The organism is bacterium (genome assembly GCA_026414725.1).
GTDB lineage: Bacteria > Ratteibacteria > UBA8468 > B48-G9 > JAFGKM01 > JAAYXZ01.
The window spans coordinates 1-46,636 of sequence record JAOAIL010000011.1; the positions used below are offsets into that span (position 1 = coordinate 1).

The window sequence follows — 46,636 nt, forward strand, 5'->3', positions numbered from 1 at the left end:
TCCCACTGGTTTTCAGGGGATGCATAGTACATCGGACCTGATATAATAGGGAGAATCTGATTGCCAAACCCCATCTCTGTTACTGAAGAGGCAACCAGAACCATTATATAAACAAATAGTAATTCCCCTGATGAAAAAGCGAGGTTATATCTTATCAACTTTAATAACGTATTAAGGAACAAGACAAGTATGAAAAAAAGAAATATACCACCTGCAGGCATATGGTCTATTGCCATATAAGAACTGTGCGTGATATTTACAGAGTATTGAGATATAAATGAAATTGCAATTGATAATACAAGTCCTGTAAAAAATGCCCGTCTGGTAAGAAAATATTCCACTTTATCCTTCATTTATACATCTTTCTATAAAAGAGGCGACCTCTATAATTCTATCTTCTCGGAAATGTGGTGCTATAATCTGTAATCCAGCAGGAAGATTATCAATAAAACCAGCGGGTATACTCATTGCAGGAAGTCCCGCTAAATTTACATTGGCAGTGAATATATCGGAAAGGTACATTTTTAACGGATCTGCTGTTTTTTCACCTAACCGGAAAGGCAGTTCTGGAGTAGTGGGAGTTATAATTACATCCACTTCCTTGAATGCTTCTGTAAAGTCCTTCCTTATAAGTGCACGTACCTTCTGTGCTTTAAGGTAATATGCCTCATAATAACCGGATGAGAGTACATAAGTACCCAGTATTATCCTCCTTTTTACCTCTCTACCAAACCCCTCTCCTCTGGTATTTGTGTACATCTGGTAAAGGTCTGTATGATTATCTGTTCTGTAACCATATTTTACACCGTCAAATCTTGCGAGATTAGAACTTGCCTCTGCTGTTGCCAAGATATAATATACAGCTATCCCATATTCAGTATGGGGTAAGGAAATTCTTTTTACAATGGTTCCATTATTTTCAAGTATTCCCACCACATCCATAACTTTATTCTTTACTGTTTCATCTATCCCTTCAATAAAATATTCATCAGGTATCCCTATTCTCAGTCCTTTAATATCCCTATCCAAAAACTCAGTATAGTCAGGCACATTTATATCCACAGAAGTAGAATCGTTCCTATCACTTCCGGATATGACATTCATCATTATTGCTGTATCCCGAACATCTTTTGTAATAGGCCCTATCTGGTCCAGTGATGATGCAAAAGCAATCAGTCCATACCTTGAGACCCTACCGTATGTTGGTTTTAAACCAACCACTCCACAGAAAGATGCTGGCTGTCTTATAGAACCCCCTGTATCAGAACCCAGTGCAGCAAAACAAAGATTTGCAGCAACCGAAGCAGCAGAACCACCGGAAGAACCACCAGGAACACATTGCAGGTTAAGAGGATTTCTCGTAGGACCAAAAGCAGAATTTTCTGTAGATGAACCAAAGGCAAACTCATCCATATTTGTTTTACCTACAATGATAGCACCTTCTTTTTTTATTCTTTCTATAACAGTTGCGTTATATGGAGGGAAAAAATTTTCAAGTATTTTTGAGGCACAGGTTGCAGGCATTCCTTTCACACAGATATTGTCCTTTATTGCAACAGGAATACCTCCAAGTAGTCCTGTATTTTCTCCTCTGGCTATCTTTTTGTCTATTTCTTTTGCTTCTTCTATTGCACGTGGATTTATAGAGAGGTAACTATGGATATCCCCATCTCTATTTTCAATCTCTGATAGGATTTTTTCTGTTATTTCAACACTTGAAATGTCTTTCTTTTCAATCAGTTCTTTCAGCTCCCACAACTTCATTCTCAGGATATCCATCTCCAATCACTTTTTAAGATACTTTCGTGGGTCTGTAATTTTTCCTTCTATAGCGCTTGCTGCAACTGTCGCAGGAGAGGCAAGGTATATAAAAGCATTCTGATTACCCATCCTACCCTTAAAATTTCTGTTAGCAGTTGATATAACATTTTCCCCATCGGAAGGAATACCCTGATGTGTTCCAACACAGGGACCACAACCAGGATTGGTTACACAACCACCTGACTCAATGATGGTCTGGATATAACCCTTTTTCAAACATTCAAGATATATTGACCTGGACCCTGGAGTACATATAAGACGGACACCGGACTTTACCTTTCTTCCTTTCAGAATAGATGCTGCAACTGCAAAGTCCTCTGTTCTACCATTTGTACAGGTCCCTATAAACGCCTGATGTATCTCTGTACCTTTCACATCTTCTATGTCAGATACATTATCCACTGTATGAGGTTTTGCAACCTGAGGAGAAATGACTGATACATCTATCTCTACCTCCCTCTCATATACAGCATCTTTATCAGGGAAAACCGGCTTATATTTTTTTATTTTAAGTTTTCTGAACCATTCCTCTGTCTTTCTGTCAAACTCCATTATTCCACACTTTGCACCAACCTCTGTAGTAAGATTACACAGAGTAAACCGTTCACTCATACTTATCTCTTTTAAGGCAGGTCCTGTAATCTCCACACTTTTATAGGTTGCTCCTTCTGCCGTAAGGGTCTTAACCATATAAAGTGCAATATCCTTACCGTAGATACCCGATGATTTTTTCCCTTTTAGAATTATTTTTATGGTCTGAGGCACCTTAAACCACTGCTGCCCTGTAAGTAACGCTATAGCAAGGTCTGTAGAACCCACACCACAGGACATAATATTAAGTGCTCCATATGTTGGTGTATGACTATCTGCTCCTAAAACCAGATCTCCACTCTTCACCAGTCCTTTCTCCGGTACAAGTATATGACAGACACCTTCACCTATATCAAAGAGTTTTAGTCCGTATTTTTTTGCAAAGTCCCTCATCATTTTATGCAGTGATGAAACACCCTGACTTTGACTCGGACTGTTGTGGTCTATAACAAACGCGGCTTTTTTGGGATTAAAGACCTTTTCTCCACCTAATTCTCCAAATACCTTGATTACAAGAGGCGCAGTGCCATCCTGTGCCATCACAAAATCAACATTTGCAAGTGCAATCTCACCTGCAAAAACCTTTTTCCCTGAATGTGAAGAAAGAATTTTTTCTGCTATTGTCTGTCCCATAAATGGTTAAACTCCAAAATCTAAACACTAAATAAGATTTTCTCCCTGTTTTAATTCAGGGGGTTAGAGTAAGCAGTTCCTTTACCTCATCAGGATGCTGTGCAATAAATATCAGTTCTTCATCTGTAAGAGGCAACTGATTTTCAACATTTGCATATCTTGCTAATTCAAGTATCTTCCGTGCCTCTTTCTCATCCTTAAACTCTATGGCAAGTTTCCCATAGACATTTCTCAGTCCCTTTATCCCGCTATATTCACCCATCAATATCATCCTTCCTGTTTCTACAATCTCTGGCTCTCCTCTGCCTAATTCTTCAAAGTCATAAAGTTCATAGTTCCTGCTGTCCTTTAATGCACCATCCACATGTATTCCTGATGCATGAGCAAAAGCATTCTTACCCACACCCACCTGATTGATAGGGATAGGAACACCAAATGCATAGGAAGCATAGTGGCATATCTTCCACGCCATCTTAAGGTCTATATTCTCATCAAGTTTATACTTATCCGTAAATCCATCAGCATATTTTACCGCAAGAATAACAGAGACAAGGTCTGCATTACCTGCACGTTCACCCATACCGTTTACTGTTGTATTGATATATACATCCACACCTGCATCTATTGCTGCTTTTGCTCCTGCAACAGAACAGGCAACAGCCATCCCCAAATCATTATGGCAATGAAGTTCTATAGGAATCTTAACCTCTTTTGCCATTTTATATATCTTTTCATATATCGTAAAAGGAGAATCAAATCCGAGAGTATCACAGTATCTTACTCTATCTGCACCATTCTCCTTTGCAGTTGCGGCAAACTCAATCAAATTTTTGATTTTGGTTCTGGAGGCATCTTCAGCATTTACCCCTATGGTTTTTATTCCCTTTTCCCTCGCAAGTTTAAGTGCATCTATCATAGAAGAAAGAACATCCTTAAATTTCATCTTACCTAAAAACTTACCCACTATCATCTGTTCAGAAGTGGAAATAGATATGTTCATATGTTCTATACAAGGGACATTCTTAAAAGCAAGTTCTACATCCTCAGGTATTGCCCGCATCCAGCCAGAAAGCCGTATTGGAGAAAGCACCCCTTTATTAGCAAGTTTCATATTGGCATTAAGATAATTTATCTCATGGGAGGTTGTGGGAAATCCCGCCTCGCTCTGGAATATACCCATCTTGTTTAAGTAATAATTTATCATCGTCTTCTGCAGTTTAGAAAGCCCCAAACGTGCTGTCTGAACTCCATCCCTGTTTGTTACATCAATAATATATATCTTGTTCATTGTTTCTCCCCCCTTATATCTCTATTATCTGAGGGTTCTGTGCCTGATGTGGATGTTCATTTCCACGATAGACCTTCAGTTTCTTAATCATCTGCCTTCCTAACTTTGTTTTTGGCAACATACCTCTAACAGCCAGCATGATAACCGTTTCTGGTTTTCTATTCATCAATGAACGGAGTGTTTCTTTCTTCAGTCCACCTAAATATCCGCTATGCCTGTAGTATATCTTATCATCTAATTTTCTACCTGTTACCTTTATCTTTTCAGCATTTATAACCACAACAAAATCACCTGTATCAACATTAGGAGTCCATATGGGTTTATTTTTTCCTGTAAGAATTTTTGCAACTTCACTTGCAAGACGTCCCAGTGTCTTATCTGTGGCATCAACAAGATACCACTTTCTATTAATATCCTGTTCCTTTGCTATTAATGTACGCGTCATTTTTTCCTCCACAAGAATATTTTTTAAATAGTTTATTATACCACCTTATCTATATATGGTCAAAAAATGAAAATTCTTATGGATAAAGTAAATATCATGTAATCATGAGAAGTTTCTCGGAGTTTTTATAAAGGATGTTTCTACAGGCATCATCAGAAATACCTGAACCTAATAAAGCACCTATATAGTAATGGTGGTTAAACCATGGGAAGTCAGTCCCGAAAAGTATTCTTTCAGACCCTAACTCATCCACAAACCTTTCCAATATTCCTCTTTCATCAAGTACAGCACACAGTTCAAGATAAACATTGTCATATCTTTTTATAATCTCTATTGCATTTTCCCAGTCACCGTGTATTGAATGTCCTAAAAGTAGTTTCATCTTTTTATATTTCTTTAATATCTTTTCTACTTCTTCTGCCCCATCATAACCACTTCCACCCCAGGTATGTGACAACACAATAAGACCATTACTATCTGCATATTCAAGTACATTTCTGTATCTTTCTCCTGAAAGAGGATGTTTGTGATAATCCGCAAGGAATTTAAATCCCACATATACATCATTAAAATATCTGTCAAATGTCTTAAGGTCTTTACTTATTGCTTCAGAATGGTTAGGGTTGATTGCACAGTACGCCCTGAATATGTCTGGGTATCTTTTTACTATTTCAATACTGATTTTGTTCCCTCCTTCAGGACTGAAAAGGGCAGAGTGATGAGAAAAGACAGAAAGTTTTACCCCTGCCATTTTCATTCTTTCAGCCATTGTCTCAGGTGATGAATAAGGCATATGGGAACCATAAAACAGGCCCATATGACAGTGTATATCAATTATAGGACAGTTCTCAATCTTTCCTGAAGATAGAAATCCTTTCCACAAATTATTCATATTTTATATTATCTATTATCCGTTTGATATTTTGATATGCTATCTTTTCTTTATCTTTTTCTGCTATCTTTGAATGAATGAGTTGCAATACCGCACCCTCAATATATCTTTCAGGATAACCACTACCGAAAATAACCCTCTCTGCACCATATTTTTTCACTGTTTCTTCAATAGAACCCTCATTGAGTGAGAGTAAACTGGACTCAAGATAAACATTGTGAAATTTTTCAAGCAGTGGCCATGTATATCTATCTGTATTCCATATACCTGGATTACACAATATACAGACAAGTTCCGGGAAATTTTCAAGAAGAGAATATATCTCTTCCCATCCAACTGAAAAACCGCTCATAATATCAAAAAATACAGGAAAATGCCTGTGTTCAATCTCTGCAAGAAAATCTCCAAATGTTATTCTGTTTAAAAGATAGTTATGTTTTTTAGGAAAGAAGTTAAATCCAACAATTTTATTATCTTTTAGTTCCTTAAAATTAAATTTCTCTATCTCTCCTGTCTGGAAGGGTAAAACAGTTAATATCCCATATAGTTGTGGTTTATCTGAAATTTCCTTTATTAATATCTTATTTCCTGTGTCAGGATGTCCATCTCTTTGAGATATATGATAAACAATTGATTTTTCTATGTTCAGCGATTTTATCTTATGTACAAGTTGCTCTGAAGAGATATAAATATCTCGTGGGTCATCCATTCTTTTTCCTATATAAACATTCACATCAAAAAATTTAAGTTTCATATACTTCTGCCTCCAAAAAATATTTCTGCACTGGAGAGGAAGTAGTGAAGATATTTTTTAAGTACAGGACTGTTAAAATTATCCACAAATGGCTGACCATATTTATTCATCTCTGTTCCACATACAACAGGCATTCCCATCTTCTGGCAGGTAGTGATAAAATCATCAAGTTTTCTTATTTTAAGTTCCCTTTCATCAGTATCTTTAATATTATAGTTCCTGTCAGGGATAATCGTAATAACCTTTATTCCTTTACTCTTCATCAGTTCTAGTAGTTTTTCAGGATTTTCTTCTCCAGGATTTGTTCCATCAAGCCAGGTGCCTGTGGGAATACCCCCTGCCTTTTCTGTCATCCTTACCACATCGTCAAAAAGTGGGAAATTCTCTCTCTCCGGTGGCATATATCCAGGACCACCATATTTTATAAGATGTTTCCTCAACAGTTCCTGAAAGTCCGCTTTCTTATTAGTCCTCATCTCTTTTATCTGTTCTGCTTTCATTTTCAATATATCAGCCCAGAATATATCCACGCTTTCTCCTAATACCTCTTCTGACCTTTTCTGATATGCCTCTGTAATATGCCTTTCTGTTGGATTTCCTGAAGGAGTTAATGGTAGGACATCATTTTCATAGTCCACCATTACATCTTTAAGATATGTATTGAGTTTTTCTATAACCTTTCTGTTTCTTCCCTGTGCCAGTTCTTTCATATTTCTAAAAAACATCCCCGCTTCTTTATCCTCTTCTGGCTTTTTCAGAAAACCTTTCCCGCAGAGATAATATATCCCCGGCTCTTTTGGAGAATTTATCACAACATCTTTCATTTCATCAAGAAAGACCCTTGATTCAAAACCACCCACCACTTTTATATCTAATAATCTGCCTGCAAAAAGTGTCTCCTCAACTGCATCAAGTGAATCAAAGTCCACAGTTCCTGTATATTTAAGTCCTGTCTTCCAGCCCTCAAATACAATTCTTGAAGGAGACCAGTTGTTGTAGTTATAAGAATGAAATGTATGAAGATGCAGGTTAATCCATGGTTTTAAATCCATATATCTCTGAACTTTACCTTTTTTTATTAACTCTACAATAGTTTTAAGTGCTCCTTCTCTTTTTTCTTTATTAAAATCCGAAAGCAAAGTAATAGTATCTTCCATCATTTTCCTTTCCTTACAGAGAGAGAGGTTTTATGACAGGGAAGTCCTTCCAGTTCAGGAAGAAATTCCATTATATCCCCATATTTCTTGTATAAACCTTTTTTTCCTGAAATTACAGCATAGCTTCTTAAAAAGGTATAAACGGAAATCCCGGAAGAAAAACGAGAACTTCTTCCTGTGGGTAGTGTATGACTGGGACCTGCAAAGTAATCACCTAATGTAGCAGGAGAATAATCACCTACAAATATAGCACCTGCCACCACTTTATTTATAAATGTCTCAGGATTTTTACACATCAGTTGTAGATGTTCAGGAGCAATATAGTTTATTATATCTATTATCTCTCTGTTATTTTTTACACAAATCCAGTAGCCCCCTTTAACATTCTTGCTTACCATCTCTGCCTGCTTTTCGGATGTCGTTATCAGTATTCCAAGTCCATCCCTGTGTTCTATCTGTGCATTCATATCTGCTGAAATAAACCCAGGGTCGCCTGTACCATCAGAAAATATAACCAGTTCACTGGGTCCTGCTGGAGTATCTATGTTAACATCGCCTGACACGAGAACTTTTGCTGTATTAACATATTTATTCCCTGGGCCTGCTATAATATCAACCGGAGGAACTGTCTCTGTCCCATAAGCAAAGGCAGCGATTGCCTGAGCACCACCAATAGCGAAAATATCCTTAACTCCAAGATATCCCAGTACCCCTGTAATCAAAGGATGTACACTACCATTAAAAGAAGGAGGGCTTGCTACATATATCTTTTTTACTCCTGATACGGAAGCAGGAATAACTGTCATAAGCACTGTAGAAACAAGGGGGGATTGTCCTGCGGGTATATAAATACCTGTACTCTCAACAGGAGAAAATCTAAATCCTACGGAGATGTCCTTTTCTTTCAAAATAAACCCTTTCGGAATCTGTCTTTTATGGTATCTCTCTATCCTTTTTTTTGTTATTTCTATAACTTTTAATATCTTTTTATCAACATTTTTTTTCGCTCTCTCTATATCTTCTTTAGAAACCTTAATTTTTACATTTTCTACCCCATCAAATCTTTCAGTGAACTTTATAAGCGCCCTATCTCCTCTACTTCTAACTTCATCTATAATCTCTCTTACCTTCTTCTCTATGTTAATCTCCCTTCTTTTTTTCAATAAAAATTTTAATTCATCAAATGTTATTCTTTTCATCTGCGCAGTCCCTCTATTACCTCTTTATAGTTTTTATTACCGAAGATAAATGACCCTGCTATGATTATATCTACACCTGCCTTTTTTACAATATCTGCTGTTTTATAATTTATACCTCCATCAACAGATATATCAAAAGAAAGTCCCTTTTTTTCTCTCATTTCAGCCACCATTTCTATCTTCGGGACAACATCTGTTATAAACTCCTGCCCTCCAAAACCAGGATTAACTGTCATAATAAGCAACTGTTCAATATCTTCAAGAAAAGGATATATCAACTTTATATCAGTAGGAGGATTTATCACAAGACAGACCTGTCTTCCATATCCATGTATCTTCTCTATGAGTTGTTTATGGTTTACATCGCACTCTATGTGTATCCCTATTACATCTGCCCCTGCATCAGCAAAACTTTTCCAGTATCTTTCTGGTTGAGAAATCATAAGATGTGCCTCAAAAGGTAAATCAGAATATTTTCTTATTGCCTTGAGTACCATAGGACCAAACGTGATATTGGGAACAAAGTGTCCATCCATTACATCAAAATGTATAAAATCCGCACCTGCTTCTGTTACTGCCTTTACTTCTTCTCCGAGACGGCTGAAGTCCGCAGAGAGAAGGGATGGTGATATTCTTATTCTTTTTGTCATAGGTTTAATTTTAGCATATTTATATTCTAATCTGTTAATTTCTTCCCCAATACAAACCTGTACAATCTCTCAGGATAAATATAGGAAAAACATGTAATTATTTTCTTGCTTAATATGTTAAACCCCTGTCTTTCAAAAAATTTTACTGCATTATATGAGATGGTTGTAAGATAAACACCTTTTATTTTCTCATCCTGTAGATAGGAAAGATACGCTTCTATAAGTTTCCTGCCTGTACCGATACCTCTATATTCTGAAGATATATTTATATGAAGGGTAGCAGGATAATCTTTAGAAACATCTGTTGTGATTAACTCTTTTTTAAAGAGTGAAAGTAGGCAGTTGGAAAGAAACAGAAAATTTTTGCTGCTTAGAATTGAACGGCTTAAGAGAAATTTGATTACTACAGAAGGTAAGATTTTTTTCATAAATATCTTTTTCTGTTTTTTTATATCTTTACAGCCGGTGAGATACCCCACAACTTCTCCATTAATCTCTGATACAAAGAGCGATTCTGGTTCATAATCAGTATAATAAACCGTAAATAAATCAGATAAGACATCACGCCCATAAAAAAATTGCTCTGCGGACTCTCCGAGAAATGCAGTGTCATAGTATATTTTTCTTATTAACAATCTATCTTCTTTCTTATATTTTCTTACCGTGATATTACATTGTTTATTGATATCCATTTATATTATTTAACAAACCCACCCATTCTTCAGGTGGAGGACCAAATCTGTCTTTCATTTCCTCAACCAGTCCATAAATGTCTTTCTTATCTTTGATTTCTGCGATACGTCTGTAAAGGTACAATCTTATGGCAGGACTCTGTATATATTCATATGGTATAACCGGTATCTTTTTGATTTTAAAGTGTTCTACACCCCTTTCTTTTCTGATTTCTCCCATTATCTCCTTCCAGAACATACAGTACAGTTCAAAACCAACCTGCTGGATAAATCCATGCTGTTGCCTTCCGAGTATATTCCCCGCACCTCTTATTTCAAGGTCCTTTAATGCAATCTTATAACCACTTCCTGGTTTATTCAACTGCTGTATGGCTGATAGACGTTCTTTTGCCTCTTTTGAAAGACAGGAAGGGTCAGGATAAAAGAAATACGCATAAGCACGCCATTTATATCTACCAACCCTACCTCTTAACTGATAAAGGTCTGCCAGTCCAAATGTATGGGCATTATCTACAATCAGGGTATTTGCTCTCGGTACATCTATACCACTTTCTACAATACTTGTAGCCACAAGAATATCTATCTCCCCTGCTGAAAACCTCTTCATAATAGAGGCAAGTGTTCCGGGATTCATCCTTCCATGTGCTATCTCTACTGCTGGGGCAAAAGGAAGCATATTAAGTATTTTATCTCTTACCTTTTCAATATCGTATATCCTGTTGTGAAGATAAAAGACCTGTCCCTTTCTTTCAAGTTCTCTTATAATTGCTTCTCTTACAAGTTTCTCATTATATCTACCAACATAGGTAATCACTGAAAGCCGTCCCTGTGGAGGGGTCTCTATCACACTTATATCCAATATTCCTGAAAGAGCCATATAGAGAGTTCTCGGTATAGGTGTTGCGGTAAGTGTAAGAACATCTATATTTTTAAATTCTCTTTTTATCTTTTCTTTATGTATGACGCCAAACCTCTGCTCTTCATCAATAATAAGCAGTCCTATATTGTTAAATCTAACATCTTCCTGTAACAACCTATGAGTTCCTATAACTATATCAATCTTTCCTTCTCTTAACTCCTCAAGAACTTCCTTCTGCTCTAAAGGAGTAATAACCCTTGAAAGCATCTCTACCCTTACGGGAAAGTCAGCGAAACGTTCTTTAAAAGTTAAAAAGTGCTGGAGTGCAAGAACAGTTGTAGGGACGAGCACAGCAACCTGCTTGCCACTTATAACTGCCTTACATGCTGCCCTCAATGCCACCTCTGTCTTTCCATATCCAGAATCCCCGCATACAATCCTGTCCATAATAATATCTGACATCATATCTTTTTTAACCTCATCTATTGCTTTCTGCTGGTCTTCTGTCTCTGTATAAATAAAACTACTGTCAAATATCTTCTGAAATTCCTCATCCGGCATAAATACAAAACCCCTCTCCCTTTTCCTTGTTATATAAAGTTGATAGAGGTCTGCTGCAATATCCCTTATTGATTCCCTGACCTTTTCTCTGATTTTTATCCAGCCCTTACCTCCGAGTGTAGATACCTTAGGCTTTCCTGTCCCTATATACTTATGGATAAGAGGTATCTGGTTAAGTGGCACATATAATCTATCCCCTCTTTCATACTCTATTACAGCAAATTCTTCTCTTATGTCTCCTGTATCAAGTAATTTCATCCCTTTGAAAATACCGATACCCTCATTATAATGTACAACATAATCACCTTCCTTTATTTCAGAATAACTTTTCACAGGTATTGTCTCTGCGTAGTGCCTGCCTGTATATCTTCTCACTCTGTATCTTCCAAATAGTTCATCATTACTCAAGATAGTAATACCTGCTTGGGGAAAGAAAAATCCAGAGGAGATACCACCCTGAAAGAATTTTATTGCAGATATATCTATATCCCTTTCTTTTAATATATCTTTCAATCGGGTCTCTTGAGAAACATTATCTGAAAATATAAAGATTTTCTCCTGTGAAAAAGGTATCCATTTAAACGGTTCGGTTAGATTGAACCTTTCAGAGACAGGTAAAACATTAAAATAAAATACTTCACATTTTCTGTCAGAACTCATTTTGTCTTCCAGTATCACTGCTTTCTTTATCAGTGTATCAAATACATCTTCAGAAAAATATCCTGCCTTTTTAATTTCGCCAAATAACCGGGAATTATAAAACCTCTCAGGTTCTATGATAAAAACCCTCACATTTTTAATATCCTCAGTAATATATGTCTCTTCCTCTCCTACAAATCTTTCGTTAAGTGGTATTATCTTAAATTTGTTTATCTTTTCAAAAGAGACCTGGCTTGCCACCTCAAATCTTCTTATGGATTTAATATAATTCCCTGAAAACTCCACTCTCACAGGGAATTCCCTATCCAGAGGAAAAACATCTACAATATATCCCCTTCTGGCAAAGTCCCCTGGTTCTTCAACCACATCTGTTTGTTCATACCCATAATCCAGTAAGGAAGAAATGAATTTATCCCTTCGTATATTATCTCCCGTATTGCAATAAATACATCTTTTTTTGAAAGCATCCATAGAAGGAATTTTTTTAAGAATTGATAATGGTTGAGCAATAAGTAAGAATGGTTTTTCTCCAGAAGCGATTTCTGTAAAAACACTCACCCTTTCAAACATAACAGGAGATATCCTGTCTTCATCCTTAAGAAAAATCTCTGGAGAAGGAAGAAGTTTTATATCTTCTTTTTTCTCAATAAATGACTTAACATCATTAAAAAATGTATCAGCAAAGAGTTCATCGGGAAGAACAACGATGAAATTTTTTTGAATCTCTGTAAAAAAATACGCAATCAGTGCAGAAAAAAAAGATTTATTTCCACCTCTTATTGTATATACCTCGCCCTTTTCAGTCAGTTTTTTTATATAAGAAGTGTCATTCCCTTTGAACAAAGAATTTAAAAGGTTTTTCATCCTTTACTATTTATTCTCTTTGTCTTCTTCAAGAGAAGAAAGGACTTCTTTTACTTCTGCTTCTGTATCTCTCAATTTTGCTTTACAATATTTGATAAGAAACGATGCCCTCTTTACCTTATCAAGAAGATTATCAACATCTATCTCTTCATTCTCTATTTCTCTTACTATCTCTTCCAGTTCAGAAATCGCTTTTTTATAGGTGAGTTTATTATCAACCATTTTTCTCCTCCACTCTGCTTTTTATTTTTCCCTTATACAGATATGTTTCTATTACGTCTCCTTTTTCTATATTCTGCGGGTCCTTTATAACCCTGCCTTCTTTAAATGTAATGCTATACCCCCTTTTTAATATATTTACAGGATTCATCAGCACTACTTTCCCTTCATTTTTTTCAAGAAAATTTATATGTGCCTTCATATACAATCGTATAGAAGAAAATATATTTTCCGGCATATGTCTTAAAAAGAACTCCCTTGAAACGATACATTTTGAAACATTATTCTTGAAATCTGATATAGCGGTATTGAAACTCTGTTTTACATTATGAATAAAAAAATCAGTAAATATATTAAATTGTTTTGCAGTATTTGCCAAAAATGTCTTCTGTTCAATAATGATATTACCTGTAAAACTTACAAGACGGCTACCTGAATCTTCCAGCATATCTTCAAAACTCCTTGTTTTTTTTACAATAAACTCTCCTGTAGCAGTAGGTGTTATCATCTTTTTATAAGAAACAATATCTACAACGGTCTCATCACGGGTATGTCCTATACCTGAAAGCACCGGTATAGGGAAGTCAGCGATTGCTTTCCCTAAATTATAACTGTCAAAACAGTGTAGGTCTATATTATCTCCTCCCCCTCTGATAATAACAAGAACATCATAATTTTTTACTCTATTTCTGCACATCCTCAAAGCAGACAGGATAGATTCTTCTGCCTGTTCTCCCTGCATATATGCGGTGAAAAGTGCAACAGAAAATTTATACCCGTACGGGTTATTATGAAGCGTGTTAAGAAAATCCTCATAGCCGGCTGATGACTCTGAAGATACAACTGCTATATGCTGAGGAACCAGAGGAAAAGGAAGTTGCTTATTTTTATTAATGAGCCCTTCTTTTTCAAGTTTTTCAAGGATTTTCTTACGTGTCAGGGCAAATTCTCCCAATGTATAGGAAGGGTCTATATCCACTATATTCAACCTTAACCCATATAATTCATGAAAACGTACTTCTATAAGTAGAAGGACCTTCATTCCCTCTCTCAGTTCTTCTCCCACTGTATCTCTGAATTTTTTAAGTATCCTGGTAAGATTACTATTCCAGATGGTCCCTGTGGCTTTTGCAACAACTGTTTCTTTCTCCTTTTCTACGAGGTCAAGGAAGCAATGCCCTGATGTACGGTGGATGTTGAGCCGTGCTATCTCCGCTGTGATTTTATACTGTAATGGATATGCCACTTCAAACACATTTCTGACCTGCTCAAGAAACTCCCTTAATGTTAATATCTCAGTTGCCATATTGTCATCTCTGTTATTTAATTATACCGTATAAAACAAAAGGTAAAAAAGTTTGACAAAAGTAATGGAGTGTCTATAATTCTTTCATATTCATAAATTTAATTAACTAAGGAGTGACAAAATGAAAAGGATAGAGAAAACATCTTTTGGATGGCGTTTAAAAGGTGGAAAATTGTTGCTGGATATGGAGAGAAAAACCGGTGATATAAGAAGTATAATAATATCTGGAGATAAAAAGTTTGTATGGACACCTGCTAAATGTGGTGTATCTGTCTGTGATGACCTTACAGGTAGAAAATATACAGGAAAGGACGTTAAAAATTTACGATTTTTTATCAACAGAAATACACTGACTGTTCAGAAAACCTTCAAGGATGCACCTTTTATACTCACGGAGGAATATACTGTTGAAGACGATGAAATAAAATGGGATGCTACACTTAAAATGGAAAAAGGAGTTTTTCGTTCCTGTTCCATTGTGTATTCAATCCCCTGGGCACAATCAGCATATGGTAATGCTCTCTGGGCAGCAAAAGATGGTATGCCCTCTGAGTTAGGAAGATTTGGGGGTTTTTCCTTTGAATATGGAGATTTTAACTGTGGTATCCTTCTTCCTGCTCTTTGTGTATGGCGCAAGGAAGAGAAAACAGGACTGCTTATCACTATGCCTTTTGACTTTCAAACACCGAGGTTCCGTTTTGTTAGCGGATATCGTGAACCATTTCTGGATGTAAGATACGACTGGCTTGCACTTTGTGAAAATCAACCTGCACGAGCATCCTTTATCCTCCGTGCCGCTTTCGGTGGCTGGAGACCTTCTCTCGGTTATCTTTATGAACGATTTAAGGAGTACTTTGCCCCTCGTTCCAAGACAATTCATAATCTATGGGGTGGCCATATAAGTGGTAATTATACACTTTCTCAACAAGATGCAGAAACAATGTCAGAGTTAGGACTTAAGTGGTATGAGATACATGGACACTTCCCTTTGTATGGAAACTATCATCCTGAAGGTGTGAAGAAGTGGACGCCGGGACACCCGGTAAAATCAAAAAAAGGACCTTTTATTACAGTAGATATTATTAAAAAAACGATAAAGACCCTCCACAGTGTAGGTGCTGCAGCACTTCCTTATATACAGGTCTCAGGAGACGGGGATGATACATTGCCTGAAAAGATTGTTAAAAATTCATGGGTTAGAGACATCTATGGTAATAAATGCTCTGCCTGGCCAGGTACTCACCTTTTAAACTCTGACCTTTCTCTACCTTTCGGAAAGGACATGGTAAGGCAGATAAAGGGAATGGTAGAAAGGTATCCTGAAATTGATGGGGTTTTTGTTGACCAGGCATGCTATAATTCTCTTGATACCGGTCACAGTGATGGAATTACTGCATTTAATAATCGTCCTGCATATATGACCGGGTTAAACTACCTTACGCATCTTGAACTCCTTTCAAAACTACTCCATCCCGATAAGGTTATCATCGGCAATGGCCCATTTGGCATAGGAATTATGAAGTATATAGACGGTTTTATGGCAGAAAGTCATGGATGGTTGTGTAACCATTTACAATATTATGCTCTTGAAAAACCGATGTTCTTTCTTGATTACAGGAACAATGACCGTGCAGTAGAAGAGATGTTTCAGAACTGCCTGGTATATGGGGCTGGCTTCACAAGTTCCACACATGTTTATAAAACATCCAGAGACCTGTATAATATGTATATACCTGTCCTTCAGCGGCTATTCAGACGGAGATGGGTATTTGAGGAAAACCCTATTATTTTACCTCCTGGGTTCAATGGAAATCTGTTTTTATCCGAAAGAGGAACCTTTGTAGCAAGTATTGCAAGCAAAATAGGAAGAAATACAAACAGATACATTCCACCTGAAACTGTATATATAAACTCAAAGAAGGTAGATAAAACCCGCAAAGTTATTCTTTACAGACCCGGGGAAAAACCCGAAAGTGTAAAATTTTCAGTAAAAGGTACTACCCTTCAGTTTGATATTCCAGGCAATACTGTAGCAGGTGTGGCTGAACTCATCTGAACTAATTTATTGACTGATCAAGGCAAATCCTGATAGAATTATTGTATTATTATAGAGGAAGGATATTATATGGTAAGGGTAAGATTTGCTCCAAGTCCTACAGGTTATCTTCATATAGGGAATGCAAGAACAGCGCTTTTTAACTATCTTTTTGCGAGGAAAAACAAAGGTAGTTTTATTTTGAGGATAGAAGATACAGATACAGAGCGTTCTAAAAAGGAATATGAAGCCGCGCTGATAGAAGACCTTAAGTGGATAGGGCTTGACTGGGATGAAGGTCCTGATATTGGAGGTAATTCTGGTCCTTACAGACAGATGGAACGGCTTGATATATACAGAGATATATCTGAAAAATTATTAAAGGAAGGGAAGGCATATAGATGCTATTGTTCAAGAGAAGAGATAGAGAAAAGGAATGTATCAGCAGGTAAAAATGCCTCTGCTGGTTATGATAACCGATGCAGAACATTAACAGAAGAAGATAAGAAGAAATATGCATCAGAAGGTAGAAAACCAGTGGTACGGTTTATTGTTCCTGAAAAAAATATAACCGTTGATGATATTATCAGGGGGCGTGTTGTATTTGAAAGCCAGCACCTCCCTGATTTTGTTATAATGAAGTCAGATGGACTTCCTACATTTCATTTTGCTGTAGTAGTGGATGACTTCCTTATGGAAATCACCCATGTAATAAGAGGAGAAGACCATCTCTCAAATACACCCAAACATATCCTTCTTTTTGAAGCGCTGAATGCACCTGTACCACAGTTTGCTCATATGTCAATGACTCTCGGACCTGATAAAACCCGCTTAAGTAAAAGACATGGGGCTACATCTGTCAGGGCATATAGAGAATCAGGATATCTGCCAGAAGCATTCTTTAATTATATATCTCTGCTCGGATGGGGAACTACAGATAGCCAGGACATCTTCTCTAAGGAAGAGTTGATAGATGCTTTCTCTCTTGAAAGGTGTCAGAAAGCCAGTGCTGTCTTTGACCCTGAAAAACTTCTCTGGATGAATGGCTATTATATAAGGAAGGCTTCTCCTGAAAGGTTGTTAGAACTTTCCATTCCATTTCTCAAAGAGTCAGGTATTGTGAGAGATGCTTTATCGGAATATGAAAAAGAGTATCTTGAAAAAGCGATAGCACTGGAACAGGAAAAGATTAAGATACTGAAGGATATGCCGTACCACATAGGGTTCTTTGTCAAAGAGCCAAATTACGAGGAAGAAGCAGTGAGTAAATACCTCTCAGAGAAAGGGAAAAAAGTGCTTTCAGAGGTACTTCCAGTACTTGAAGTGTGTGAACACTGGTCAGGTTCGGTAATTGAAGAACATGTAAGAAAGTTCTGTGAAGAAAATAGATATAAACCATCTGATGTCTTTCATCCTTTAAGGGTTGCTGTAAGTGGAAAAACAAAAGGACCAGGACTTTTTGAAATGCTTGAACTACTGGGAAAAGAAAAAGTGATAGAACGGCTAAGGAGGTGGATATGATAAGCAAGGAAAAACAGGAGGAACTAAAAAGAAGGTCTCTTGAACTTTTGAAAAAGGCAGGTATTGTTATTACAGAGAAAGAATATGAAAATATGGAAGTGGTGGAGTTAGAACTGGGTATTCCTGAGATGATAGGTGCCCAGATAATCGTATATGAGAATAATGACAGATACTGTGCAAAAGAACTGATTATGCTGCCACGACAGACCTGTCCTGAACACAGACATCCACCAATTTCACCATCCAATCCAGGTAAACAGGAGACATTCAGGTGTAGATACGGAGAGGTGTATCTTTATGTCCCGGGTGAGCCGGTAAAAAATCCAAAAGCAATACTTAAAGCGAGAAAGGAATACTTTACTGTCTGGAATGAAATCATTTTAAAACCTGGGGACCAGTACACTTTACCACCTGATACACTACACTGGTTCCAGGCAGGGGATGAAGGTGCTATTGTTTCTGAATTTTCATCAACGAGTATGGATGAAACAGATGTTTTTACAGACCCTGATATAAAAAGGGTATAGAGGGGTCTTCTATGGAATTTAAACCAAATTTTGAAGAACTCCAGCCATATTATGAAGCATTCTGGAACTGTGAAGTACTTGATAAAATAGCAGTGATTGTAAAAGCACCCAAGAGGAAAGGTTCTGATATCAGTTGGTTCAACCGGTTTACTCCTTATTTTCTCGTTACCCAGAAGCCAGATATTATTTTGGATGCCTTTGAAGAATATCTAAAAGAGGTTTATTACGGAGGACTTGCGGTTCCATACTTTCTCCCTTTTTTAGGTCCGGATATACTTTCTGCTTTTCTCGGAGCAGAAATACAATTTTCTCCAGAATCAAAAGAAACCTCCTGGATTGACTGGTCAAAACCTCTCTTGCCTGATTATAAAAATTTGGAACAACTTTATATAGATGAGAGCAACCCTTTATACCAGAAGTATTTAAACCTTACCAAAGCGGCTGCAGAAAGGGGTAAGAATAGATATATTGTAGGAGTTACTGACCTGCACAGCAATTTTGATGCCCTATGCGTTTTAAGGGGTGGTCCTGATAGAGCATGTATGGATTTGATTGACTATCCTGAAGAGGCAAAAAAGGTAATAAACTTTTTATATAAGGCATGGCAGAAGGTCTATGATGATTACTGGTCCATAGTAAAAGATATACAGAAAGGAAGCACAACATGGATAGACATATGGGCACCTGGCAAGATGTTTCCTGTCCAGAACGATTTTTCCTGTCTTGTTTCTTCTTCTGTATATAAAGAGTTTTTCCTTGAAGAGTTGTTATGGGAAATAGAATATCTTGACTACTCCATATATCACCTTGATGGAGTGGAGGCACTGCAACATCTTGATATTTTACTTGATATCCCTAAACTTAATGCAATCCAGTGGGTATCAGGAGCAAAGTTCAGCAGTGTAAGTATTGAAAGGTGGATACCTCTTTATCAGAAGATACAGGCAAAGAAAAAAGCAATTATAGTATATCCTAAATTACATGAGATAGATATTGTTCTTGAAAATTTGAGACCAGAAGGGCTTTTGTTATCATTAAGTTGTAGTTGTCAGGAAGAAGCAAAAGAAGTATTGAAAAAATTGGGATGGAAAAATGATTAGGTTTTACAATACACTTACAAAGAGAAAGGAAGAGTTTAAACCCCTTGAAGAAGGTACTGTTAAACTCTATACCTGTGGTCCTACGGTTTATGACCTTGCACATATAGGAAACTTCCGTGCCTATGCCTTTGAAGACCTGTTACATAGATATCTTGAATACAGTGGATATAAAGTAATAAGGGTAATGAATATAACCGATGTGGATGATAAGACAATAAAAGGTGCTCAAAGGGAAGGAATAAATCTGAGGGAATACACGGACAGATACATTTCTGCATTTTTAAAAGATATGGAGACACTCCGACTTAAAAAACCGGATTATCTTCCGAGAGCAACAGACCATATCCCTGAGATGGTTTCTCTTATAAAAAAACTTTTAGATAAAGGTTATGCTTATTATAAAGACGGTTCTATATACTTCAGTATAGCAAAATTTCCTTCTTATGGCACACTTGCAGGTATAGATATTTCAGAGATAAAACCCGGCGCAAGGGTGGATGTGGATGAATACGAAAAAGAGGATGTGCGGGACTTTGCTCTGTGGAAGGAGGAAAAGGAAGGGGTATTCTGGGATACAGAGATAGGAAGGGGTCGGCCTGGCTGGCATATAGAGTGTTCTGCTATGAGTATGAAGTATCTGGGAGAGAGTTTTGATATACATACAGGCGGTGTTGATAATATCTTCCCGCACCATGAAAATGAAATTGCACAGAGTGAGGCAGCCACAGGTAAAAAATTCGTAAACTACTGGTTACACTGGGCACATCTTCTTGTAAACAATGAGAAGATGTCAAAATCAAAAGGAAACTTTTATACACTCAGGGATATACTTAATAAAGGGTATAACCCTGTGGCTATAAGGTACCTTCTTCTTTCTACACATTACAGGGACCCGCTGAACTTTACAGAAAGGTCTCTTGTTCAGGCAGAAAACACAATAAAAAACTATAATGCCTTCTATCAGGCACTGGACTTCTGCAAAGGAGATAAAACGAATAAGGATATAAAGGACGCAATAGTTAAAGCAAGAGATGGTTTTACAGGTGGTCTTGATGATGACCTGAATATCTCTCTCGCTCTTTCAGAGGTCTTTAATCTTATGAAGAAGGTCAATACATACATAACAGATGGTTCTCTATCACTGGTAGATGCATTATATATCAAAAATTTTCTTGAAGAGATAGACAGTATCCTTGTAATACTTGATAAAGAGAAGATAGAACTTACAGAACAAGAAAAAGCATTAGTTAAAGAAAGAGAAGAGGCAAGAAGGGCAAAGAATTTCCAGAAGGCAGATGAGTTAAGAGAGATATTGAAAACAAAAGGAATAATATTAGAAGACACCCCCTATGGAACAAGATGGAAAAGGTTATAAAAAAGGTATGACGCTTATAGAGATTCTTGTTGTAATTGCTATTATTTCTGTGATTGCTGCATTTTGTCTTCCTGTCTATCGTAAAGCAAAAGTAAGGGCTCTTATAGTAAAGACACAGGCAATAATAAACTCTCTTGAAGCAGCGCTCTCTATGTATAGCACTGACTTTGGTGATTATCCACATTATACTGGAGAAGGAACAACCTTTCTTGTATTAATTCTACAGGGTCCAGTAGATAGCCCTTTCTGGAAAGGTCCTTATATGAGATTTAAGAAAGAAGACCTTGACAGCGCAGGAAACATACTTGATTCATGGAAGATGCCCCTTTATTATAGATACCCGCAGGATGAATATCAAAATATTCCCTATCTTATCTTTTCTGCTGGTCCGGATAGAAAATATGACACCCCTGATGACATAGGCAACTGGTGATTATTTCAAAGGAGCAATTTTATTTATGCCACATTACTTATGGATTATTAACTTTATCAATATCTAAGTCCTATATAGAGTGAAACAACAATTGTCAGCATACCCGGTTATTATAAGAAGCGTTATCTTTTCTTTTAAAAACCATGCAAAAATAAGTATAAAGATAGGGTTAGCATTCATAAGAATACTGGAGGATGTTGCTGTGGTATATTTAAGGGATGTAAAATCAGAATATTTAATAAGAATATACAGGCGGACATACATCTCAGAAAGACAAGGATGACAGGGTTGACATTCTCATCACTTAATATAAATCTGCCAACAACAAAAACAGTTCCCCAGCTGATAGAGGCAAACAGAGTACAGATATATCCTTTTGTTTTCATATGATTTTATTGTTTTAAGTAGAAACGATATACTTCCATAAATAAAAGTATAGTTTTATAGATTGTCCCTGAATTTTTTTATTTCAGGATAATTAGCAGGACTTTCTATCTCTTTAATTTGCTGGTAAAGTTGTCTTTCCTGTCTTGAGAGTTTTTCAGGAATAACAACCTTTACTTTTACCAGCAGGTCCCCTTTGCCGTATCCAGATATCCTTGGTAGTCCAAGATTTCTTAACCTTAAAACTGTACCTGTCTGTGTACCTGGTGGTACTTTCATTTTTACCTTGCCTGTAAGAGTAGGAACTTCTATTTCATCTCCGAGAACTGCCTGTGTAATCGTTATGGGAACCTCACATACAATATCAGAATGAACCCTTTCAAAAAGTTTATCTTTTTCAATAAATACTGTGATATAAAGGTCTCCTCTTGTCCCATGGTAAAGCCCTACATCTCCCTGTCCTTTAAGACGTAAACTGCTTCCATGTTCAATTCCTGCAGGGATTTTTACAAGAATTTTATGCATATCTTTTACCCTGCCTGTACCCCTGCAGTTAGTACAGGGATCTCCTATCACCTCTCCCTCTCCCTGACACTTCGGACAGGTTGTCGCCACAGTAAAAAACCCACTGCTTTTTACAACTCTGCCCTGTCCCTTACATTGCGGACATATTTTCTTTCCTTCTCCCTGTGCTTTACTACCACTTCCCTTACATACAGGACATTCATCATATCTTGAAACATTTATATATTTCTCTGCTCCTGTTGCTACCTCTTTTAATGTTACATACATCCTGTATTCTAAATCAGAACCCCTGTGCTGTCTTTGTCTCGTAGATGTTCCTCCACCAAACCAGTCACCTCCAAGCCCATCAGAAAAAAATGTGTTGAATATATCTCCGAATATATCAGAGAAATCCATACGGACTCTGGAAAAATCCTGTGTCCAGTCAAATCCCTGTGGTCCAAATCCAGCATGTCCATACTGGTCGTATATCTTTCTTTTTTCAGGGTCGCTTAAAACCTCATATGCTTCTGTAACTTCCTTAAACTTTTCCTCTGCTTCTTTATTACCAGGATTTCTATCAGGATGGTATTTCAAAGCAAGTGCTCTGTATGCCTTTTTTATTTCATCTATAGAAGCATCCCTGTTAACTCCAAGTACCTCATAATAGTCCCTTTTCTCTTCCATCTCTCTTCTTCCTCTTACGATTACTACAAGTGGTTTATTTTACCACTGCATACAAAAAAAAAGCAAGGGCTTTTATACCCTTGCTTTCTTTTCCATTCAATAAGAAGTGGAGGTATACGGACCTCGGTTTATTACTCCATAGAAAGGAGGTGATCCAGCCGCACCTTCCGGTACGGCTGCCTTGTTACGACTTCGCCCTCCTTACCGAGCGTACCCTATCTGCTCTTACGAGCATTTTCAGGTACCCCCGACTCAGTTGGCGTGACGGGCGGTGTGTACAAGGCCCGAGAACGTATTCACCGCGGCGTTGCTGATCCGCGATTACTACCGATTCCAGCTTCATGCAGGCAGGTTGCAGCCTACAATCCGAACTGGGGCCGGTTTTTTGGGATTTGCTCCACCTTGCGGTTTTGCTTCCCTTTGTACCGACCATTGTAACACGTGTGTAGCCCTGGACATAAGGGGCGTGCTGACTTGACGTCATCCCCACCTTCCTCCGTGTTAACCACGGCAGTCCCTGCAGAGTGCTGCCTTTGAGGCGAGTAACTGCAGGCAAGGGTTGCGCTCGTTCCGGGACTTAACCCAACACCTCACGGCACGAGCTGACGACAGCCATGCACCACCTGTGCCGGCTTCCTGACAGAGTCAGGATCCCTTCCCTTTCGGGTCAGTACTACCGGCATGTCAAGCCCAGGTAAGGTTCTTCGCGTACCATCGAATTAAACCACATGTTCCACCGGTTGTGCGGGCCCCCGTCAATTCCTTTGGGTTTCAACCTTGCGGCCGTAGTCCCCAGGTGGGATGCTTAACGTGTTAACTTCGGCACCGATCCGTTTTACCGGACCGACACCCAGCATCCATCGTTTACAGCGTGGACTACCGGGGTATCTAATCCCGATCGCTCCCCACGCTTTCGTCCCTGAGCGTCAGTTCAGGAATAGAAGGCCGCCTTCGCCACTGGTGTTCCTGCCGATATCTACGCATTTCACCGCTACACCGGCAGTTCCGTTTCCCCCCTCTGGACTCATAGTTAAACAGTATCAGTTCCTATTCTCTGGTTGAGCCAGAGGATTTAAAAACTGACTTGTTTAACCGCCTGCGGACCCTTTACACCCAGTAAATCCGGGTAACGCTTGCCCCCTCCGTATTACCGCGGCTGCTGGCACGGAGTTAGCCGGGGCTTCCTCCAGCGGTACCGTCATCCGGAAAACCGGAATTCTTCCCGCTTGACAGGGTTTTAAGACCCGAAGGCCTTCATCACCCACGCAGCGTCGCTGGATCACCCTTTCGAGCATTGTCCAAGATTCCCCACTGCTGCCTCCCGTAGGAGTCGGGGCCGTATCTCAATCCCCGTGTGGCTGGCCGTCCTCTCAGACCAGCTACCCGTCTTCGCCTTGGTAGGCCATTACCCTACCAACTAGCTGATAGGACTCAAGCCCATCCCTTAGCGGACTGTTATTCACAGCCCTTTCCTTTTTCAGTGAGCACACCGAAAAAGGATATCTGGTATTAGTTCACCTTTCGGTAAATTATCCCAGTCTAAGGGGTAGGTTACTCAAGTGTTACTCACCCGTTCGCCGCTTTCCCCTGAGAAGTTCTATCCGAAAATAAAACTCCTCAAGTTCGTCGCACGACTTGCATGTGTTAGGCACGCTGCCAGCGTTCACCCTGAGCCAGGATCAAACCCTCATCAGAATTTTTTGAGGTCCGAATACCTCCAACTTTTCAAAGAACTACTTTTTTTTAGCAGAGTATTATACCCTGCTTTTCTACCTTATGTCAAGAGATTTACTGCATTCCTCCATAATCCCCAAAAAACATAATCCTTATTCTGCTGGTGCAGGTGTTTCTGCAGGGGGTGCTGGAGGTGCAGGAGGCATTCCCCCTTCCATACCCGGAGGAGGAGTAACTGGAGCAGTCCTCTTCGGCATTGCCTGCTTGATAATGAAGAAGAGCGCTACCAGAATGATGATTATCAGAATCACCACCGCCGCCGGATTGTTCTTCTTATCTGCCATCTCTCATCCCTCCTTTCTTTTTTTCTAAATTGGTTTTAACTTTAACATATCTAAAAAATTTGTCAAGTCAATTTTATTTTTTTTCTCTTTCCTTAAAAGTCGGGGCGCCCGGATTTGAACCGGGGACTCCCAGAACCCCATTCTGGTGCCCTAAACCGGACTAGGCCACGCCCCGTAGTAAAAAACTCAAAATGCTAAACTTTAAAAACTTCACTTCTATTTTATAGTATCGGACTGACGGCACATCTTTATATAATTCATACAATATTCATCTTTCCCTGTCAATGTCTCTGATACATTTATACCTTCTCTCATCCCTTCATCAACAGGGTCAATGATTGCTGAATCAAGACCATATGCAATTGAAATTGCAAGAAAATATTTGTTCAATAATTTTCTCTTCGGCAATCCAAAAGAAACATTTGAAAGTCCACAGGTTGTTTTTATTCCAGGAAATTTTTCTTTTATTCTTACAACACTCTCCAAAAACATCATACCGTTTTTCACATCAACACTGATGGGCTGAACAAGAGGGTCTACAAAGATATTTTCTCTCTTTATTCCTGCTTCTTCTAAAATCATTACCAGTTTCTCTGTTATCTCTATTCTTTTCTCTACATTAACAGGAATACCAGCATCATCCATTGTTAAAGCCACTACCTTACTCGTATTGTTTTCTTTTATTACAGGAAGAAGATTCTCTATTCTTTTACTTTCTCCATTTATAGAGTTTATCATTCTATCTGTACTTTTTATGCGACCGAGACATCTTTTTATAACAGCAGGGTCTGAACTATCTATGCTTACAGGAATTACTCCTATTTCATTTACTATATCAATAAGCCACTCCATATCAGAGATTTCTATATCCTGTCCTCTGCCTGTACCTGCATTAAGGTCAATATAATTTGCCCCTGCTTCAATCTGTTTTATAATAATTTTTTTTATATACTCTTTATCTTTCTTTTCAATCGCTTCTCTTATTGGTTTTCTCGTAGCATTTACAAGTTCTCCTATAACTATCATTGTTCTCTCCCTGTCTTTTTCAAATTATCCCTCGGAAGGAAAACAGAGACATTATAGAACAGAAAATCATTTTATTCAAATTTTTTTATGGTATACTATTTATTTATTAAAAAAGGAGAAGAAAATGGAAGGACTAAGAAAAGGGAAGGGTGATTATGGATGGTTTGTAAACGCAAGGTTTGGACTTTTTATACACTGGGGGCTCTATGCATTACCTGCAAGGCATGAATGGGTGAGATACCATGAAGAAATTACTGATGATGTTTATGATGAAAAATACTTCAAAAGGTTTAACCCTGACCTATATAATCCTGAAGAGTGGGCAAGAATAGCAAAACAGACAGGAATGAAATATGCAGTTATCACAACAAAACACCATGAGGGTTTCTGCCTCTGGGATTCAAAATACACTGACTATAAGGCAACAAACACACCTGCAAAAAGAGACCTGCTCCGCGAATTTGTTGATGCATTCAGGAAGGAAGGGTTAAGGATTGGTTTTTATTACTCCCTCATTGACTGGCACCATCCTCACTTTACAATTGATAAATTACATCCTTTAAGAAACCATCCTGCTAAAGAAAAATTGAATAAAGTAAGAGATATGTCTAAGTACAGGGAATATCTGCATAACCAAATAAAAGAGATTCTTACTGATTTTGGAAAAATTGACCTACTTTTTACTGATTTCAGTTATCCTGGAGAGGATGGTAAGGGAAAAGATGACTGGGGGAGTGAAGAACTTGTGAAAACGATCAGGAAATTACAGCCACATATCCTTATAAATGACCGTCTTGACCTTAAGGATGAATGGGATTTCAAAACCCCTGAGCAAATAACACCATTTCAATGGCCTGAAGTTGATGGAAAGAAGGTTATATGGGAGTCCTGTCAGACCTTTTCTGGTTCCTGGGGATACCATAGAGATGAGGCAACATGGCGGGAACCAGAAGTAACAATAAAAACATTAATTGAATGTGTAAGTAAAGGGGGAAATCTTATCCTGAATGTAGGACCTACTGCGAGAGGTGAATTTGATTACAGGGCAAAACAGCATCTTGAAAAAGTTGGGGAATGGATGCACTATCACTCAGGCAGTATTTACGGTTGTACCCAAGCACCGGAAGAATTTAAGGCACCTGAGTATTGTAGATTAACCTATAATTCTGATAAGAAATGTATTTATGTCCACCTGTTCTCCTGGCCTTATAAATTTCTACTTCTTGAAGGAAAGGTATGGCACCAGGTAAAATATGCCCAGCTTCTAAATGATGCGAGTGAAATTAAGATAGGAATGGATGAATGGCATAAAAAACAGGTAGGAGAAAAGGAAGGCATTGTTCTTACATTGCCACCGGTAAAACCAAAAGTAGATGTCCCTGTGATTGAATTGTTCCTGACATAATTTTTATGAAGATACCAAAGGAAGAATTTGAAAAAATAGTAGCAGAGAAACTTGAGACATTGCCGGACATAATTAAACAACGGCTTGAAAATTTAGAATTCTTTGTTGAAGAAAGAACTTCACCAGAACTATTGGGGTTATATAACGGCATCCCTTTTCCTAAAAGAAAAAATCCTGGATACTCACTTGTTATGCCTGATAAAATCATACTCTTTAAAGAAAGTATAGAAAGGGGATGTAAAACTAAGGAAGAACTGGAAAGAAGGATTGAAAAGGTACTTTACCATGAAATTGGACACTACCTGGGACTTGATGAGAAAGAATTAAGAGAACTACATCTATAATTTTTCTAACTCTTCTCTTAAAAAAGATGAGATTTTGAATCCCTTGCTTTCAAATATCCCTTTTATTTCTTTAACAGGCATAAGACACATAAGGGTATTTGTAAGAAACACCTCATCTGCATCTTTTAATTCCTCTGGATAGAACTTACCTTCCTCTGTTTTTATTCCATATCTTTTACATATATTGAAAACCATATCTCTTACTGTCCCTTTCAGTATTCCGCACTCTAAGGAAGGTGTATATATCCTCTCTTTTTTTACAAAAAATAGATTTGATACAGCAGCACAGGCAAGATATTCAGAGGTATTCAGAAGTATAGCATCATCACACTTCTCTCTTCTTGCCTCCATCCTCGCAAGTATGTTTTCAAGGTAGTTGAGGGATTTTATATATACCAGAGAGGACTTTTCATTTCTAAAATAATTTTTGCTTATAATACACCTTATACCCTCCCTGTAAAATTTCTCCGGATATGGATGGTATCTTCTCACCATAACAAGAATGTGTGCTTCCTTTTCTCCTGCTGGGTCAAAACTCTCAGGATTTTTCCTCCAAAGATTTATCCTGATATATGCATCTTTTATCCTGTGTTTTTTAAGAAGTTTTTCAATCTCCTCTTTCATACTATCTATATCATCAGGAATCTCCAGTCCACATACCATAGCACCTTTCTTCAGTCGTCTTATGTGCTGGTGCCACATAAAAATCTTGCTTCCTTTTGCACGGAGTGTTTCAAATATACCGTCTCCGTATAGAAAGCCCCTTTTGAGATAAGGAATTGTTATACTTTCTTCCTTAACCTTCTTTTTATCAAGTATGTAAAATGTCCTCATAATCGCCTCCCAGTGTAAGAAAAAGTGCCTTTGCCTTTGTAAGTGTCTCCTCGTATTCTGAAGAAGGACTGCTATCCCATACAATACCACCACCCACAGGATAATAAAGTTTGTCTTCCTTCAGAAGTATTGTTCTTATAAGGATATTGAGTTCTGCATTTCCGTTAAATCCAATATATCCCATACTGCCGGTATAGAATGCCCTTTTATGTGGTTCAAGTGCTTCAATAATCTCCATTGCCCTTACCTTAGGAGCACCTGTGATTGAACCACCGGGAAAGGTTGCTTTCAATAAATCAACAACACTTTTATTTTTTTCCATCACTCCTTCTATTAAGGAGGTTGCCTGGAACACTGTTCTGTATCTCTCTATCTGTCTTAATGTTTTTACACTAACAGAGCCATATCTACAAACCTTTCCTAAATCATTTCTTTCCATATCCACAATCATTAAAAGTTCTGCCTTATCCTTTATTGAGTTTAAAAGTTCTTTTCTGTATCTATCATCTTCTTCTTTTGTTTTCCCTCGTGGTCTTGTACCTTTCATTGGCTTTGTAAAAACATTCATCCCTTCTTTTTTCAGGAAAAGTTCAGGTGAGTTTGAAAGGAGATAAAAGTCCCCACCATTAAAGTATCCAGAAAAAGAGGTTGGATTAACCTTCCTTATCCTTCTATATATTGTCTCCGGTGGAAAAATACCCTCTGCCTCTATCCGTTGAGCAAAGTTTATCTGATAAACATCACCGCTGGCTATATAGTCCTTTATTCTTTCTATTGCTTTTACATACCCATCATAACTCATATTTGAAAAAACATTTTTTATCTCTACAGGACTGTTTTCAATCTTATAAGAATTTTTAGATATTTTTTTTATAAGATTATTTTTTGCAACAAATAAGTCCCTGAATAGTTTTTCTTTTTCTCTCTGTAGATTTGCAGATATTATGTAGAGAGAAGGTTCTTTATGGTCTATAACAAGTACTGTATCGTAAAAACCGAGGCAGATGTCAGGTATACCAAGGTCGTCCTTTGCTATATCCGGAAGTTTTTCTATCTGCCATCCGAGGTCATAGGAAAAATAACCAAAAGCCCCTGGAGAAAAGAATGTGCTACATTGAAAAGAATACTTTTTCAACAATTCTTCAAGATAGTCAAAAGGACTTCCTGAATATGCTTTCTTATTGTTTTCTGTTTCAATAGTTATTCTGTCTTTTTTACTTCTGAATATAAGAAATGGTTCAAAAGCAATCACTGAATATCTGTTATCTCTGTTTTTAAGAACTGTATCAAGCCATATAAAATATCTTCTATCTTTCAGCGCAAGGAAGAGTTTTTCAGGTAAAACAAAGGGATGTCTTTCTATTAAAAGGTTCATACCTCTATCTTTTTTATTTTGTTGACCCTTCGTAAATGTCTTCCTTTCAGGAATGGTGTTTCAAGGAATGCTTTTGTAATCTCAATGGCAAGTTCATTACCCAGTAATCTTCCACCGAGTGTAAGGACATTAGCATTGTTATGCTGTCTTGCAAGAACTGCATCCTGTATGGTACAACATCTCGCAGCACGGATTCCTTTAAACTTATTTGCGATAATACTCATACCTATACCTGTTCCACATACCAGTATTCCCATCTCAATATCTTTATTCTGGATTCCTTTTGCAAGTTTTTCAGCAAAGTCAGGATAGTCCACGGATTTTTTGATTTTAGTCCCGTAGTCAAACACCTCATATCCTTCCTTTTTCAGTTCTCCCTTCAAAAACTCCTTCAGTTCAAACCCTGCATGGTCACTTCCTATCCCTATTCTCATATATCTCCCCTCTAACGTATTCTAACCGGTTCTTCACCACTTATATCCCAGATCTCAGATGGGATACCTTTTACCTTACCTCCGTCTATTATAACATCTACCATTTCCTTTAACCTATAAGGCATCTCTTCTATAGATGCAGGGGCTTTATCTCCTGAAAAGTTTGCACTTGTGGATGCAATTATATAAAAGTTCTTAGAAAGTTTGATAATGAAGTCATATGCAGGGATTCTGAAGGCAATCTTTCCTGTCTTTGCTGTTATAAGATATATCTCCTGTGTCGCTTTAAGTATGTATGTCTTTGCTCCAGGCCAGTTGTCTTTAAGTATTTTTTCTTTTTCAGGAGGAACTTCTGCAAAATTTTTAATTTTCTCTATCTTATCCACAAAGCCAATAAGGGGTTTATCTTCAGGTCTTCCCTTTATCTCATATATCCTTTCCTTTGCCTTATTATTGAGCCCATCGCATATCAGACCATAAACAGTATCTGTGGGAACTATAGCAACACCACCTTTTTTAAGAATATTTTCTACTTTAGAAATGATTTCTGCTTCTCTGTGTGGAGACACAACTATTGTTTCCATTACTCTCACCCTCATCTTTATCCTCTCCATTCAAGGGAGAGGCAATTTCTATGTATCAAACCCTATCTTACACTTATGCAGGAACTGTTTCAGGGACTCTTCTTCGTACGGCTTATAAAGGTATGTCCTTTTAAGTAGTTCATCAAAGTCAACAAGATGCGCATCAAAATCAGGTCCATCAACACAGGCAAACTTTACCTTACCATCAACAGTTACCCTGCAACCACCACACATACCTGTACCATCAATCATTATGGGGTTTAAACTTGCCACGGTTTTTATATTATATCTTTTAGTTATCTCGCTTACCTTCTTCATCATAACAATAGGACCTGCCGTTAATACATAGTCAATCTTCTTCCCTGAATTGATAACACTTTCTAAAACATCTGTTGTAAATCCCTTTGTTCCTTTGCTTCCATCATCTGTGGCAATAAGTAGTTCATCACTTATTTCCCTCATCTGCTCTTCAAGTATAAGAAGTTTTTCACTCCTTGCTCCCATTATGGTGATGATATAATTCCCTCTTTCTTTGAATGCCTTTGCCATCCAGTAAACAAAAGCAGCACCCACTCCACCAACTACAATACACACATTTCCATATTCCTCTATATCCACTGGATTACCGAGCGGTCCTACAAGATTAAGTATAGAATCACCCTCATTGAGCAATCCGAGTTTTGTTGTTGTTGTACCTGCTTCCTGAAATATAAGAGTAATCGTCCCTTTTTTAGTATCTTTCCCTGCTATGGTAAGCGGAATCCTCTCTCCTTTTTCATCCACACGTAGAATAATAAACTGTCCCGGCAATGCTTTTTCTGCTATCAAAGGTACCTCTACCTCTATCTTCTTTATCTTTTCTCCAAGGACATCTTTTTTCACAATCCTGTTCATTTAGGTTTCTCCCACTTTAGAAGTTCCATTACACTGCTTAAAGTTCCTCCATCCTTTATCTCTTTCCTTATTCTGTTTTCTCTTTCAAGTACATCCATTGCCCTGTTTGCTATTTCCACAACCTTTTCTGATGGTATAACAACCACCCCATCACTATCCCCGACTATCCAGTCCCCTGGTTTCACTGTATAACCGGATATCCTTATAGGTACATTTATCTCTCCAAATCCTCTCGGTTCTCCTGCTTCAGGACAGATAACCTTTGCAAATACAGGCAGTTTCATCTTTTTTATCTCTTCTACATCCCTTACCCCTCCGTATATGACAACACCTGCCACCTTTTTCATAATACAACTGTTTGTTGCAAGTTCTCCCCAACAGGCAGGTCCAACACCACCAGCATCTATGACAATGATATCTCCTTCTTCTGCTATATCTATTGCTTCAACTGGCTTTGCCCAGTCCCCTGGATATGTCCTTACAGTAACGGTTTTCCCCACCATTTTGGGCATATGCTGATACACAGGGAATACATCCTTAATCCAGCCCCCTCTATGCAGGGCATCGGAGATATTTGCTGTTGAGACCTTCATAAATATCTTTTTCGCTTCTTTAACAGAAATAGTTCTTTTATAAAGTTCTGTCCTTATACTTTTTTTCTTTTCTATTGCTTCCTTTATTACATTCACTGCTTTCTTCACATCCTCTGCTTTTGTTATGGCACCTCCCACAATAAGAATATCTGCACCTGCTTTTATTGCTTCAACAGCATTCTCAGAGTTTATCCCTCCTACAAGAGCCACAGGAATTTTAAGATCAGATGTTATTTCCTTCAGAAATTGAAAAGATATCTCCCCTTTCATCTGTTTGTCTATTGGAATATGAATACCTATATAATGAATACCTAATTTTTCTACGTCTTTTGCCCTCTTCACTGTTGCAGAATCTCCAAGCAGGTCCACCATCACCTTACCACCATAATTTAAAGATGCTTCTACTGCTTCCTGTATAGTGCTATCAGCGGCATTTCCCATCACAACTACAGTATCTGCTCCTGATTTAAAAGCCATCTCTGCTTCCAATCGTCCTGTATCCATAACCTTCATATCTGCTACTATTCTACACTCTGGAAATTCCTTCTTTAATATCCTTACGGCTGACAGCCCTTCTGCTTTTATCAAAGGGGTACCTGCTTCCAGACACCTTATACCTGCAGAGACCGCTTCTCTCGCAACCTTTAATGCCCTTTTTAGTTCTGTGAAATCAAGGGCTAACTGAATGATGGGAAATTCTTCTTTCATCTATTCCGTTTCCTATAATGCTATTTTGTAACCTTATGGTTATTAGTCCTTCTTCTGTACTTTAAAATACAGACCTTATTAAGGTCTTTTATCCTCTGGTATTCCACCTTATCAACCATCTTCTCTATCATATAGGTTCCCATTGCACCGAGAGAACTCATCTCATCCTCATCAGGAGAAGGAGACAGAGGATTGTATGGTTCTCCTCTATCAATAATCTCAATCTTTACACAGTTATCATCGGCTTTCCATACAACTCTCAGAAATCCTTCAGAGTCAGAGCGGGAAAGGATATTGGAACAGACCTCATCCACTACAAGCATCAGTTCCCATGTTCTTTTAAATCCCAACTTTATATCTAAACTTCTCTGTTGTATGAAGTCCGATATATACTCAAGACCACCTATTTTTTTTTCAATCTCAATATAATCTTCTTTTCCTGCCATTGTAATATAGGTAAATTAAAGTAGCGATTAATTTATAATAACTCCATATATAACTTTTCTATCCTGTCCACCATCTTTTCAACAGGAAAAAGTTCCTGGACTATCTTCCTTCCAGCATTCCCCATTTTATAAGAAATCTCTGAATTTTTCAATAGAAAGAGTAATTTCTCTCGCAACATTACTATATCTTTCGGTGGTATAAGATATCCTGTTTTATCATTTATTACCAGCTCTTTTGCTCCATCCACATCAAAAGCAACAACAGGTCTTCCACCTGCAAATCCCTGTGCTACTGCCTTAGGAAGCCCTTCTCTCAAACTGGTATGGGCAAGTATATCCATTACTGCAATATATTCTGGGATTTCTTCAGGTGGCACCAGCCCTGTAAAGATGACCTTTGACAGAATACCTTTTTCTCTTGCATAGTCCTCAAGTTGTTTCCGCAATATACCATCTCCAACAAGAAGAAGTTTTACATCGGGATATTCCTTTACAATATCAGCAAATGCTTTTATAAGATACTCCTGCCCTTTAAGATAAAACAACCTGCCTACCATACCTATTACCTTTTCATTTTCTTTTATTCCTAATTTTCTCCTGCTTTCCTCTCTACTTTTTTCTGCCTCAAGGTATGGCTTTATATCAAACCCGCTGTAGATAACTACATATCGGGACTGATTTCCTATTCCAGCACTGAGATACCTCTCTTTCATAATCTCTCCTACACATATAAATTTATCTGTAAAAAAAGAGGCAATCTTTTCCGCTGTTATATACAGAAAGTTCTGTAAAAATGGCTGATAGTCATAAAAGGAAGGACCATGTATTGTATGTATAACAACTGTACTTCTGTGTGCAATTTTTGCTGCAATCCGTCCTAAAATCCCTGCCTTTGCACTGTGTGTGTGGACAATATCATACCTGTTTTTTTTAAAAAAGATAAATAGTTTTATAAGGCAGATTATATCCAAAACAGGGTTAATCTCCCTTATCAGTTCTTTTACTATAACGAGTTTTATTCTTCTATCTCTTTCTATCTCGGGGATAAGAGACCCTTCGGGTCCTGTATCAGGACCGATTACAAGTGCAACACTGTGTCCCTTTTCCACAAGCCCTTTTACTGTAAATATAGTGTTTTCCTGAGCACCACCAACAATCAGGCGGGTAATAATATGACATATCTTCATTATATTTCACTTATGCTCGTATCAGGACCACCCTTAACCGCAGCAAAGGTTCTTGTACCACGTGTCTCTATCCTTATGTTTTCTATATCAAAATCATCCGGTAGTATTCTTATATGTGCGATGTTTTCCCTCGGAATAAGAAGCACCCTTCTTTCAGCATCAATATCCGCAGGATGAACAGAACCTTTTACAACAAGAATCCCTTTTCCATCAAGCATTATCCAGTTTTCAGTAAACTTCAGCACCTTTCCTATAAACACCCACAACTTCTGTTCCGCATAGTACTTCTTAAACCTCACCTTCACAACTTTTCCTTCTATCATTTTTGTTCTCCCTTTTATCTTTTCCGGAATCTCTATCTCGTTATCAGTAATACCTTTGTCACTGCAGTATAAGTTTTCTTTTTAAAAGTAAAAACAATTTCATCTTCCTCTGAAACTGTCTCCCTATCGAAAAAATTATCAATACTTGTAAATATGAGACCGAAATCTCTTTTTAACTCCCAACTCCTCTCTGGATTATGTTCATCCAGTAATATTACAAATAATCTGTTATCTGCTCCAAATCTTTGAGCCCCTTGATTTTCATACATCCAAATTGCTAAATCTCTCGGGTTGTTCACCGCATCAACAGGATTATACCTTCGAGGTAAATAAGTTACTTTCAAATCAAAAGGCTGTCCATCAAAAAAAACATCAATTCCTTTTATATTTTTTATAGTAGGCACCACTCTCGGATGTGTACTTATATGTTCCTCTATTAAAACAGTTGTCCAGTGGTTAAACCATGTACAAAGTACATAGTTCATAACTTCCCTATTAAGATTCTCTTCAACATTTCTTAATAAATCATCATACTTTACAATTTTTCTTACATATTCTGTCTGTATTTTTTGGTCCAATTGTCCTTGGACTACTCCCCAAGAAAAATCTTGGACCTTCATTAATTCTTTTTTTAAATCTTCATCTCTAATAATTGCCCTCCTTTTCTGAATTTTTTCGGCATATCTTTGCTTAATAAATTCATCTATTTCTTTTTCGGTTATCTCATTCTCTAATAAATACTTAATAATTTTTGTTGCTGAACTATCATTAGAGATATTTAAATTTAAAGTAAATTTTTTCAAATAAGATAAGGGAATACACCTTAATTTCAGATTTAAAACCTCTTTTGGACTAATCAATGGCATATATCTATCTCCTAATAATTACGCTATGTAATAAATATTTTGTGTATCTGTTTTGTTATATACTAAGGTACCTTGTAAGCATAGTCAGGATACGCTGGCAAAGTATGTCTTCCATACTCATCCCATTTGGCTAAAATATACCGCCATACCTTTCTTTCATCGATATACTCAATATCAATCACTTCGCCAATATCTCCACAAACATCTTTTACAATATCACAAATTTTTATCTCCTCTATCCTGTCCTCTCCTCTTTTTAAACAGCATTATATACTCATGCTTAAAAACATAGAAACCACCAACTAGTGCCCTGTATCTCCAGAGTTCCTTTTGATTCCTCTTTCCTCTTGTCTCTTCAAAATTTTTAACAATGATACTTTTCAACAGATATCCTCTTTTCAAAACCTCATTCATACAGTAAAATCCCAATGGTATCCATTCTCCCTTTGAATATTTATCTCCTATAACTAAAACAAAATACCTATCTTTTTCTAAATAAGGAGTTATATTATCTACTACTTCTCCAAACATTTCTAAAAAATCCTTTGTGTTTTTCGCATTTGAAAGGTCTCTTGCATCTTTAGAAAATTTAATAATGTCATGGTAAGGTGGGTGCATAATAAGAAGTTGTACCTGCTCTATTTTATACTTCATTAACACTGCTTTCATATCAATGTTTCTACTATCCCCTGTCATTATATCTGATATAACCTTATCTTTATTCTGTTCCTTATCAATCAATTCGTTTGCTTTTTCTACTACATCTGGATTTAATTCTATTCCTATGCCATTTCTCCCCAATCTTCTGCATTCAATTAAAGTTGTTCCACTACCAGCAAATGCATCCAGTACCCATTCTCCTTTCTTTGTATACCTTAATATCATTTGGTGTGGAATCTGAGGAATAAAATTACCCCAGTACCAGCCTAAATGTGCCCCAGTTGTATCTCTTCTATCCAGTATCCATAAACTATCTGTAATAATCTCCTCATATTCTTTCCACCTTAAAAGATTTATGTCATTAATCTTGCTTGTCTTAACCTTTTGAATTCCTTCTTCCAACCTTTTAATGTAATATCTTGCTCTTTCAAGTGTTCGTGTATCCAAAATCTGGTCTAATTCAGAAGCAACAACATCTCTTCTTAAAGAGATTGTATCTCCATTTGTATCAATATTTAATATGCCTTCTTCATCTTTTTTATAATTTGTTATAACATTTTTTAAGTAAACCACTTGTCTTTTTATGGAATTCAAGTCATTTAGGGCATATATATTTGATAAAATCTCTTTAATTTTTTCTTTATTTAATATCACCGCTCCATAAGTCATAGGAGTATCCTCTAAATTTTCAAACAAATGGTCTGTTTTTATTATCCTCATCCCTACATGTACCTCCTTATCTCACTTCACATCTTTTTACATACTTTAGCATAATTCTCCTTATCTCTTCAAACTCTGTATCTGAATATGTGTGATAAGAAAGAGCAACAGGGTCAACTGCCTTTGAAGGTCTGAAATGCTGCAGATAGAAAAGTTCTGCCCCTTGTATAAGTTTTCCTATGCCTTCAAAATCATCTATATCAAGCATCTCCTTTACCACTGTTGTTCTGAACTCATAGGGTACCTTTCCCTTCATAATCAAAAAAATGCTATCCTTTATTTTTCCCATATCCACTTCTACACCTGCAATCTTACTGTACTTTTCAGGTGGTCCTTTCACATCCATTGCTATATAATCCACAATGTTTTCTTTAAATATCTTCTCTAATACGTCTGGGAAACTCCCGTTGGTATCTATCTTTATTGCATATCCCATCTCTTTCAGTATTTTGATAAAAGGGATGAGGTCATTATCAGAACATGGTTCTCCCCCTGTGATAACAACCCCTTCAAGATACTTTCTCCTTTTTATAAGAAAATCCATCACTTCTGAAGTGGAAAGAGGAGGAACAAACTTCTCAGGAAGGACTAATTCTGGATTGTGGCAGTAAGGACATCTGAAATTACATCCCTGAATAAATATTATACAACTGATACATCCCGGAAATTCAATAAGGGATGTTTTATGAAGTGCTCCTATCTTCATTTATTTCATCATATATGTCTTTCTTACCTTAAACTCTGCTAATTTTCCCTTGTTCCACTGACTGATAGGCCTGAGATAACCCACTATCCTTGAATAGATCTCTGTTTCCCTGCCACATTTTTCACAGTGATGAACCTCTCCCTTGATATATCCATCCTCAGGACATACAGAAAATGTAGGTGTGATAGTAAAATAAGGAAGTTTAAAATTTTCGCATATGACCTTTACAAGTTTTTTAACCCCTTCAGGACTGTCAACCTTTTCTCCTGTAAACAGGTGTATAACAGTCCCTCCTGTATAGAGGCATTGCAGTTCATCCTGAAGTTCAAGTGTTTCAAAAATATCATCTGTATAATTTACAGGAAGATGTGTAGAGTTTGTATAGAATGGTTCTGCTCCTTTTCTGTATTCTTCTTCATTGGCACAGATAATATCCGGATACTTTGCTTTATCGGCTCTCGCAAGACGATAACTTGTCCCTTCTGCTGGAGTTGCTTCAAGGTTGTAATAATTCCCTGTCTCTTCCTGGAATTTAAGAAGTTCTTCCCTCATAAACTTCATAACCCTTACCGCAAACTCTTTACCTTCAGGGCTCCCTATGTCCTTTCCTAAAAGATTAACACACGCTTCATTCATCCCGATAAGACCAATGGTTGAAAAATGGTTTGTCCAGTACTTTCCAAATCTCTCCTTCACATTTCTCAGATAAAACGCAGAATATGGATAAAGTCCTTCATCCGTTAATTTCTCTATTATCTTCCTTTTTATCTCAAGTGATTCCTTTGCTATCAACATCAAATCTTCCAGTCGCTTCAAAAAGTCCTCTTCTGAATTTGCAAGATACCCAAGCCGTGGCATATTAATAGTCACAACTCCAACACTTCCAGTTAAAGGATTTGCTCCAAAAAGACCTCCCCCTCTCTGTTTAAGTTCCACTGTATCCAGTCGTAAACGACAACACATACTTCTTACATCATCAGGGCTCATATCGGAATTGATGAAATTACTGAAATAAGGTATCCCGTATTTTGCTGTTACCTGCCAGAGAAGTTCTGTGTTTTCATTATCCCAGTCAAAGTCCCGCGTAATATTATATGTGGGTATAGGAAAAGTAAAGACCCTGCCTTTTGCATCTCCTTCAAGCATAACTTCAAAAAATGCACGGTTGAGAATATCCATCTCTTTCTGAAACTCACCGTATGTCTCTCTCTTCATCTCTCCACCTATAATCACCGGCTGGTTTTTATAAATGGCTGGTACTGTAAGATCAAGCGTAAGATTTGTGAAAGGCGTCTGAAAACCTACCCTTGTAGGTACATTAACATTAAATAAAAATTCCTGTAGTGCCTGCTTTACCTCTTTATAACCCAGTCCATCATATCTAATAAAAGGAGCAAGTAATGTATCAAAATTTGAGAATGCCTGCGCACCTGCTGCTTCACCCTGAAGTGTATAGAAAAAATTTACAATCTGTCCGAGTGCGGTTCTGAAGTGCTTTGCCGGTTTGCTTTCAACCTTCCCTACAGCACCCTTAAACCCTACAGTAAGCAGGTCCTGTAAGTCCCAGCCAACACAATATACAGAGAGGCAGCCGAGGTCATGTATATGTATATCTCCATTTATATAAGCAACCCTCACCTCAGGTGGATAGATACTGTTCAGCCAGTATGTCTTTGTCACTTCAGAAGAAACATAATTATTCAGTCCCTGAAGAGAAAAACTCATATTACTATTCTCATTGACCCGCCAATCAATCTTTGTAAGATACTGGTTGACAAGGTCAAGGTTTGCCTTTGTGGTTATCTCTCTTAATCTCGCATGCTGGTCCCTGTAAATAATATATGCTTTGGCTGTCTTCTTATAGGGGGATGTTATAAGAACCTCTTCAACTATATCCTGTATCTCTTCAACTGAGGGGATTTTGTCTCCGATGATATCTATAGCAAGGTCCAGAACCCTCAAGGTAAGTTTTCTTGCTATATCTATCCCGAACTCACCTGTTGCCTGACCTGCTTTATATATGGCGTTTGTAATCTTTTCTGCCTCAAACTTCACTATCTCGCCATTTCTTTTTTTTATTTTATCAAACATCAGGGACCTCCCTTTGTAATAATTACAACTTTTTACTTATTACATTTTACCCTGTTAAAACTTTTCTGTCAAATTTTTTCTCCAGAGGTATTATATAATAAATATCAAAAAATAAAAAATAGTTTTCAACAGGGTAAAATTGCTATGTATATCAATGCCTTTCAGTTCTTTGTTTTTGCAAATGCCTTTATCAGAACCGCAAGGATTATATGAAGGAAAGCAACTACAAGGAAGGGTATACGAAGCCCTGTTAATTTGGCAAGCATCCCACCTGAAAAAGTTCCTAAAGCAAATCCAATCATACTGATGGAGGCAGACATCCCGTAAGCCCTACCTATATATTCCCTGTCTATGCTGTTATAGATAATAGCATTGGCAGCCGGTATCATCCCTGCAACACCCAGACCAAAAAGTATCCTGACAAAGAACAATATGGGGATACTGAAAGCAAAAAAGTGTCCTGCTGATGATAGAGATGCCACGAGTGCACAAAATATTAATATCTTTTTCTGTCCGAGACGGTCTCCTGTGTGTCCGAACAGGGTAGCAGAGAAAGCACCCGCTAATGCAGAAACCGCAAGGATTGTACCTGTTATACTATTCAATTTCTCCTGTGATGAAAGAATCTCTTTTACAATCAGCGGGAAGGAAGGGCTTACCATAGAATTACTGAACTGAACCCCAAAGAGAATTGCTACAGCCATAAGAAATCCCTTTGTAGTAAGTATCCTTAAAAATCCATAGGTAGGGTTTCTCTTTTCATAATCAGGTGGAATGAAGACCTCTTTTGCTCCCATATATACAAGAAGTCCACCTAAAAATATTATCAGTGCCCCTGCCCTGAATGTAGCACGATACCCGTAAAGGTCTGCAAGGACTCCTCCAAAGAGAGGACCTAATGTAGTCCCGATATATACAGCGGTTTGCATCATACCGAGAGCAAAACCACTTCTTTCCTCTGGAGTGACACTTGCGACAAGCGCAACACTTGAAGAGATTGTTCCTGTTAAAATACCCTGCAGAAGCCGACAGGCAACAAGTTGACCCACATTCTGTACAACAGACATCAAAAGTAAAACAACAGTTCCACCAAACATTGACCTGCACACCATTGCCTTTCTGCCATACCTGTCAGCAAGAACTCCCCAGAATGGAGCAAATAATGCAAAGGTCATACCACTTGAACCCATAACAACACCTGCCCAGAATGCCTGCTGTCCTTTACTGAAAGTACCGAGTTCAGATATAAAGAATGGTAGGAATGGAAGGACAAACGAAAATCCAACCATTGAGAGTATCTGCGCAGTAAATGTAGATATAAATGTTTTCTTCCACATAATGGTAGGTATTATAAAGGAGATTATCTATAATATCAAATACTGGACTTTGTATATGGCTCGTGTAAAATAAAAGAATGGAAGATATCTACAGGTATCTCGGAAAAAGTTTTGTATGTGAGTTATGTGGAAGGACTCACAGTATACCTGTCAAAGCAATAAAAAAAGGAGATGTAAAGGACTTATCCTCTTTTGTCTCTTCCCTTCTTCCAGAGATAAAGGGTATATGTCTTCTGACAGATAATATTGTATGGGAGGTTATAGGGAAAAAGTGTAAAGAACTTCTTGATGTCAATTTTGATGTATTTCCTCACATTATCTATCCTTCAGGAGAAAAGCGGGTCACTGCAAGGCAGGATTACATTGAAGGGATAGTTTCTTCTTCCCAAAACGCAGAAGTTATTATAACTGTAGGCACAGGGACAATCACTGACCTCGGTAAATATGCTGGGGACATATTAAAGAAGCCGGTCATATCCATCCCTTCTGCACCTTCAATGAATGCCTATACCTCAGGTGTCTCTGCATTGATAAAAAATGGTGTGAAACTCACATTTTCTGTAAGTCCTGCTAAAGGTGTATTTATAGATGAACAGGTCTTATTGGAAAGTCCGGTTGAACTTATAAAAGCCGGCTTTGCTGATAGTTCCGCAAAGGCATTTGCTAATGCTGACTGGAAACTCTCCTCTATCATTACAGGAGAACCTTTCTGTGAACTTCCTTTAAGTATAGTAGGTAAGGCAGAAGAGAAATATATAGAAAAAGGGGAACTTCTATTGAAGAGGGATAAAGAGACCTTAATGTGGCTTATGGAAGGGCTTAACCTCGGCGGTATATCAATGTTAATAGCAGGAACTTCTTCTCCTGCATCTGGTGGAGAACACCTTATATCCCACTTTCTTGATATGTACAGTCATCAGAACAGTAGAGAGCCATTCGCCTATCACGGGCTTCAGGTAGGCACAGGGGTATATATATCCTCTGTAATATATGAATATCTCGGGCAACTTTCTTCTGCAGAGATAAAAAAGATGATAGAAGATACTCATATTGAGTATGAGCATAAACTACAACAGATAAAAGAAATGTTTCCATCAAGCGCTGATATTATTGAAGGAGAATTTAAGAAAAAGATGGAGATTGATAAGATAATCAGACGTATCCTTCCTGAAAGCTGGGATAAGATAAAGAAAGATACTTTCCCGATGGTGTACAAGCCGTATGAAGTGAAAATGTTTTTAGAGAGTGCAGGGTGTCCTGTAAGATTAGAAGATATAGGGGTAGATAAAGCACTTGCAGTAAAAGCCATCACGCTTTCAAGGTTCATAAGGGGACGGCTTGTTATTCTTGATATAGCAGAGATGTTAGGAATACTTGAAGAGATTATCCATATTGTTAATTAGAACGCCAGTTCCAGCACCCCTGGTGAAGGCAGTTTCCCGGAAAGTATCCAGTTATTCTTCCCTTTCTGTATCTGGGGTTCCCATTGTTCATTATTGAATTTAAACTTATCTGGCTTTTGGCTTATTACAAGTTCCAGTTCTCCCTTATGGGCAAATTCAATATACAACTTTGAGTCCATCCTTTTAAGAGAATTAACCTTTATACTGGCATCAAGTATCTGGGGTGCACCATCAATAAGGTTGATACTGAAGAGTTTACAATCTCTGGGAGGTATCTGGATATCTGTCAGTTCCGCAAGAAGGGATGTCTCTCCTGACCATATCTCTGTAGCGAGATACTGTGCTCTGGTTAAAGAAAGTTTTTCTAAAGTTAAATTGTATTGAGATGTTGTTTCACCGAGATTAAATATAGCCACTGTGCGGAAAGGTAATGATGGACTCTCTCTAAGTAAAGAAAAGTGAGGTGTGTTGATGTACCATACAGGAGGACCATATAACTGTGCTTCATCCCTGTAGTTATAGTCCGCAAAGAATACATCATCTCCATTGTTAGGACAGCAGAGTGCTTTTTTGAGCCACTTCATCCTCGGATGGTCAGGATATAAATGTAACCAGCCGGCAACCTCTACGATTGAACGGGAGATTAAACAGAAGGTGATAAGGGTTCTTACCTCATTATCACTTAACTTCGGAAAGATACCTACAGAATCACTGTTCGGAACAAACAGGTCTCCAATATGTAATGAGATACAGGCAGTTGCCCACTGGAAGTTGGTGAGAAAATTCTCCCAGTTGCCATCACCTATATCAATCCCGTATCTGTAGTTATTGAAGAACTCTGCAAGAAATGGATTAGCCATCGCTATATCACATCCGGACTGAAGATATCCATTCGGTATCAATCGTTTCCTTATCTCCCCGAGGAACCACCTGCGCCATTGATACCCTGACTTTTTCTTTTCCCGCAATAATGGGTGGCTGTCTTCAAAAGCATAACTCCAGAAATCCAGTTTTATTCCTTCAAATCCACTTTCTTTAATAAAATAGTCAAATGCCTGCTTAATGTATTCTCTGACCTCAGGTACACTGATATCTAACGGAGATACCTCTTTTATACGATAGGAGTAGTCAATAAACCATTCAGGATGTTCTTTGAAAAGAACCGCATCGTGTGGAACATAAACACCTATCCAAATAGCAGGTCTTAATCCACGATGTTTTATCCCATCAGTAAATGCCTTAAATCCATCAGGAAACTTTTTCTTATCAATCCCTTTCTCACCCTCATAAGGTACACCAAGTCCATGTGGAAGTTTGTTATACTTTGCATATCCGTCATCCAGTTGTATCCATTCAACTGTTGGGAAGTTTTCTTTTATAAATTCAGCCACTGCAAAAATCCGTTGCTGGTCTATATCACGATATATACCATCATTCCACGAGCCCCATACGACTGTATTTCGGTTTGTTGTCTTAGCACCATAAAGAGGTGGAAGAAATTTTCTCAATACATTGATATATTTTACAAATACCTTTTCTATATCATCTGCATCCTCTGTTATCCCTAAATACCACATATCTTCAAGATAGTCCCCTGGCTGTATTGCAAAATGTTCAACTGCCTTAAAAGAGGAAATAATATCCCAGTGTATCAGTCCTTTTTCTGAATGTTTTAAGAGGTAGTTATGGAAGAATACCTTCTGCGACAGTGAACCATGGACAAGCCCTGTTTTACTCTGTAGATTGGAAAGAAGAACTGCTGGGAACGGTTGATATGGTGAAGCACCTATCCGTTCACTAGCAACTTCAGGAGAAGCCCACTTTATTACCGGTAGTGGATGCTGGTCCATCCGTATAACCATCTTCCCATAATCCGTGGATTCTCAAGATGGTAAAAATAATCATCTTCAGACGCTCCTTCAAGTTTTATCCCATCCATACTAAAGCCAATCTCTTTCAAAAGAACTATCTTACTGGATTTATTATGTAGAGAGCGCACTAAAACAATCTCATTTTTACCTGTATCTCTTAAATAAATATCTTCAAGGAGTCCGTCTTCATAAACGAGAGAAAGGTGGGCTGTCTCTGTTTCTGGTTTGCTTGACCAGTTTCCTTCTGATGGGCTAATCTTTTCTCTTTCTGGTGTGGAGATATAAGGAATAACTGTGATTTTTTCCTGATTTATCCTTTTACCTATCCACTTACTTAAAGAACTTAAACATTCCATTTCCTCTTAACCATATCACATTTTTTATTCTCCTGCAAGATGTAAAAAAATAAATTCTTTACTACGAAAGGTCTTGAAACATATTAAGGAATTGTCTTTATAAACTCATCCAGTAGTAAGGCAGTGATACAAAACTCATTATTTTTGAGTTTCTGTAGTGTTGCTTTCATCCCTCCATCTGGTAAAGCATGTCTCACAGAAATGCAAATTTTCATCTCCACAGGCACTGTCAATATCGTATAACAATTCATAATTTTTAGAATATTCTCCAGTAGCAGGATTATATCTCCACTTTATCCAGACCTTCTGAGTATTTATGGTGGCAGGTCTTCCACAATTTTCACATTTTACTTTAAATTTTATGCCCATTGTATTTACCATTTTACAGTTTTTAAAAGTAATTGTCTATAATATCCTGCTTTTTTGAAGAGGAATATCAAAAAGTGATAAAATAAGCCGGATATTGAAATAATAAGGAACAGATATAATGATATTATGGTTTCAGGGGATACTTACAGGGCTGTTGGCTGGGTTTATCTGTGGGCTTTTCGGTATGGGTGGTGGCTCTTTAATGGTACCTGCTATTGTCTATATATTTGACTTCCCAATAAAACAGGCAGTGGGAACAAGTTTGTTTGTTATTATCTTTTCCGCAATATCAGCACTTGTAAATTATATAAAGCATAACAAGGTCAACACAAAACTGGTCTTTTTTATTGTACCTGCAGGGATTGCAGGAGCACAGGCAGGTGCTTTTATTACAAGTCGTCTTTCAGATGTTTTAGTGAAGTATATATTCGTTTTAGTGATTACAGGTCTCGGTATAAGGATGTTTTTTCAGAAAGAGAACAATGATGAAATATGTAAAGAAGATGCCTTTAATAAGATAAAAGCGTTAATCATAGGACTTCTCTCTGGCTTTGTATCAGGTCTCTGTGGTGTGGGAGGAGCAGTACTTCTTATCCCTCTTCTTTATATATTCCTTAAAGTTCCCATACATACCTGTATAGGAACAGCAGTGGTTGCTATACTTTTCAATGCTATATCAGGTGCTACAGGGTATATGGTAAGAGGACTGGTTGACTTCCGTACAGGGATTATGCTCGCTATTGGCTCAACGGTAGCAGCACCTCTCGGAGCAAAGATAAGCATACGAACAGAAAAAGAAAAATTGAGGAAGATTTTTGCTGTTGTGCTTATGTTAAGTGGTATTGCAGTACTTTTAAAATAATCACCTTCTCCCTTCAAGGGAGATGGAAGAACAGTCCTCCCCATATGAGGGGGGAGGAATTAGGTGG

Annotated in this window: 45 protein-coding genes, 1 tRNA gene and 1 rRNA gene; 10 read left to right on the plus strand and 37 right to left on the minus strand. The window is 37.6% G+C overall.

What is annotated here, in order from left to right; all coding sequences use genetic code 11:
* The 14 genes from N3D17_04990 to xseA all read right to left on the minus strand — a co-directional run.
* On the minus strand, window positions 1–353 hold a 353-nt coding region (locus N3D17_04990; protein MCX8082732.1), incomplete at its 3' end, for a hypothetical protein.
* Window positions 343–1,779 carry an Asp-tRNA(Asn)/Glu-tRNA(Gln) amidotransferase subunit GatA gene (gene gatA, locus N3D17_04995; GenBank protein ID MCX8082733.1) on the minus strand — a complete coding sequence of 479 codons (1,437 nt, stop codon included), beginning with the start codon at window positions 1,777–1,779 and terminating at the stop codon, window positions 343–345. The genes gatA and N3D17_04990, both read right to left, overlap by 11 nt.
* Before the next feature lie 6 nt (window positions 1,780–1,785).
* A complete protein-coding gene (locus N3D17_05000) occupies window positions 1,786–3,045 on the minus strand; it encodes a 3-isopropylmalate dehydratase large subunit (protein MCX8082734.1) in 1,260 nt (419 codons plus the stop codon).
* 55 nt (window positions 3,046–3,100) lie between these two features.
* Window positions 3,101–4,333: a homocitrate synthase gene (locus tag N3D17_05005; GenBank protein ID MCX8082735.1), complete on the minus strand. Its 1,233-nt coding sequence runs from the start codon at window positions 4,331–4,333 to the stop codon at window positions 3,101–3,103.
* 13 nt (window positions 4,334–4,346) lie between these two features.
* Window positions 4,347–4,778, minus strand: coding sequence for a 50S ribosomal protein L13 (gene rplM, locus N3D17_05010; GenBank protein ID MCX8082736.1), 432 nt, complete (start codon window positions 4,776–4,778; stop codon window positions 4,347–4,349).
* Window positions 4,779–4,872: 94 nt separating this feature from the next.
* Window positions 4,873–5,670 carry an amidohydrolase family protein gene (locus N3D17_05015; GenBank protein MCX8082737.1) on the minus strand — a complete coding sequence of 266 codons (798 nt, stop codon included), beginning with the start codon at window positions 5,668–5,670 and terminating at the stop codon, window positions 4,873–4,875.
* The gene (locus tag N3D17_05020) at window positions 5,663–6,424 is read right to left on the minus strand and encodes an amidohydrolase family protein (protein ID MCX8082738.1); all 762 of its coding nucleotides are present in this window, start codon (window positions 6,422–6,424) and stop codon (window positions 5,663–5,665) included. The genes N3D17_05015 and N3D17_05020 overlap by 8 nt, the downstream gene beginning before the upstream one ends.
* Window positions 6,421–7,584: a hypothetical protein gene (locus N3D17_05025; GenBank protein MCX8082739.1), complete on the minus strand. Its 1,164-nt coding sequence runs from the start codon at window positions 7,582–7,584 to the stop codon at window positions 6,421–6,423. Before N3D17_05025 ends, N3D17_05020 begins: the two co-directional genes overlap by 4 nt.
* Window positions 7,581–8,780 carry a histidinol dehydrogenase gene (hisD, locus tag N3D17_05030; protein MCX8082740.1) on the minus strand — a complete coding sequence of 400 codons (1,200 nt, stop codon included), beginning with the start codon at window positions 8,778–8,780 and terminating at the stop codon, window positions 7,581–7,583. Before hisD ends, N3D17_05025 begins: the two co-directional genes overlap by 4 nt.
* Entirely contained in the window at window positions 8,777–9,430 is a 654-nt protein-coding gene (gene rpe / locus N3D17_05035) for a ribulose-phosphate 3-epimerase (GenBank protein MCX8082741.1), read from the minus strand. Before rpe ends, hisD begins: the two co-directional genes overlap by 4 nt.
* A 26-nt stretch (window positions 9,431–9,456) precedes the next feature.
* A complete protein-coding gene (locus N3D17_05040) occupies window positions 9,457–10,122 on the minus strand; it encodes a GNAT family N-acetyltransferase (GenBank protein ID MCX8082742.1) in 666 nt (221 codons plus the stop codon).
* Entirely contained in the window at window positions 10,109–13,066 is a 2,958-nt protein-coding gene (mfd, locus tag N3D17_05045; GenBank protein MCX8082743.1) for a transcription-repair coupling factor, read from the minus strand. Before mfd ends, N3D17_05040 begins: the two co-directional genes overlap by 14 nt.
* Before the next feature lie 6 nt (window positions 13,067–13,072).
* Window positions 13,073–13,288 (minus strand): exodeoxyribonuclease VII small subunit, encoded by a 216-nt coding sequence (gene xseB / locus N3D17_05050; protein ID MCX8082744.1) that lies wholly within the window; start codon window positions 13,286–13,288, stop codon window positions 13,073–13,075.
* The gene (gene xseA, locus N3D17_05055) at window positions 13,281–14,591 is read right to left on the minus strand and encodes an exodeoxyribonuclease VII large subunit (protein MCX8082745.1); all 1,311 of its coding nucleotides are present in this window, start codon (window positions 14,589–14,591) and stop codon (window positions 13,281–13,283) included. Before xseA ends, xseB begins: the two co-directional genes overlap by 8 nt.
* Window positions 14,592–14,712: 121 nt before the next feature.
* Between xseA and N3D17_05060 the strand changes: the two genes are divergently transcribed.
* The 6 genes from N3D17_05060 to N3D17_05085 all read left to right on the plus strand — a co-directional run bounded on the left by N3D17_05060 (window position 14,713) and on the right by N3D17_05085 (window position 21,582).
* Entirely contained in the window at window positions 14,713–16,647 is a 1,935-nt protein-coding gene (locus tag N3D17_05060; protein ID MCX8082746.1) for a hypothetical protein, read from the plus strand.
* A 69-nt stretch (window positions 16,648–16,716) separates the two neighbouring features.
* Window positions 16,717–18,147, plus strand: coding sequence for a glutamate--tRNA ligase (gene gltX, locus N3D17_05065; protein ID MCX8082747.1), 1,431 nt, complete (start codon window positions 16,717–16,719; stop codon window positions 18,145–18,147).
* Window positions 18,144–18,674 (plus strand): D-lyxose/D-mannose family sugar isomerase, encoded by a 531-nt coding sequence (locus tag N3D17_05070; protein ID MCX8082748.1) that lies wholly within the window; start codon window positions 18,144–18,146, stop codon window positions 18,672–18,674. Before gltX ends, N3D17_05070 begins: the two co-directional genes overlap by 4 nt.
* 11 nt (window positions 18,675–18,685) lie before the next feature.
* Window positions 18,686–19,774, plus strand: a complete 1,089-nt coding sequence (locus N3D17_05075; GenBank protein ID MCX8082749.1) for a hypothetical protein — start codon at window positions 18,686–18,688, stop codon at window positions 19,772–19,774.
* Window positions 19,767–21,149 carry a cysteine--tRNA ligase gene (cysS, locus tag N3D17_05080; protein ID MCX8082750.1) on the plus strand — a complete coding sequence of 461 codons (1,383 nt, stop codon included), beginning with the start codon at window positions 19,767–19,769 and terminating at the stop codon, window positions 21,147–21,149. Before N3D17_05075 ends, cysS begins: the two co-directional genes overlap by 8 nt.
* On the plus strand, window positions 21,124–21,582 hold the full coding sequence (locus N3D17_05085; protein MCX8082751.1) for a type II secretion system protein GspG: 459 nt from the start codon (window positions 21,124–21,126) through the stop codon (window positions 21,580–21,582). Before cysS ends, N3D17_05085 begins: the two co-directional genes overlap by 26 nt.
* Window positions 21,583–21,758: 176 nt before the next feature.
* Here N3D17_05085 and N3D17_05090 read toward each other — a convergent pair whose 3' ends face one another.
* The 6 genes from N3D17_05090 to N3D17_05115 all read right to left on the minus strand — a co-directional run bounded on the left by N3D17_05090 (window position 21,759) and on the right by N3D17_05115 (window position 26,201).
* On the minus strand, window positions 21,759–21,968 hold the full coding sequence (locus N3D17_05090; GenBank protein MCX8082752.1) for an EamA family transporter: 210 nt from the start codon (window positions 21,966–21,968) through the stop codon (window positions 21,759–21,761).
* 55 nt (window positions 21,969–22,023) lie between these two features.
* The gene (gene dnaJ / locus N3D17_05095) at window positions 22,024–23,157 is read right to left on the minus strand and encodes a molecular chaperone DnaJ (protein ID MCX8082753.1); all 1,134 of its coding nucleotides are present in this window, start codon (window positions 23,155–23,157) and stop codon (window positions 22,024–22,026) included.
* Window positions 23,158–23,299: 142 nt separating this feature from the next.
* Window positions 23,300–24,852 (minus strand): 16S ribosomal RNA (locus tag N3D17_05100).
* A 131-nt stretch (window positions 24,853–24,983) separates the two neighbouring features.
* Complete coding sequence (locus N3D17_05105) at window positions 24,984–25,175, minus strand: hypothetical protein (GenBank protein MCX8082754.1); 192 nt, start codon at window positions 25,173–25,175, stop codon at window positions 24,984–24,986.
* Between the two features lie 99 nt (window positions 25,176–25,274).
* Window positions 25,275–25,350: transfer RNA gene (locus N3D17_05110), tRNA-Pro, on the minus strand.
* 41 nt (window positions 25,351–25,391) lie between these two features.
* Window positions 25,392–26,201, minus strand: a complete 810-nt coding sequence (locus N3D17_05115; protein ID MCX8082755.1) for a dihydropteroate synthase — start codon at window positions 26,199–26,201, stop codon at window positions 25,392–25,394.
* Window positions 26,202–26,325: 124 nt separating this feature from the next.
* Between N3D17_05115 and N3D17_05120 the strand changes: the two genes are divergently transcribed.
* Both N3D17_05120 and N3D17_05125 read left to right on the plus strand, forming a co-directional pair.
* A complete protein-coding gene (locus N3D17_05120; GenBank protein MCX8082756.1) occupies window positions 26,326–27,606 on the plus strand; it encodes an alpha-L-fucosidase in 1,281 nt (426 codons plus the stop codon).
* Window positions 27,607–27,611: 5 nt separating this feature from the next.
* A complete protein-coding gene (locus N3D17_05125; protein MCX8082757.1) occupies window positions 27,612–27,950 on the plus strand; it encodes a metallopeptidase family protein in 339 nt (112 codons plus the stop codon).
* Here N3D17_05125 and N3D17_05130 read toward each other — a convergent pair.
* The 14 genes from N3D17_05130 to N3D17_05195 all read right to left on the minus strand — a co-directional run bounded on the left by N3D17_05130 (window position 27,945) and on the right by N3D17_05195 (window position 41,708).
* Window positions 27,945–28,784: an aminotransferase class IV gene (locus N3D17_05130; GenBank protein MCX8082758.1), complete on the minus strand. Its 840-nt coding sequence runs from the start codon at window positions 28,782–28,784 to the stop codon at window positions 27,945–27,947. The two genes, N3D17_05125 and N3D17_05130, sit on opposite strands and share 6 nt — an antisense overlap.
* Entirely contained in the window at window positions 28,762–30,159 is a 1,398-nt protein-coding gene (gene pabB, locus N3D17_05135; GenBank protein MCX8082759.1) for an aminodeoxychorismate synthase component I, read from the minus strand. Before pabB ends, N3D17_05130 begins: the two co-directional genes overlap by 23 nt.
* A complete protein-coding gene (rpiB, locus tag N3D17_05140) occupies window positions 30,156–30,593 on the minus strand; it encodes a ribose 5-phosphate isomerase B (GenBank protein MCX8082760.1) in 438 nt (145 codons plus the stop codon). Before rpiB ends, pabB begins: the two co-directional genes overlap by 4 nt.
* Before the next feature lie 11 nt (window positions 30,594–30,604).
* Entirely contained in the window at window positions 30,605–31,192 is a 588-nt protein-coding gene (locus N3D17_05145; GenBank protein MCX8082761.1) for an L-threonylcarbamoyladenylate synthase, read from the minus strand.
* A gap of 33 nt (window positions 31,193–31,225) precedes the next feature.
* Entirely contained in the window at window positions 31,226–32,071 is an 846-nt protein-coding gene (locus tag N3D17_05150) for a sulfide/dihydroorotate dehydrogenase-like FAD/NAD-binding protein (protein MCX8082762.1), read from the minus strand.
* On the minus strand, window positions 32,068–33,372 hold the full coding sequence (locus N3D17_05155; GenBank protein MCX8082763.1) for an orotidine 5'-phosphate decarboxylase: 1,305 nt from the start codon (window positions 33,370–33,372) through the stop codon (window positions 32,068–32,070). The genes N3D17_05150 and N3D17_05155 overlap by 4 nt, the downstream gene beginning before the upstream one ends.
* Window positions 33,373–33,392: 20 nt before the next feature.
* Window positions 33,393–33,818 carry an ATP-binding protein gene (locus N3D17_05160; protein ID MCX8082764.1) on the minus strand — a complete coding sequence of 142 codons (426 nt, stop codon included), beginning with the start codon at window positions 33,816–33,818 and terminating at the stop codon, window positions 33,393–33,395.
* Window positions 33,819–33,850: 32 nt separating this feature from the next.
* Window positions 33,851–35,005, minus strand: a complete 1,155-nt coding sequence (locus tag N3D17_05165) for a glycosyltransferase family 4 protein (protein ID MCX8082765.1) — start codon at window positions 35,003–35,005, stop codon at window positions 33,851–33,853.
* The gene (locus N3D17_05170; protein MCX8082766.1) at window positions 35,005–35,328 is read right to left on the minus strand and encodes a hypothetical protein; all 324 of its coding nucleotides are present in this window, start codon (window positions 35,326–35,328) and stop codon (window positions 35,005–35,007) included. The genes N3D17_05165 and N3D17_05170 overlap by 1 nt, the downstream gene beginning before the upstream one ends.
* A 32-nt stretch (window positions 35,329–35,360) precedes the next feature.
* Window positions 35,361–36,194, minus strand: a complete 834-nt coding sequence (locus N3D17_05175) for a hypothetical protein (protein ID MCX8082767.1) — start codon at window positions 36,192–36,194, stop codon at window positions 35,361–35,363.
* Window positions 36,195–36,410: 216 nt separating this feature from the next.
* Window positions 36,411–37,523 (minus strand): site-specific DNA-methyltransferase, encoded by a 1,113-nt coding sequence (locus tag N3D17_05180; protein MCX8082768.1) that lies wholly within the window; start codon window positions 37,521–37,523, stop codon window positions 36,411–36,413.
* Between the two features lie 67 nt (window positions 37,524–37,590).
* Window positions 37,591–38,280 (minus strand): anaerobic ribonucleoside-triphosphate reductase activating protein, encoded by a 690-nt coding sequence (locus N3D17_05185; protein MCX8082769.1) that lies wholly within the window; start codon window positions 38,278–38,280, stop codon window positions 37,591–37,593.
* Complete coding sequence (locus tag N3D17_05190; protein MCX8082770.1) at window positions 38,281–40,371, minus strand: ribonucleoside triphosphate reductase; 2,091 nt, start codon at window positions 40,369–40,371, stop codon at window positions 38,281–38,283.
* A 161-nt stretch (window positions 40,372–40,532) separates the two neighbouring features.
* On the minus strand, window positions 40,533–41,708 hold the full coding sequence (locus N3D17_05195; protein ID MCX8082771.1) for an MFS transporter: 1,176 nt from the start codon (window positions 41,706–41,708) through the stop codon (window positions 40,533–40,535).
* A gap of 77 nt (window positions 41,709–41,785) precedes the next feature.
* Between N3D17_05195 and N3D17_05200 the strand changes: the two genes are divergently transcribed.
* Window positions 41,786–43,111, plus strand: coding sequence for an iron-containing alcohol dehydrogenase (locus N3D17_05200; GenBank protein MCX8082772.1), 1,326 nt, complete (start codon window positions 41,786–41,788; stop codon window positions 43,109–43,111).
* On the opposite strand, the gene N3D17_05205 is transcribed toward N3D17_05200, so the two are convergent.
* The 3 genes from N3D17_05205 to N3D17_05215 all read right to left on the minus strand — a co-directional run bounded on the left by N3D17_05205 (window position 43,108) and on the right by N3D17_05215 (window position 45,707).
* Window positions 43,108–44,973 (minus strand): alpha-galactosidase, encoded by a 1,866-nt coding sequence (locus N3D17_05205; protein MCX8082773.1) that lies wholly within the window; start codon window positions 44,971–44,973, stop codon window positions 43,108–43,110. The two genes, N3D17_05200 and N3D17_05205, sit on opposite strands and share 4 nt — an antisense overlap.
* A complete protein-coding gene (locus tag N3D17_05210; GenBank protein ID MCX8082774.1) occupies window positions 44,937–45,338 on the minus strand; it encodes a hypothetical protein in 402 nt (133 codons plus the stop codon). Before N3D17_05210 ends, N3D17_05205 begins: the two co-directional genes overlap by 37 nt.
* Before the next feature lie 138 nt (window positions 45,339–45,476).
* On the minus strand, window positions 45,477–45,707 hold the full coding sequence (locus tag N3D17_05215; GenBank protein ID MCX8082775.1) for a hypothetical protein: 231 nt from the start codon (window positions 45,705–45,707) through the stop codon (window positions 45,477–45,479).
* Window positions 45,708–45,825: 118 nt separating this feature from the next.
* Here N3D17_05215 and N3D17_05220 point away from each other — a divergent pair, with 118 nt between their 5' ends.
* Entirely contained in the window at window positions 45,826–46,569 is a 744-nt protein-coding gene (locus tag N3D17_05220; protein MCX8082776.1) for a sulfite exporter TauE/SafE family protein, read from the plus strand.
* The last annotated feature ends 67 nt before the right edge of the window (window positions 46,570–46,636 follow it).

Coding starts and splice junctions, on each gene's coding strand:
- gatA (MCX8082733.1), bottom strand. CDS start 1,779: ATGGATATCCTGAGAATGAAGTTGTGGGAGCTGAAAGAACTGATTGAA.
- N3D17_05000 (MCX8082734.1), bottom strand. CDS start 3,045: ATGGGACAGACAATAGCAGAAAAAATTCTTTCTTCACATTCAGGGAAA.
- N3D17_05005 (MCX8082735.1), bottom strand. CDS start 4,333: ATGAACAAGATATATATTATTGATGTAACAAACAGGGATGGAGTTCAG.
- rplM (MCX8082736.1), bottom strand. CDS start 4,778: ATGACGCGTACATTAATAGCAAAGGAACAGGATATTAATAGAAAGTGG.
- N3D17_05015 (MCX8082737.1), bottom strand. CDS start 5,670: ATGAATAATTTGTGGAAAGGATTTCTATCTTCAGGAAAGATTGAGAAC.
- N3D17_05020 (MCX8082738.1), bottom strand. CDS start 6,424: ATGAAACTTAAATTTTTTGATGTGAATGTTTATATAGGAAAAAGAATG.
- N3D17_05025 (MCX8082739.1), bottom strand. CDS start 7,584: ATGATGGAAGATACTATTACTTTGCTTTCGGATTTTAATAAAGAAAAA.
- hisD (MCX8082740.1), bottom strand. CDS start 8,780: ATGAAAAGAATAACATTTGATGAATTAAAATTTTTATTGAAAAAAAGA.
- rpe (MCX8082741.1), bottom strand. CDS start 9,430: ATGACAAAAAGAATAAGAATATCACCATCCCTTCTCTCTGCGGACTTC.
- N3D17_05040 (MCX8082742.1), bottom strand. CDS start 10,122: ATGGATATCAATAAACAATGTAATATCACGGTAAGAAAATATAAGAAA.
- mfd (MCX8082743.1), bottom strand. CDS start 13,066: ATGAAAAACCTTTTAAATTCTTTGTTCAAAGGGAATGACACTTCTTAT.
- xseB (MCX8082744.1), bottom strand. CDS start 13,288: ATGGTTGATAATAAACTCACCTATAAAAAAGCGATTTCTGAACTGGAA.
- xseA (MCX8082745.1), bottom strand. CDS start 14,591: ATGGCAACTGAGATATTAACATTAAGGGAGTTTCTTGAGCAGGTCAGA.
- N3D17_05060 (MCX8082746.1), top strand. CDS start 14,713: ATGAAAAGGATAGAGAAAACATCTTTTGGATGGCGTTTAAAAGGTGGA.
- gltX (MCX8082747.1), top strand. CDS start 16,717: ATGGTAAGGGTAAGATTTGCTCCAAGTCCTACAGGTTATCTTCATATA.
- N3D17_05070 (MCX8082748.1), top strand. CDS start 18,144: ATGATAAGCAAGGAAAAACAGGAGGAACTAAAAAGAAGGTCTCTTGAA.
- N3D17_05075 (MCX8082749.1), top strand. CDS start 18,686: ATGGAATTTAAACCAAATTTTGAAGAACTCCAGCCATATTATGAAGCA.
- cysS (MCX8082750.1), top strand. CDS start 19,767: ATGATTAGGTTTTACAATACACTTACAAAGAGAAAGGAAGAGTTTAAA.
- N3D17_05085 (MCX8082751.1), top strand. CDS start 21,124: ATGGAACAAGATGGAAAAGGTTATAAAAAAGGTATGACGCTTATAGAG.
- N3D17_05090 (MCX8082752.1), bottom strand. CDS start 21,968: ATGAAAACAAAAGGATATATCTGTACTCTGTTTGCCTCTATCAGCTGG.
- dnaJ (MCX8082753.1), bottom strand. CDS start 23,157: ATGGAAGAGAAAAGGGACTATTATGAGGTACTTGGAGTTAACAGGGAT.
- N3D17_05105 (MCX8082754.1), bottom strand. CDS start 25,175: ATGGCAGATAAGAAGAACAATCCGGCGGCGGTGGTGATTCTGATAATC.
- N3D17_05115 (MCX8082755.1), bottom strand. CDS start 26,201: ATGATAGTTATAGGAGAACTTGTAAATGCTACGAGAAAACCAATAAGA.
- N3D17_05120 (MCX8082756.1), top strand. CDS start 26,326: ATGGAAGGACTAAGAAAAGGGAAGGGTGATTATGGATGGTTTGTAAAC.
- N3D17_05125 (MCX8082757.1), top strand. CDS start 27,612: ATGAAGATACCAAAGGAAGAATTTGAAAAAATAGTAGCAGAGAAACTT.
- N3D17_05130 (MCX8082758.1), bottom strand. CDS start 28,784: ATGAGGACATTTTACATACTTGATAAAAAGAAGGTTAAGGAAGAAAGT.
- pabB (MCX8082759.1), bottom strand. CDS start 30,159: ATGAACCTTTTAATAGAAAGACATCCCTTTGTTTTACCTGAAAAACTC.
- rpiB (MCX8082760.1), bottom strand. CDS start 30,593: ATGAGAATAGGGATAGGAAGTGACCATGCAGGGTTTGAACTGAAGGAG.
- N3D17_05145 (MCX8082761.1), bottom strand. CDS start 31,192: ATGAGGGTGAGAGTAATGGAAACAATAGTTGTGTCTCCACACAGAGAA.
- N3D17_05150 (MCX8082762.1), bottom strand. CDS start 32,071: ATGAACAGGATTGTGAAAAAAGATGTCCTTGGAGAAAAGATAAAGAAG.
- N3D17_05155 (MCX8082763.1), bottom strand. CDS start 33,372: ATGAAAGAAGAATTTCCCATCATTCAGTTAGCCCTTGATTTCACAGAA.
- N3D17_05160 (MCX8082764.1), bottom strand. CDS start 33,818: ATGGCAGGAAAAGAAGATTATATTGAGATTGAAAAAAAAATAGGTGGT.
- N3D17_05165 (MCX8082765.1), bottom strand. CDS start 35,005: ATGAAGATATGTCATATTATTACCCGCCTGATTGTTGGTGGTGCTCAG.
- N3D17_05170 (MCX8082766.1), bottom strand. CDS start 35,328: ATGATAGAAGGAAAAGTTGTGAAGGTGAGGTTTAAGAAGTACTATGCG.
- N3D17_05175 (MCX8082767.1), bottom strand. CDS start 36,194: ATGCCATTGATTAGTCCAAAAGAGGTTTTAAATCTGAAATTAAGGTGT.
- N3D17_05180 (MCX8082768.1), bottom strand. CDS start 37,523: ATGACTTATGGAGCGGTGATATTAAATAAAGAAAAAATTAAAGAGATT.
- N3D17_05185 (MCX8082769.1), bottom strand. CDS start 38,280: ATGAAGATAGGAGCACTTCATAAAACATCCCTTATTGAATTTCCGGGA.
- N3D17_05190 (MCX8082770.1), bottom strand. CDS start 40,371: ATGTTTGATAAAATAAAAAAAAGAAATGGCGAGATAGTGAAGTTTGAG.
- N3D17_05195 (MCX8082771.1), bottom strand. CDS start 41,708: ATGTGGAAGAAAACATTTATATCTACATTTACTGCGCAGATACTCTCA.
- N3D17_05200 (MCX8082772.1), top strand. CDS start 41,786: ATGGAAGATATCTACAGGTATCTCGGAAAAAGTTTTGTATGTGAGTTA.
- N3D17_05205 (MCX8082773.1), bottom strand. CDS start 44,973: ATGGTTATACGGATGGACCAGCATCCACTACCGGTAATAAAGTGGGCT.
- N3D17_05210 (MCX8082774.1), bottom strand. CDS start 45,338: ATGGAATGTTTAAGTTCTTTAAGTAAGTGGATAGGTAAAAGGATAAAT.
- N3D17_05215 (MCX8082775.1), bottom strand. CDS start 45,707: ATGGGCATAAAATTTAAAGTAAAATGTGAAAATTGTGGAAGACCTGCC.
- N3D17_05220 (MCX8082776.1), top strand. CDS start 45,826: ATGATATTATGGTTTCAGGGGATACTTACAGGGCTGTTGGCTGGGTTT.